Genomic DNA, 57,671 nt, shown 5'->3' with positions numbered 1-57,671 from the left:
CCTCGATCATCTTGCGAAGCACTTCTTTCTTGCTGGTAGCCGGCCCAAGGGTAGCTACTATCTTGGTCTTTTTCTGTGTTAGCATTGGTTTAAAAAATTAGATTATTTTTTGATTTTAGTTTTTGCGTGTCTATGGGGTATGCGGTAATTACCTTTGAAATGCCGAGCAACTTCTCGACGGTATTTGTTTTCACTGTTTGGCGATTCCCGTCGCAACCGTCTAGTTCAATCTTTAAAAAATAATCGACTTCACGGTACTCGGTCACCAGGTAATGGCTGCTAAAGGACGGTTCTTCTTTAAAGAGATTGTTTTGGGATTCCGAATCTCTATGCACTCCCTTATTGGTAAAGAATGTCCAGTATCGATCGTTTAAATCGTCTTTCCATTCAAAAATAGGAACGGTAACGTGACCTAAAATCTCGAGGTCTTTGCGACGTCTTCTAAAGGACGACTTCAGCGTGTTGTTCAGGGCATAGGCAAGCGCATAGTTTTCAAGGCTGCTATGCAGGGCAATCAAGTCGAAGCAGTCATCGTAAAAGTCTTCTGTAAGTTTGTGTACTGCCGCCATTTAGGTAAAACCGCAAATATATGGATTTTTTAGGCCAATGTCAGTATCTCTTTCCGTCAAACGGCGTATCGCTCACGATTGGTTCATTTTGTCCTGCAATGCGTAATAGGCACGTTTCGACGCCTTTTCTTCAGCTTTCTTCTTTGAGGTCGCCCTTGCTTTAGCCACAACTTGATTTTCGATCCTCAGCTTGACGGCAAAGTGTTTCAGGGCGTCTTTGCCCGTATCGTCGTACACTTGGTAATCGAACGCCTTCTTTTGTTTTTGGCACCATTCGATAATCAGACTTTTATAACTGATGACCTTGCCTTCGAGCTGTTCGATATCGACATAGGGATCGATGACCTTTTCAAGGATGAATTTCTGACAATACCTGTAGCCACGGTCCATATAGATGGCCCCGATAAGCGCTTCGAAAACGTTGCCGTGAATGTTTTCACCAAAATGGGTTTTAGGAATTCGGCTCTCTACGAAAGCTATGAGCCCGAGATCTCTGCCCAGTTGGTTGAGGTGCTTGCGGCTCACGATCTTAGATCTCATTTTGGTCAGGTAGCCTTCATCGCCTTCGGGCACCTCGATAAAAAGATGCTGCGAAATAATAGTGCCGAGCATTGAATCGCCCAAAAATTCCAAACGCTCATAATTCATCGGATTTCCGGCCTGGTCTTTCTCATTGACGGACCGATGAAGAAATGCTTTTTTGTAGAAGTGGAGTCGCTTCGGCTTAAAACCGAGAATTTTGATCATCCCCATAAAAAAATCCCCATCCTTTTTAGAATGGGAACCGAATATTTTGGATGCAAACCCCATCGTAGTTACTCGCTAATTTTTTTGAATATCACACAGGCATTATGGCCGCCGAATCCGAAAGTGTTGCTCAGGGCAACGTTCACTTCCCGCTTTTGCGCTTTGTTCAGGGTCAGGTTTAATTTTGGGTCGATATTTTCATCGACCGTGCTGTGGTTGATGGTAGGAGGTACTATATTGTGTTTCATGGCCAATATCGATGCAATAGCCTCGATGGCGCCCGCTGCGCCCAAGAGATGTCCTGTCATTGACTTGGTCGAATTGATGTTGATATCCGGCGCATGTTCGCCGAACACTTCGACGATTGCCTTGAGTTCGGCCACATCCCCCAGAGGGGTTGAGGTGCCATGGGTGTTAATGGCATCGACATCCTTGGGCTCAAGTCCCGCATCGCGCAGACAGTTTTTCATCACCTGTACGACTCCGATTCCGTCCGGATGGGGAGCGGTCATATGATAGGCATCGCTTGAAAGTCCTCCACCGGCCACCTCGGCATATATTTTGGCTCCACGCGCTTTGGCATGTTCGTATTCCTCGAGTACAAGGGCACCGGCCCCTTCCCCTAATACGAATCCATCCCGGGTCGCATCGAAGGGACGGGATGCCGTTTCGGGACTGTCGTTTCTAGTGCTCAGGGCGTGCATGGCCCCAAAGCCACCCATGCCGGCAATGGTTACCGCCGCCTCGCTACCACCTGTCACTATTACGTCGCAATACCCCAAACGAATATAGTTCAAGGCGTCGATCATGGCGTTCGCGGCAGATGCACATGCGGAGACCGTAGTATAATTGGGTCCCATAAAACCATGTCTTATCGAGATATGGCCCGGGGCGATGTCGGCAATCATTTTTGGGATAAAAAAAGGGTTGAAACGCGGTGTTCCATCGCCTTCGGCAAAATTCATTACTTCGTTCTGGAAGGTTTCGAGTCCGCCGATTCCGGCTCCCCAGATGACCCCTACCTTGAATTTGTCAACCACGTCCAAGTCCAATTTTGAATCGGCTATCGCCTCGTCGGAAGAGATGAGAGCATATTGTGCAAAGCGATCTAGTTTCCGCGCTTCCTTGCGCTCAAAATGGTCTTGCGGATTATAATCCTTAAGTTCACAGGCGAATTTGACCTTGAATTTTTCGGTATCGTAATAGGTCACGGGAGCGGAGCCGCTCTTTCCATTCTTGAGACCTTCCCAATATTCCTCTATAGTGTTGCCAATGGGCGTTAAGGCGCCCAACCCGGTAACCACAACTCGCTTTAACTCCATCAATCTTGGTTTTGGTTGTTAAACTAGCTTATACTCCTGCCACATGAGAACCCGAATTTTTGTGTCTTTCTTTTTTCCTATGCCGTCGTTAAAACTATCAACCGTAGCCACGGCTATGTTTTGCCAACGCTTCGCCTCGCCCACAGCTTTCGCTGTGTCGTGCCTAGGCAGAGAAAAAAAATAAAATTCCCAAAATTTTCGGCTTATCGGATGGCACGAGTATTACCCGCGTAAATTAAAAAAAATATCCATGCGATAGGAGTACCGCATGGATAATTTAAAATTTCTTCAAGAAATCATAACGATTACTTCGCTTCTTCTATATAACTGATAGCTTGGCCAACGGTTGCGATGTTTTCGGCTTGGTCATCGGGAATCTGAATGTCAAATTCCTTTTCGAATTCCATGATCAATTCCACGGTATCCAATGAATCTGCGCCTAGGTCGTTCGTAAAGCTAGCTTCGCTTACTACTTCATTCTCATCAACACCCAATTTATCAACGATGATAGCTTTTACTCTTGATGCAATGTCTGACATAATAATATTGGTTTTAAAATTTAAATTGTTGGCAAAAGTAAAAAACTTTGTCGTAATAAAATCATTTGCCGTTAAAATGTACGGTAATTTAAGGAATAAATGGATAAGTCACCTAGTTTTCACGGGAAAATAGTGGAGGGCGGCGGTTAGGCCTAACAGTAACCCTTAGCGGATGGCAGTGTGCAGGTCCTGAACCGGGTCGAAGACTTAAACCCGTTTGTTGAAACTACCGCCGCAACCATCTTTTTTTACTGTTTACAAACGCTTCCGAGACTTCGGAAGCGTAAGAGTTTAAACCTTCGCCTATACTCCGAACAAGATTTTTACTATTTGTAATTTGTATTTCGGTCGATTGTGGTTATTTTGCTTTTTCCATTTTACAAACTTTCACGACTGTTTTGAGATGTATGATTAAAGTTTATAAAGGGAATTTAAAATAGTCTCTTAATCCAGATTTTATCTTGAAATCAAAAAAAATCGTCCTGTTCGCCTCTGGCTCCGGCTCCAACGTGGAGAATATCGCGCTCTATTTCAAGGATAGGCCGGACATCGTAATCTCCGCCGTCCTCAGCAATAAAAAGGATGCTAAAGTGTTGGAGCGATGTGATAGACTGAAAATAAACGGGCTATATTTCAATAGAACTTCCTTTTATGATAGCGACTGCGTGCTCGACATCTTGAAAGCTATAGATCCCGACCTGATCGTACTGGCGGGATTCCTTTGGAAAATCCCTTCAAGGCTGATCCAGGCATTTCCGGATAAAATCATTAACATCCATCCCGCCTTGTTACCGAAATATGGTGGTAAGGGCATGTACGGTAGTAAAGTACACAAAGCGGTAAAGGCGAACGGGGATAGCGAAACCGGCATCACCATTCATTACGTCAACGCAAATTATGACGAAGGGGGCATCATCCACCAAGCCGTAACCTCGATATCGGAAGATGATAATGTGGAGCAGATCACCCAAAAGGTCCATGCCTTGGAGTATGAACATTTTCCCAAGGTCATCGAAAGGCTTTTAGCTTCCCCAGAGGCTTCGCACTGAGCCTTCAGGAAATACCGAAAAAGGTATTTCCGACCCCTCCCAAGAAGGGGTGAACGATAATCTTGATTAACTTCATTTTATGGCTAAAAAACAAAAATTCTACACCGTGTGGAAAGGGAAACGCCCCGGAATCTACGATACATGGAAAGACTGCAAAGCCGCCATTACGGGGTACAAGGGCGCGCAGTACAAATCCTTTCCCAGTTTTGCGGCCGCCAAGAAAGCGTATAACGGGAGTTATGAGGAATATAAGGGGAAGAAAAAAGGGGAGCCATCGCTTACCCCGGTGCAAGCCCTGAAATTCGGTACGCCCAACTACCATTCCATCTCCGTAGATGCCGCCTCCAGCGGAAACCCCGGGAAGATGGAATATCAGGGAGTCGATACCAAGACGGGCAAAAAACTATTTCGTCAAGGGCCTTTTGAACAGGGCACCAACAATATCGGGGAGTTTTTGGCCTTGGTACACGGCCTCGCCTTTCTCAAGCAAAACAATAGCGACCGCATCATCTACACCGATTCCCGTACCGCGATGAGCTGGGTACGGAAACGGACCTGCAACACGAAGCTCAAGGAAACCCCAAAGAACAAAGCCCTGTTCGACCTCATACGCCGCGCCCTCGACTGGCTGAAAAACAACTCTTACAACACCCCCATCGTGAAATGGGAGACCAAGGCCTGGGGCGAGATTCCAGCGGATTTTGGGCGGAAATGATTTGGATTATCGGATTGTATTGAAAACCTCCCTAGAATTCGGAAAACTTACATGAAGTGATTTTATCTTTCCGTGAACGGAGATAGTTTAAACCACTCCATTTATTTAAGAATTACCGAAGCCGGGCGGAATCAGGTTTCACCTATAAAACTAGTTTTAATGAATCTCCTTTTACCAATGAAAATTCTTTGGTTAGAACTGGCTTTAAATTAATTTATAACGCTGTTAAAGAATATATACCCGGGTCAAGCGAAATGTTAAAATTTCCATTTTGGTCCGCTCGATAGTCCGAATCATTCAATTCTATCCCACTCTGTGGTGTCTTTCTGTTAAATTGAGTGTCAATTAGAGAGCCTGATACAATTACCTTATTTGCACCATTATGTTTCAGTAAAAAACTTCCGTAATTTTTTGGTGAACAGGCGTAAAATTGCAGGAGTATAAAAAACCATAGATAATTTTCGATAAATTTTTTATATTTACTTTCTTGATTAACAGCCAGCTTTTTTGCCTAATTGGGTTTTTTACTTCCTTTAAGTCGTAAGCGGAAAGTTCTACAGAGAGTACATTTTGAACCCTATCTCTTTCAGGCTTGGACAACTTTGAAAGTGCTGAAGTAGTTGTTAAACCTCTCAAAGAAAGATCGGTCACATTTTGATCTGGTAGCTTTAATCCTCGAATTTGACCATAAGCCTTTAAAGCGGATGCGATATCACCAACAAAACTACGAGTCATTTGTTCATGATGGGCAGCATTGGCATCTTTCGATTTAAAATAGTCATTCAATAATTGTGGGTAAGTTTTACTTGCACTTTGCGGATTTGACCGAAACTCAACCTGAATCTTATCGAAATCCAATTGCTCACTACATAGGCGAAAGAAGATAAACTAGGATTTTCCTTATTCTAGAGAGACCTATCAAGCGTTAATTTGTTTTCAGAAGTCCATTATTTTTTAAGAACTATTTTCAAAAGCTTTGTTCTTTGGAAGGTAAACTGTATTTAACTGATTGAAAGAAGGGTGGGATGATTACAGATTCATTTGTTTGTATTAACTAAAACGCGATTCATGGGTGGATAATTTATATTTAAAGGATATTGGGGATAATTTCTGACAAAGCTATCCAACTCTAAAAAACAGACATATTTGAAAAAAGGTTCACATATTCTTTTCAACGGTTTTCCAAACTTTGCCAAAGTTGTCGATAAGCCCTAAATTTGCCAACCTAGTCAGCTGTATTAATTATGATCGATACCCTTAAAAAACATATCGGCGAAGTCGAAAAATTCGAAGCGGATTCCCCGGAGGCGGTAGAGGCCTTCCGAATCAAATATCTTAGTAAGAAAGGCTTGCTCAACGATTTTTTTGCGGAATTCAAGAACGTGCCCAATGATCGGAAAAAGGAGTTCGGCCAAACCATCAACCAGCTCAAGACCTTGGCGGCGGAAAAGGTCGATAGCCTGAAGGAAGCCTTGGAGAGCAAAGGAGCGGAGCAGCCGATTTACGGAGACCTTACCCGTCCGGGCGAACCGATTCCCCTAGGTGCCAGGCATCCTATTTCCATTGTCAAGAATCAGATTATCGAGATTTTTTCAAGGATCGGCTTCAACGTATCCGAGGGGCCAGAGATCGAAGACGACTGGCATAATTTTACCGCCTTGAACCTTCCGGAACACCATCCGGCCCGCGATATGCAGGATACTTTTTTCGTGCAGACCGATCCCGATATCCTTTTGCGGACGCACACCTCAACGGTGCAGGTGCGGTACATGGAGAACAATAAACCGCCCATTCGAACCATATCCCCCGGAAGGGTATACCGCAACGAGGCCATTTCGTCCCGGTCGCACTGCTTTTTCCACCAAGTGGAAGGGCTGTATATCGATACCGATGTATCTTTCGCCGACCTGAAACAGACCTTGCAGTTCTTTACCGACGAGCTTTTCGGGAAGTCCAAAATCCGGTTGCGCCCCTCCTATTTTCCCTTTACCGAACCCAGTGCCGAGGTCGATGTGTATTGGGGATTGGAGACCGAAACGGATTACCGGATGACGAAGGGCACCGGATGGCTCGAAATCATGGGCTGTGGAATGGTCGACCCCAATGTGCTCGATAACTGCGGTATCGACTCCGAAAAATACTCGGGATTCGCCTTTGGCATGGGCATCGACCGTATCGCGTTGTTGCTGCACCAGATTCCCGACATTCGGTTGCTGAGTGAGAACGATGTGCGGTTTTTGGAACAGTTCCGTTCGGCCCTGTAACGCCTCTTGGTTTCGATGTGGGAAATCCTGGTTCCATAGTCAAGTGGCAAATGCTAAATGACCCTCTTCAGGCAATACCTGCCCATGCTTTAACGATCAATTAACAAGACCCTACTAAAATACCCGTCTTCCGGTCGTATTTTTGAAACCGCTAAACCAAACATGATGACGAAACGACTCCCCGGATTTTTTATAGTTCTGGTGGTACTCTCCCTAGCTTTTAGCTGTGGAAACGATAAAGAAGGCAAGGCAGGCCAAAGGGGGCAGGGGCAGCAGGTGATGCCCTATCCGGTAATCGCCGTCGAAACCCGTAATGTAAGTACGTTCAATAGCTATCCCACCACGTTGCAGGGCGATGTAAGCAGTGAGGTGCGCCCTAAAATTTCAGGTTATATTCAAGATGTACTGGTCGAGGAGGGCCAGCGGGTAAAACGGGGCCAGATATTGTTCCGGCTCGAGACTCAAACCTTAGATCAAGATGCCGCCGCGGCCAAGGCGAACGTCAATGCCGCCCAAGTGGAGGTAAACAAGCTGATTCCCTTGGTCGAAAAGGATATTATCAGTCCCGTGCAACTCGAATCGGCCAAGGCCAGACTCGAACAGGCCAAGAGTTCTTATCAAGGGATAGGGGCGAATATCGATTACGCCAATGTTCGGAGTCCCGTTGACGGGGTCGTCGGCTCCATTAATTTCAGAAAAGGAGCTTTGGTGAGCACGCAGACCCAATTGCCGCTGACACGAGTATCGTCGGTCGGCACGATCTACGCCTACTTTTCGATGAACGAGAAGAACTTTATCACTTTTATCAGGGAAGCCGAGGGGAAAAATATGGACGAAAAGATCGAGAACCTGCCCAAGGTAAAATTGATTTTAGCCACAGGCGATGAATATAGTCAAGAAGGAAGCATCGAAACCATAGCCGGCGATATCGACCCTCAAACGGGCACCATTTCCTTCCGGGCGCGCTTCGAAAATCCCGAAGGTATTTTGCGTAACGGAGGCAGCGGCACCGTTAAAGTGCCCCAAGAGTTTACCGATGCCTTGGTCGTACCCGAGTTATCTACCTATGAACAACAGGGCAATACCTATGTGTACAAGGTCGTAGCCGATACGCTTGTACCCGCGGCGCTGTCGATAAAAGCGCAGGCCAGTCCCTTTTACGTGTTGCAAGGCGGACTGGCAAAAGGCGATTCTATCTTGGGCAACGGGGTGGGCAAGGTGCGGCCGGGTACTAAGATCAAACCGGAACCGACCCCGGTGGACAGTATTGTCAATTCGTTCGATACCGTATTTAAATAACGCGCCATGTTAAGGACATTTATAGAACGGCCGGTACTTTCTACGGTCATCTCGATTATTCTTGTGTTATTGGGGGTTCTGGGATATTTGACCCTCCCCGTGACCCAGTACCCCGATATCGCCCCACCTACGGTACAGGTCTCCGCAAGTTATCCCGGAGCCAATGCCGAAACAATATTGGAAAGTGTTATCGTGCCCATCGAGGAGCAGATCAACGGGGTAGAAGACATGACCTACATTACCTCTACGGCCAGTAATTCGGGCAGTGCGAGCATCACCGTGTACTTCGAACAGGGGGTCGACCCCGATATTGCGGCAGTAAATGTCCAGAACCGGGTAGCACGGGCCAATGCCTTGTTGCCTGCCGAGGTCATCCGTTCGGGGGTCATTACCCAAAAACGCCAGAGTTCCGCGCTCTTGTACGCTGCATTGTACTCTACCAATCCCGATTATGACGACACCTTTATCCAGAACTATTTGAGCATCAACGTCCGCCCTGAGCTTCAGCGGATCAACGGGGTCGGCGACGTGAACGTCTTCGGGGCAAAGGACTATTCGATGCGTATTTGGCTGAATCCCGTTAAAATGGCATCCTACGGGGTCACAACGACCGATGTAGCCAATGCCATCGGCGAACAAAGTCTGGAGGCCGCGGCGGGATCCTTGGGTCAGAACGCCGGGGAATCCTTTGAATATGTTATCAAATATAAGGGGCGGTATAAAACGGCCAACGAATATCAGGACATTATCATCAAATCGATGGGGAATGGACAGTTTCTGCGTTTGGGCGATGTGGCCAAAATCGAACTCGACGCATTTTCCTATAGCTCTACCAGTCTTTCGAGAGGAAATCCGGCTATCAGTTTCGGGGTTTTTCAGACACCCGGCTCGAACGCCCAGGAAATCATCGAGGAAATCTATGTCAAGCTCGATGAGCTCAAGGAAGATTTTCCGCAGGGAGTCGATTATTTGATCAATTACGATACCAACAAGTTTTTGACCGCCTCGATGAACAAGGTGCGCACGACGCTTATCGAAGCTTTCCTGCTGGTGTTTTTAGTGGTCTTTGTTTTTCTACAGGATATAAAATCCACCTTGATTCCCGCGATCGCGGTCCCCGTTTCGATTATCGGCACCTTTTTCTTTTTGGAGCTGTTCGGATATTCCATCAATTTGTTGACCCTTTTTGCCCTGTTGCTGGCCATCGGAATCGTGGTCGATGATGCCATTGTGGTGGTCGAGGCGGTGCACGCCAAACTCGAGGAGGGTTATGACAATGCAAAAGAAGCTACCGTTTCGGCGATGGGCGAAATCAGTGGGGCCATTATTTCGATTACATTGGTCATGGCCGCGGTATTTATTCCGATTACATTTATCCAAGGCCCGTCCGGGGTGTTTTACGAACAGTTCGGGGTGACCTTGATCGTTGCCATTGTCATATCGGCGGTGAATGCGTTGACTTTGAGTCCGGCCTTATGTGCCATCTTTTTAAAGCCTAACGACGAAAAGGCTAAGAAAAAGGGGTTTATGCAGCGCTTTTATAATGCGTTCAACGCCGGGTTTCAGGCGACCTCCAAAAAGTATGTGCGCTCCTTGGGTTTTTTGACCAGACACAAATGGATTACCGCCGCGCTATTGCTACTCTGTGCCGGGGCCATCTGGTGGGCGAGCACCACCACCCCCAGCGGTTTTGTGCCTTCTGAGGACAGGGGTGTCGTCTTTATGAACCTCGAACTACCTCAGGGCGCGTCGATGGACCGTACCTACAATGTCAATAAAAGGGTCTATGATATTATTGGCTCGATCGAGGGAATTAGAACAGCTACGATTATCAGTGGCCGAAATTTCTTTTCGGGACAGGGCAGCTCGTACGGGATGGGCTTTATTATTTTGGAGGATTTTGATCAAAGGGAATCCGACGAGACCCAGCTCGACAATATCCTCGCGCAGCTGTTCCAAAAAACATCGGGAATATCGGATGCCGAAATCCTATTCTTTACCCCGCCAAGTATCCCAGGATTCGGAGCCTCCGATGGTTTTGAGCTACAGTTGATGGACCGTAGCAATGGCGAACTGACAGATCTCGATGATGTGGCCAACGAATTTGTCGAAGCGCTGAACCAAAGGCCTGAAATCGGCTTTTCTTCGAATTCCTTCAGCACGGAATTCCCTCAGTTGCAGATGGACATCGATATCCCCAGGGCCAAAGAGGCGGGGGTCGAAATCAGTAGTATTCTCAGAACCTTGCAGGGGTATATAGGCGGACTCTATGCTGCCGATTTCAGTCGTTTCGGGAAACAGTTCAGGGTATTCGTGCAGGCAGAGCCCGACGACCGGAAGGACCAAGAAGGTCTGAACAGTATGTACGTACGTAATACTAATGGGGAGATGGCGCCCGTATCGCAGTTTGTATCACTGGAACGGGTCTACGGTCCCCAGACCGTAAGTCGGTTCAATCTTTTTAATGCCGTTACCGTCAACGGATCGGCGACCCAAGGCTATAGCTCGGGAGACGCCATCAACGCGGTCAACGAGGTGGCCGCACAGACCTTGCCCAATAATTATGATGTGGCCTATTCGGGAATTACCCGGGAAGAAATTGCCTCCTCGGGGCAGGCGGGCCTTATCTTTCTGTTGAGTATCGTCTTCACCTACTTCTTTTTGGCGGCCCAGTACGAAAGTTACCTTTTGCCTTTTTCGGTACTGCTTTCCTTGCCTGTGGGGGTCGCAGGAGCCTATCTGACCACCAAGTTTGCCGGACTGGAGAACAACATCTACTTTCAGATTGCCCTGATCATGCTCATCGGCCTGTTGGCCAAGAATGCCATTCTTATCGTGGAGTTCGCCATTCAACGAAGAAATCAGGGAATGCCGCTGACAGTGGCCGCGATAGAAGGTGCCAAAGCCAGGTTACGACCGATCTTAATGACATCCTTTGCGTTTATAATGGGCCTTACGCCCCTCGTAATAGCTTCCGGAGTGGGAGCTGCCGGAAATAACGCTATCGGGACGGGAGCCGTCGGGGGCATGCTTATCGGGACCGTCTTGGGGGTGTTTATCATTCCCACACTGTTTATCGTGTTTCAGTGGCTGCAGGAAAAGATTACGGGGGTGCCCGAGGCGGTCGAGGTAAGATGATAGATGATAAGGTCTTGTTTCTTGCTTCTTGTAGCCCCGAAGCTTCGGGGTAGTTCATTTCTTTTCTGAAGAAACTTATTTGTTTTAATAGAGTGCGGTAGTTAAACACATACAATTAGCCCTATTAAGATAACCGACTGTCAAAGTATTATTATTTTATAGGATGTCCGTTCGAGCCTTTCGACTACAGTTTATGCTGAACGGAGTCGAAGTACTCAAGATACACTAAAGTCGGGAACTATTTGTCCGTTCAAAGTAGGTCTCGACTGCGTTCGACCTGACAATTTCCGATAGTGAACCGTAATTAATGGGCAACTTTCTAATGGCCTCTGTATTTTAAATGCAAAGTGCTTTAGTTCTTCCAGGTTTTATAGGCTTGTTTGCTCAGTTGTGAATTGTAGTATCTGACATCCCCGGTGACCTCTTCGCCGAGCCAGTCCGGTTTTTCGAAGGGCTCGTTCTCATGTTTCAGTTCCACTTCGGCAAGAATCAGTCCCTTGTTCAAACCGTGGAATTCGTCCACTTCAAAAAGATGTTCGCCAACTGGGATTTCAAAGCGGGTCTTCTCCAAAATGTCCTTCTCGCAAAGCTCGAGCAGGGCCTGGGCTTCCTTCAGACCGATTTCCCGTTCCCATTCGAACCTTGTGGTTCCGGTCTCGTTCGACATGCCCTTTACGGTCAGGACGGCGGTATTCCCGTATATCCTTATTCTCACGGTGCGCCGGGGGTCGGTGTTCAGAAAACCCTGTACAATGCGCTTGCGGGTATGGGCCTGTTTTTTGTACGCTTCGGATTTGACCAAAAATTTCCGCTCTGTTTCAGTCATTCGAAATGGATTGGCATTAAACTTATTTTAGTTCCGCCGGGAACCGCGGTTATAAGAGGAATTCAAGGGAGGTTTACCGTTTTAGTATTTTCGCTAGATATTTTATCTCGTCGGATTCAATGCGTTTTTTTTCGTACTTGTGGTTCGCCAGCCATACCATGCTTCCGGCGATGGCTTCCGGTCGAATGGACCGGTATTTTTCCAGGGATCCGACCAGAACGAAATTGGCAACCTTCATCAGTTGCTTGAATATCCATTCGCCCCATCGTTTTTCTTTTCGCCTGCCCCCGATCAACGAGGGTTGCAGTATATGGGTTTTGGGAATATTCTCGGCCAGGACGGCCTCCTCCATTTCCCCTTTGACCCTGTTGTAAAAGACGGAACTTTTCGGATTGGCGCCGAGCGCGGAAATTACGATAAAGGTGCCTATCCCGTTTTCTTTGCAGTGTTTGGCGGCATGAACGGGCAATCCGTAATCTATATTTTTGTATTCTTCTTGATCCGGGGTCTTAGACTTCGTAGTGCCGATGCAGCAAAAAAGTTCCTCGGCGTGAAAATGGGCGGCAAATCCTTCCATGTCCATGAGGTCGCCCAGATGTTCCTCCATCTTCGGATGGGAAAATGCCACGCTCGACCGTGAGAACAGTTTTATTGTTCCGTAGCGGTCGTCTTCCAGTAAAAGGCGAAGGAGCCTTCCACCGGTCAGTCCGGTCGCCCCCAAGATGATTGCGGTCTTCATTTTTGTGAAACTTGTTATAAATTTACAACATGCAGGAAGATTTTCCCTTACGAAAGATCATTCATGTCGATATGGATGCCTTCTACGCCTCGGTAGAACAATTGGACAATCCTGATCTGCGGGGCAAACCTATTGCGGTCGGGGGAAGTTCGCAGCGGGGCGTGGTGGCGGCGGCCAGCTATGAGGCCAGAAAATTCGGGGTGCACAGCGCCATGAGCAGTGTTTTTGCCAAACGGAACTGTCCCGATTTGGTATTTGTCAAGGCCCGGTTCGACCGCTATCGGGAAATATCGAAACAGGTACGGGAGATTTTTTATGAGTTTACCGATTTGGTGGAGCCGCTCTCTTTGGACGAGGCCTATCTTGATGTGACCGAAAATAAACAGGAAAACCCCTCGGCTACCAAAATTGCCCGTTTAATCCGTCGTCGTATCAAGGAGGAAACGGGACTCAACGCCTCCGCCGGGATTTCGATCAACAAGTTTATCGCCAAGGTGGCCAGTGACATCAACAAGCCCAACGGACAAAAAACGATTGACCCCGAAGACGTGCTGCCATTTCTTGAACAGCTCGAAATCCGAAAGTTCCACGGGGTGGGGAAGGTAACGGCCGATAAAATGTACCGGTTGGGCATTTTTACAGGGAAAGACCTGAAAAAAAAGTCGTTGGAAACCTTGACCGAAAACTTTGGAAAAAATGGCAGGTACTATTATGATGTCGTCCGTGGGATTCACATGAGCGAGGTAAAGGCCCATCGTATTCCAAAGTCGGTCGGGGCGGAAAGAACCTTCAATGAAAACCTCAGCAGCGAAATCTTTATGCTCGAACGCCTGGAGCATATCTCCAAAGAGATCGAAAGGCGGCTTAAGAAGTCCGGAATTGCCGGCAAGACGGTGACCCTGAAAATCAAGTACAGCGATTTTAGCCTGAATACGCGCAGCAAAACGCTGCCCGATTTTATCGATGCCAAAGAAATGATTTTGGAGACGGCCCGGCAACTGCTGTACCAAGAAGAGCTTCAAAACTCCGTTCGTTTACTGGGCATCTCGCTGTCCAACCTCAATACAGGGGACGAAGACAAACCGCCCCAAAAATCGGTATCGGTTCAGCTGAGATTCGGATTATAGCGTACCGGGCGACAAAAGCGACGGTCAGGAGAACGGAATCCATTTGGGCGCAAAAAGGAAGGGCAACAAGCTAGAAGCCGCCCTATCAATGCGTCCTATGCGATACTGGCCCACCGGGGACCTCGTTGTTCTTGGACACAGCAAGAAGGATTCCGGCCAGGGTAGAGCCGGAGCGGAACAGAAAGAGGCTCCAAAACCGGCCATTGTAGCTGTTGGTGCCGAACCAGAGATTCTCGCCCCGGGACCCCATCACCGATACGCTCAAATCCGGTATCCGATTCGCAAATGCAGATTGGCGGCGGCCTCGCCTTCGTTTTCGGCAAAGCCGGCACTTTTGGCAAAGGCAAAACGATCCCCGATCCCTAATCCGGCCTCATAGTTGAAACGGGGTCCGATATTGCGTTTGATGCCCCAGGTGGGGATAATGGTGATTTGATCGATGACTTGGATATCATCATAGTTCGATATCACGAACCAATCAGGCAATAAGCTGGTTTTTAGCGAAACAAAATTACTTGCATTGGCATCGATGTTACGTGATCGAGAGCTCCTTTTATTCAGGTTGTAGTACCATCGAGGTTCGAGAGTAAGGGTCGGGATCAACAAAAACCCGGTGCCGTTGTAGTAACGGCTACCCCCGAAAAGGCCTGCATCCAGGCCGATCTCACTCCGTAGGGCAATCTGGTCTACCAATCTACTTTCGTTGTGGATCCACAATCCCAAGACTCCTGTCTGCACCCCGAAAATGGACTTGTCGACCGATGTGTCCTGGGCGTAGAGGGAGAGGTTCAGTCCAAATAACAGTAAGAGCAGTGTTGTCCTTTTTATGTTCATGGATCTGAGGGCTTATGGTTGTAATTCCTCACATAAATGTAGTTGATTTTAGAATACGGGTTTTATTCCCGCTTCGGTTTTTGCCGTCGCGCCTTCTTTTCGGCGTTTCGCTTTTTTGATTTGAGGCGTTTTTCTATAGCAGAGCGTTTTGGCTTTGTCCTTTGACGTACCTTAGGGACCCGCAGCTCGGCACGCATCGTTTCAAAAAACCTTTTGATGACCAGGTCTTTGTTCCGATGTTGGCTTCGGGTCTCCTCGCAAGCCAAGTGTAGTACGTGGTCCTTGGTCAACCTAGTCCCCAGCTGACGGTAAAGACGCTCTTTTTGATTTCGGGAAAGGGCCTGTGAGTTTTCGACGTCAAAGCTGAGCTCTATCTTGGTGGACACCTTATTCACGTGCTGTCCACCGGCCCCACCGCTCCTGACCGCCTTAAACTCCAGTTCCTGAAGGGCTGTCTTCTTTTTCATACATTTAAATGTTTTTAATTATTTAGAGATAAGCTAATTAAAAAATTGAGAACGTATGTAACCGCTGCGCTCTCGCATGAAAAATTTTAAACATCACCTTTGGTGAACAAATTTTTCAAATTTGTTCATGCTCGTTTCATGATAAAATATCCGGGATTCTTTGGTTAAGGGTCTCGATGGAAACGTTCAGAAAAACGACCTTCCCGCTGTCGAAGGGACTATGGTGGTGAAAATAAACATCCTGTCCCTCATAGGCCGCGACAATCATGTAGTGATGTCCCATATAAAAGGCCTCTTTCACAATTACCTCGAGTCCCGATTGATCTGAAACCTTGAATTCATGGGCGTATACGATAATTCTGCGTTTGGTGTCGGCATATGATTTTACGATGTTGACGGGTATTTTGTTTGCTTCCCCGAACATGGAGGCGATATACAGGTCTTTGGGGTGTTCGTAAAGTTTTTTGGGAGTATCCGTTGCAATGATATTCCTGTCCCTTAACACCATGATCCGGTCAGCAAAGGGCAAGATGTCCAAGGGGTCGTGGGTGGCGGTTAGTATGGTAATATTTTTACGCTTTAAATAACCGAACAGATTTCTGCGCAATTGGTTCTTTCGAAAGTTGTCGATGTGGCTGAAAGGTTCATCCAATAACAAGACCTCGGGCTCTTGGGCCAGCACCCGGGCAAGGGCCACCCTTTGTTGCTGCCCTCCGCTGAGATGTCTAACCTTGGTGTCGGCGAAGTCGGTCATCTGCAACATGTCCAAGAGCTCTTGGATACGAAACTGCATTTCTTCGGGTTCAAAAACGGAGAGAAACTCGCCGACGTTCTCCTTGACCGTGGTGTAGGGCATCAGATCAAACTCTTGGGAGAGGTACTTCATGTTGGGCTCCCCGGGCACCAGATTGTAGGAAGGCCCCATGACCTGGACGTTGTTCCAATGTACCTCGCCGATTTCGATGTGCAACAGACCATACACAATTTTTAAGAGCGTACTTTTACCACAGCCGCTTTCTCCGATAATCGAAACATGTTCCCCTTTGGCCACCTTGAAATCGATGTTCTCCAATACGGGTACACCGTCGGCATAGGAAAACGAAACATGGTCTAGGTGTAACATTTACAGCTGCACGTTTTTGGGACTATAAAAAATCCATCCCGTAAGAAACGTATTTTCCGCCAAAATATCGATGTTCAAAAAATTAATCTTTGAACTTTTTCAATATCGACTGGTTCGGCAATTCCCCGAATCCCATATTGTAAAAAGTAAACCCGAAGATGTCAGCATACTGCTCGATGGTCTTGCTTACCGGGGTCCCGGCCCCGTGACCGGCGTTCGTCTCGATACGAATCAAAACAGGGTTGTCGCCTGTCTGTTTGTGCTGCAGCTCGGCCGCAAACTTAAAACTGTGGGCGGGTACGACCCGGTCGTCGTGGTCGCCGGTGGTGATAAGCGTGGCGGGGTACTCGGTACCTGCCTCAATATTGTGCACGGGGGAATAGCCTTTGAGGTAGTGGAACATTTCCTGGCTATCTTCCACTGTACCGTAGTCGTAGGCCCAGCCAGCCCCGGCCGTAAAGGTGTGATAGCGCAGCATGTCCATCACCCCGACCGCGGGGAGCGCTACTTGCATCAAATCGGGTCGTTGCGTCATCGTTGCCCCCACTAAGAGCCCGCCGTTACTTCCACCGCGAATCGCTAAATAATCCGATGTCGTATAGTTGTTTTCTATCAGGTATTCGGCTGCGGCGATAAAGTCATCAAAAACGTTTTGTTTCTTCATTTTGATGCCCTCCTCATGCCATTTTTTACCGTATTCGCCTCCGCCACGGATGTTGGGTACGGCATAGATACCGCCCTGCTCCATCCAAACGGTGTTGGCTATACTGAAAGAGGGAGTGATGCTGATGTTAAATCCTCCATAGGCGTACAAGAGGGTGGGGTTTTTACCGTTCAGCTCCAATCCCTTTTTGTGGGTGATGATCATGGGGATTTTCGTTCCGTCCTTCGAGGTATAAAATACCTGCTTCGACTCGTATTCATCAGGATTAAAATCGATATCCGGTTTCCAGTAAAGCTCGTATTCGCCGCTCTTCACATTGTATTTGTAGGATGATCCCGGAGTGATATAATTGGTGAAATAGAAATAGAACTCCGTATCCTCTTTCTTGCCCCCAAATCCGGATGCGCTACCGACCCCAGGAAGCTTTATTTCCCGGATCATCTTGCCCTCATAATCATATTGCATCACCTTGGATACGGCATCGACCATATATTCCGTAAAAAAGTAGCCGCCCCCGGTACTCGGGGCAAGCACGTTTTCGGTTTCCGGGATAAAATCCTTCCAGTTGTCAGGTGAGGGCTCCGCGGCATCGACCGTAACTATTTTTTTGTTCGGCGCGTCGCGGTTTGTGACGATATAAAGTTTCGAACCGACGTTATCGATGAGGTAGTTGTCCGAATCCGTATCCCCAACAATGGGAACGAGTTGTCCGTTCGGGTCTTGCAGGTCTTGAATGAACAATTTATTCCCCGAGGTCGAGGTGGCCGCGGAAAGGGTCAGATAACGTTGGTCTTCGCTCACGGAAGCCCCAATATACCGGTGCTTCTCGTCGGGACCACCCCCATATACCAATCGGTCTTCTTGTTGTGAGGTGCCCAGCTTGTGAAAATATAACTTGTGCCGGTCTGTCTTCGTCGAGAGTTCGCTGCCTTCGGGCTTGTCGTAGCTGGAATAGTAAAAACCCTCGTTGCCTTTCCATGCCAACCCGCTGAATTTGATGTCGGTCAGGGTATCTTCGACAATCTCCTTGGTTTCGGTGTCAATAACGATGGCCTTGCGCCAATCGCTGCCGCCCTCGGAAATTAAGTATCCGGCCAAGGATCCGTCTTTGGTAAAGCTCAGGCCTGCAAGGGAGGTGGTTCCGTCATCGGAAAAGGTGTTCGGATCTAAAAACACTTCCGGGGCCGCGTCGTTCTTTTGTCTGTACACGACGTATTGATCCTGCAGGCCGTCGTTTTTGTAAAAGTAGGTGTAATCCCCCTCCTTGAAGGGGGAGCCCAGTTTCTCATAATTCCAGAGCTTTTCCAACCGATTTCTCAGGGCATCGCGAAAGGGAATCTCTTCCAGATAACCGAAAGTCACTTCGTTTTCGGCCTTGACCCAGGCTTCGGTTTGCGCACTTCGGTCGTCTTCGAGCCAGCGGTAGGGGTCTTTTACTTCGGTATCGAAATAAGTATCCGTGGAATCGACTCTTTTGGTATCGGGATAGTTCACTGCGATGTTCTGTTTTTGGGATTCGGATTGACAGGCCATAAGCAGGTTGGCCATGGCAGCCACAACAATTAATTTTTTCATTTCGATGAATTAAAGCGCTAAAATTAGCAATACCCCACGGAGGCAGGAAGATTTTAACCGAATATTTAGAAAATAGAGTAGTGACGCACTTTCTAGGTCGGACTATGTCGTATTACGGACACATGGGTACGGTGGTGCGAAGTTGCTTCACGCCGTGTCCGTACTGGTGTGGACTAAAAAATTTCAATGGGAAACTGTGCCTTAAACCAACTTGTTTTTTACCAAGTATTCCGCTATCTGAACCGCATTGGTAGCCGCTCCTTTGCGAAGGTTGTCAGATACGATCCACATGTTCAGGGTGTTGCGATTGGATTCATCGCGGCGGATGCGGCCTACGAATACCTCATCTTTGTCATGCGCGTAGATGGGCATGGGGTAAGTGTTGGTATCGGGATTGTCCTGAACCGTTACCCCGGGGGTGTCGTTCAGTATTTGACGGACCTCATTGAGGTCAAAATCATGATGGAACTCTACGTTGACCGACTCCGAGTGACCCCCGGAGGTTGGAATGCGTACGGCGGTAGCACTGATAGAAAAGCTGCGGTCGTCCAATATCTTTTGGGGTTCGCGGGCGAGTTTCATTTCTTCCTTGGTATATCCGTTTTCCATAAAAACATCGCAATGCGGCAGCGCATTGCGGTTGATTGGGTACGGATAGGCCATTTCTCCCTGTACGCCGGCCGTCTCGTTATCCAGCTGAATAACGGCTTTCACCCCTGTTCCTGATACCGATTGGTATGTTGAGACGATGGCCCGCTTCATCTTGTATTTGTAATGTAGGGGAGCCAAGGCCATGACCAATTGAATGGTAGAGCAATTGGGGTTGGCGATAATTTTATCCATTTTGGTCAAGGTGGATGCGTTGATTTCGGGAACCACCAATTTTTTGTCCGGATCCATCCGCCAAGCGGAACTGTTATCGATGACCGTAGTACCCGCGTCCGCGAATTTGGGTGCCCATTCCAAAGACGTGTCCCCACCGGCAGAAAAAATGGCAATATCGGGGCGTGCCGCTACGGCATCCGACAAACCTATTATGATGTAATCTTTGTCTCTATACGATAGTTTTTTGCCCACAGAACGTTCCGAGGCGACCAAGAGCAGGTCTGTAATCGGAAATTTACGCTCGGCCAATACCCTTAGCATCACTTCACCAACCATTCCGGTGGCCCCAACAACAGCTACTTTCATCTGAATCGAATTTTAAGGAACAAATGTAATTCAATGCTTACTATTGGGCAAGCAATTAGGTTTAAAAGCAGAGGAATATAACAAAATGTTGTTTTTACAACAAAGGGACGGGATTACACTTCATTGTTCGAGGAGTCAGGACTCAGGTGGCCAAACTTTCCATGCGAAAGCCATTGAGGCCCTGTAAGGGTGAAATAGCCTAGCTTATGGTGGAGGACTCCATTAGCTTATCATTCAGTCAGTTATATCTCCAAAAGTTCACAATTTGCCCCCATTAATCGCTGGCACCTACCGCTCTGAATGTTAAGGCAAATGGCCTATTTTCAACAACAGGTTCCTATAAAAAAATCGCCCAAAGAACTTGCGAAGTCCTACAGGCGATTAAATATTAGTGCATGATGTAGCGGTGTTGTCCCGGTAAAACGCGGAACACGTATGCGGTTAATTTTGCTTTTTCAATTCATCGCGGATTTCAATAAGCAATTCTTCGGTGGTCGGACCTTTAGGCGCGGCTTTGGGCTCTGGCTCCGGCTCGCGCACCTTATTGTACGACCTCACGATCATGAATAGCACGAACCCGACGATAATCAGATTGATGATCGAATTGACCCAAGCTCCATAACGAACGGCACTTTCTGGTTTTTCCACGGTTCCGTCGGCGGCGACGATGGCTTCGGACAAAACTACTTTCATCTCCGAGAAATCCATTCCCCCTGCAAAATAGCCGACAACGGGCATCATGATGTCATTTACGAATCCGTTGACAACAAGTCCCACGGCACCTGCCAGGATTACGGCGACTGCCAGATCAATGACGTTGCCGGTCATGATAAAATTCTTAAATTCTTTCCACATGGTTTTTGATTTTTTAAAGGATTGATTGTTTAAACTGCCGCAAAGTAGTGAATAAAAGGAAGTAATGCGAGATCTCGGCAGACATTTGTTACGTGAGAACGACCCGTTTTACCCGTTGGGAGATTGCAGTTAAAATCTCGTAGGAGATAGTAGCGGCATCCTTTGCGAATGATTGCGCGGTATGATGGCCTCCGAAAACGATGACCTGGTCGCCCTCTCTGCAATCGATGCCGGTTACATCTACCATAATCATGTCCATGCACACATTTCCTACAATGGGCGCTTTTTTCCCTTGGATGGTAACATGGGCTTTCCCCTTGCCGTATTGCCTGCCGATTCCGTCCGCATGGCCGATGGGTAGGGTCGCGATCAACCGGGGCGAAGTGGCGATATACCCCCGATTATAGCTAACGCTTTCCCCGGATTCAATTCGGTGTATCTGGGAAATCACGGTTTTCAGGGTGGCCACGGGCCGGAGCTGGACATCGATTTTGGGACTGTTGCCGAATCCGTAAAGGCCGATTCCGCTACGGACCATATCGTACTGGTATTCATGGTAATTGATAATACCCGAGGTGTTCAACAAATGTCGGAAAGGCCGGGCATCCAACTTTTTATTGATTTCCAGGGATATTCCTTCAAAGATGGCGATCTGTTTTTGTGTAAAATCGCGTTGGTTCAGGTCTTCGGAGGCCGCCAAATGCGAAAAATAGGAAACTACCCCAACCTCCTCCCTGGCATTTAGGTGTTGGACAATAAAATCTACGTCATGACCTGTAAACCCTATTCGATTGAGCCCTGTATTGAACTTGAGATGTATGGGATAGTCCGTTTGGGATTTCCTTTTCGCGGCTTCCAGAAATTCCCTTAAAATTTTACGGGAATACAGGCTTGGCTCCATACCGTGCTCGATAATGGCATCGAAGCTGATCGGTAAAGGATGCAGTACTAAAATCCGAGTTCGGATACCGGCATCCCGAAGTACCATTCCTTCTTTGGCGTAGGCAACGGCAAGGTAGTCCGCCCCTAGGGCTTCCAGTTTTTTGGCGATCGCGACCGAGTCACTTCCATAGGCAAAGGCCTTTACTACCCCTAAAAATCGGGTTTCCGGTCTTAGCCTTCCTTTTAAATACCGGTAATTGTGTTCTAAGGCCCGCAGGTCGATTTCAAGAACGGTCTCGGTCGCTTTAGGCATCGGGTTTCTTTATGTTGGCGCTGACATCCTCTATATCCACGGTCATTTTTCCAAGTCTTTCCTCAAGCATGGCCTTATAGAACGCTCCCCGGCTCAAGGGTTCGTAAGCTTCGGTCTCGCCCAGCAGTACCAGATCGTCGATGTTCGATTTTCTATAGCTATAATGAGCCAGGTTACCGGTTCGGGTACAGACGGCGTGCACTTTGGTTACATATTCTGCGGTTGCCATCAGGGCCGGCATGGGGCCAAATGGATTTCCCTTGTAATCCATATCAAGACCGGCGACTACCACCCGAATACCTTTGTTGGCCAAGTCGTTGCAGACGGTGACGATTTCAGTATCGAAAAACTGGGCCTCGTCGATGCCGACAACGTCACAAGTAGCGCCCAATGTGCGGATTTTGGTGGCGCTGGGGACAGCAGTGGAACGTATCTCATTGGCATCGTGCGAGATTACTCTGTCCCTTTCATACCGGGTATCGACCATTGGCGTGAAGATCTCGACCTTTTGTTTGGCGAATTGGGCGCGCTTCAATCTGCGGATAAGCTCTTCGGTCTTCCCGGAGAACATAGAACCGGAGATGACTTCGATCCAACCGAATTGTTCTTTGGGGTTGACCGTGTTTTCGAGAAACATTTTGTAATTTTAGACGAAAATGCGGGGTTTTCCGTTATTGATATATAGGGTTAAGGCCAACAAAGATAGACATACCGATTTACGGATACCAAAAAAAAAGAGCGATGAAGAAAAAGTTAAAAGAAGAATTGAGGAAGTTATCCGCCGATATCATTACGTCCCACGACAAGAACGATATAGGGGAGCTTTACGAGGCGGCCAAAGAACTTTACGAAAAATTAGCTGTTTTACGATTTATAGAGGACAAGCTGAACCATATGGAAATCGATGTATCCAAAAGCGTCGTTGCCGCCAAGTTCGAGAAAATAGCGAATGCGGTGTTAAATGAAAATTCATCCGTGCCGGAAAGCAATCCGCATGATGAGGATATTATGATACCCGGAATAGATACGATCAAAGACATGGTTTCCGAGATGCCCGCGGATCCCCAGGTCGATGAGATGTTGGCAGAATTTCTGTCCAAGCCGGACTATATGAAGAACGACAAGGAACTATTTATGCCCCAAAAAGAGGCTCCTGTCAAAAGGGAGGTCCTGACCGGGCCGTCAGGTAAGAACATCTCGGGCAAGCGACTAAAAGTCGATTTGAACAACCGTTTGGCTTTCGTGAAACATCTTTTCGGCGGCAGTATGGAAGATTATAACAGAGTGCTTTCGCAATTGAATACCATCGATAGTCATGAGCGCTCGGTATCTTTCATCGAAAACATGGTCAAACCCGACTACAATCATTGGGCGGGCAAAGAGGAGTACGCGGAGCGTTTTATGCTTCTGATAGAGCGTAGGTTCTCGTAGACGCACGGAATTTAAAAAATGGCCGGAATTCGTGTGAACGATTTCCGGTCTCTTGCCTTTACGAATGGGAAAATTGTATTTGATTCCGACCCCAATCGGCAATTTGGAGGATATGACCTTTCGATCCCTGCGGATATTAAAGGAAGTGGATGTTATTTTGGCCGAGGATACTCGCACCAGCGGAAAGCTGTTACAACATTATGAGATTGTCACCCCGATGCAGCCCCATCACATGCACAACGAGCATAAGACAGTAGATGCTGTCGTCAAACGCATACAGGCCGGGGAGACCATGGCCCTAATTTCCGATGCCGGTACCCCGGCAATTTCAGATCCAGGGTTTCTTTTGACCCGCGCCTGTGTGGACCGAGGGATCGAGGTAGATTGCCTTCCGGGGGCTACGGCTTTCGTTCCCGCCTTGGTCAATAGCGCACTTCCCAACGACAGGTTCGTCTTCGAGGGATTTCTTCCTCCTAAAAAAGGGCGACAAACGCGCTTGAAGATTTTGGCCGAGGAAAACCGTACGATGGTCTTTTACGAATCTCCCTACAAACTGCTCAAGACCCTTATCGACTTTGTGAGCTATTTTGGTGCCGATCGGCCCGTTTCGGTTTCCCGTGAGCTGAGCAAACTGTACGAAGAAACGGTCCGGGGTAGTGCCGAAGAGGTATTGCGGCACTATTCCGATAAACCCCCGAAAGGAGAGATTGTGGTGGTGGTCGGAGGGAAGAAATAGCTATTCTACGCAAATTTCGGGCATTCCCGCCCCAAGTTTTTTAGGGCATCTATTTGTTGTACATTTATCCTTCACAAGAACTAAAAACTATGTCCGAAAAAAATCACGTTACTACCAAATGGCTTGGTAATATGGTCTTTGAGAGCACTAATCCCTCGGGATTGGACCTAAAGATCGATGCGGGTCCCGATGACGGTGGCGAAGGCAAGGGGTTTCGCCCCAAAGCACTCATGCTATCCGGGTTGGCAGGTTGTTCCGCCCTGGATATCGCGGGACTTATTAAAAAGATGAAATTGGACGTCGATGATTTCCACATCGAGACCATTGCCGATCTCACCGATGTACATCCGAAATTCTATGATAAAGTAGTGGTCGAGTACCATTTTCACGGCAGCGATCTTGATGAAAAAAAATTGCAACGGGCGGTGGACCTTTCGGTGGAAAAATACTGTGGCGTGATGGAAATGTTCCGGCGGTTTGCCGAAATGGAAATCAAAACGGTGTTTCACGACAAATAAAGATTTTGGCAGGCTTCAATTACCGCCTTAGCTTATGCGAAAAAAGAACTCGTTGCACCTCCATTTGGCCAGTGCCGCTGCATCTTGTCAACTTGCGGACTACACTGGCCGCAATGATTACTCACCGATATCGAACTCTATAGAAAATGCGCTGGACCATCAAGGCCAAACCCGAACAATACCAAATCGACCAGCTTTCTAAAGCCCTGAACGTTGACGGGCTCATCGCTCAGTTGTTGATACAACGCGGTGTAAAGACTTATGAACATGCCAAAAAATTCTTCCGGCCCCAATTATCAGACTTGCACGATCCGTTTTTGATGAGGGATATGGACGTGGCCGTCGAGCGCGTAAGAACGGCGATTGCAAACCACGAGAATATATTGGTGTATGGCGATTATGATGTCGATGGTACGACTTCCGTAGCCCTGCTATCATCTTACCTTTTATCTTATTATCCGAATGTTGCGACCTATATCCCCGATAGATATACTGAAGGGTACGGAGTTTCTTTTAAAGGTGTCGATTTCGCGGAAGACAATGGTTTCACGGTTATTGTTGCGTTGGACTGCGGAACCAAGGCTCTTGATCAAATAGATTATGCCAGAAAAAAAGAGATTGACTTTATTGTCTGCGATCACCACCGACCGGGGGCGCGTTTGCCCGAAGCCGTCGCTGTTTTGAATCCGAAGCGAAAGGATTGTCAATATCCGTACGAGGAGTTGTGTGGTTGTGGGGTCGGGTTCAAACTAGTACAGGCCTTGGCATCACACCGCGGGCAGACTATTGACGACCTAGTTCCCTATCTCGATCTGGTGGCAACCGCGATAGGGGCGGATATCGTTCCGATAAGCGGAGAAAACCGGGTGTTGGCCTATTTCGGACTTCAAGTTATCAATACAGCTCCCCGCAAAGGCTTAAGGGCCATCATCGAGCAGACCAAAAAAAAACAGCAGTTCACCCTGACCGATGTTGTCTTTATCATAGCCCCCCGGATTAACGCCGCCGGGCGGATGGAGCACGGGCAGCACGCCGTAAACTTGCTGACGGAAACGGATCTGGTCAAGGCCAGGGACTTAGCCGCCAAAATCGAAAAGTTTAATTTCGATCGTAGAGGACTGGACCGGGACATTACCGAGCAAGCCTTATTACAGATACGGGAAAACAAGGAAGAGGAGCGCTTTACTTCCGTCGTTTACCATGAATCATGGCATAAAGGGGTCATCGGCATCGTGGCCTCCCGCTTGACGGAAACCTACTACAGGCCTACCTTGGTCTTTACCAAAAGCGGAGATAAATTGGCCGCGTCAGCCCGTTCGGTCAAAGGGTTCGATGTCTATAATGCCCTAGAGGGATGCGCCGAGAGCATCGAACAGTTCGGGGGCCACAAGTATGCAGCGGGTCTGACCTTGCTCGAAGAACAGTTCGAGGCCTTCAAGAATAAGTTCGAGGAAGTAGTATCCGAGAGCATCGACCCGCATTTGCTCACTCCCGAAATTTCGGTGGATGCGCAAATCCAATTCCGTCAAATCACCCCAAAACTGTTTCGGATCATGAAACAGTTCGCCCCGTTCGGACCTAAAAACCGAATGCCGGTATTTATGGCCGAACGCCTTCAGGATACGGGATACGCAAAAAATGTCGGGGATGGGGGCAAGCATCTCAAGCTGTCCATCGTGCAAAAAGGTAGAGGTCCTGTAGGGGCCATCGGTTTTAACCTGGGGCACAAATTAGCGACAGTTACGGGAAGAAAGCCGTTCGACGCCGTTTTTTCGTTGGAAGAAAACGAATGGCAGGGCCACGTCAGCCTTCAATTAAAGCTGAAAGACATACGCTAATATGGATCCGTACGCCGCGCTCCGTTTTAAGGAGTTCAATATATTTCTTATCGTTCGTTTTTCCATGGTCTTTGCATGGTCCATGCAGTTTATCGTTATAGAATGGCAGGTCTATTCGATGACCAAAGACCCTCTGTCACTGGGGATTATAGGGTTGATGGAAGTTATACCCGCAGTATCTACGGCGCTGTTTGCCGGGCATATCGTCGATCAAAAGGAAAAACGTAACCTGTTGATCAAGTGCATCCTCGGTTTTTCGATAATCAGTTTCGGACTTTTTGCCCTGAGCCTCCCCTCCGTATTGGCGGAATGGGAAACGCAGCAGGTACTCTATGGAATCTACTTTTTGGTGTTTTTAGGGGGAATTGTGCGTGCCTTTCTCGGGCCGACCATCTTCTCGCTGATCGCCTTGATCGTTCCCAAAAGAATATATCCGAACGCGGCAACCTGGAGCAGTACTACCTGGCAATTGGCAGGAGTGCTGGGACCCGCCTTGGCAGGTTTTTCCATTAGCTGGATCGGGGTACACTGGTCCATGTGCGTAATCTTCGGATTTTCGGTGTTCGCCCTGATTTTTCTCTCCCAGATCTCGAGAAAGCCGATTCTCAACCCAAAGATTGGGGAGCCGGTTTTTCAGAGTTTGCGCGAGGGCCTCAAGTTCGTTTTTGGTACAAAAGCCATTTTTGGGGCGTTGACCTTGGATATGATTGCCGTACTTTTCGGAGGGGCCGTGGCGCTCCTACCGATCTACGCCCAAGACATATTGCACGTCGGTGCGGAGGGATTCGGCGTATTGCGGGCCGCTCCGGCGGTGGGTGCTGCTTTGATGATGTTCGGTTCCACCCGATTTCCGTTACACAAGAACGCGGGCAAGAAATTATTGCTGGCCGTCTTTGGTTTCGGGATCTGTATCATTGTATTCGGGCTATCGACCTCGTTTTGGCTGTCGGTGGCCGCTCTGTTCTTGAGCGGAGGGGTCGATGGTATCTCCATGATCATCCGCCAAACTATTTTACAATTAAAAACGCCGGACAACATGAGGGGGCGAGTGGCCTCCGTCAATTCGATGTTCGTAGGGTCCTCAAACGAGTTGGGCGCTTTCGAAAGTGGAGTGGCCGCCAAGCTACTGGGAACGGTAGCCGCAGTGGTTTTCGGAGGCACCATGACCTTGTTGACCGTGGGAATTACGGCCTGGGTCTCCCCGACTTTTAGGAATCTGGACTTACAGGATGACGTGAAAGCGCACGAAGCGGAAGATTGAAGTTCCCCTTATGCCTACGGAGTTGTTCTCAAAACCCATTCAATCCCATCCAATGAAAGGAAGGTTTTGAGCCATTCGCCATTTTTGTTTTAAGAGAAGACGGGGTAGGTTCTCGAATCAATCTTTGTATTCCTTGAGGCTTAATGCTTCCCCGTCAAAGACGGCATAGGTAAAATAGTGAATCCAATCCCCAAGGTTGAGGTATTTCGATTTTTCGTTAAGAGCGATATTCAGGGGAAGGTGGCGATGGCCGAAAACAAAATAGTCGTAGTGTCGGGTTTCCAATTTACGTTTCGCGTATTGTACCAACCATTCCTTCTCCTCTCCCAGGAATTTGGCATCATCGTCACCCGAAATCAGTTTGTTCTTGACGGAAAAGTACTGTGCCAAGCGAACCCCAATATCGGGATGCAGCCATCTGAAGAACCATTTGGCAACGGGATTGGTAAACAGTTTCTTCATCCGTTTGTAGCCCTTATCGTGCGGTCCGAGTCCGTCGCCATGACCTACAAAAAAAGATATCCCGTTCATCTCGAACTCTTGGGGTCCGTGGAACACCGGGATGTTGAGTTCATCCTCAAAATAGCCGTGCATCCAGAGGTCATGGTTGCCCACGAAGTAGTAGATAGGGATACCCGAATCGGAGATTTCCGCCAGCTTGCCCAAGGTCCGGGTAAAACCTTTTGGTACGACTGTTGAATACTCGAACCAAAAATCGAAAAGATCGCCCAGTAAAAACAGGGCCGCAGCATCTTTCTTTATAGTATCCAGCCATGCCACGAACTTTTTTTCCCGGGGCAGGCTTTGCGCGGGCGTGGGGGCTCCCAAGTGGTTGTCACTGGCAAAATATACTTTTTTTCCTTCGGGAATGCTGATGGTCGTCATTAAGGGTAAAGATAGGAAAATCCGACAGGGCTACTACCATTCTATGTCATGGATGCGTAAAGGAGTCAATTTCGGTGAATAAACACAGGATTAAGCGCAATCGATATAATAAAGGCTACTAAAAATCACAAGGAAGTTTTAACTTGGGCGTTCGGAGGACGTGTTTCTTAAATCGCCTAGTTGTCGGCCGCAAACCACTCCGCGTACGACGTTTCGGTCTCCTGCAACTTTAGGGAATAGAGTTGAATATTTTTCGGCAATCTCTTCTTGATCTTTGCCGCAAAATCGATGACCATGTTTTCGCTGGTCGGCTGATAATCGGCCAAGATGACCTGATGTTCTCGCTGCATCAGTTCTTTTGCCAGTTCGACATGCGGCGTGTTCTTGTTAAAGACCGTGGCGTGATCGAGCTTATCGACAATTTCTTCCTTCACGATTTTTTTCAGGTCGCCGAAGTCGATGACCATGCCCAATTTTACGTGCGAGTTATCCGTAATCGGCGTACCGATGACTGTCACGGAAAGTTTGTAACTGTGTCCGTGCACGTTGCGACACTTGCCGTCATAACCGTACAGCGCGTGCCCGGTCTCGAAATTAAACTGTTTGGTGATACGAATTTTGCCCATACTGCATTTTTGTAGGGCAAAGGTAACGATTTTGAAAATCGAAGTGGATTACGGAAAGAATTTGTAGATATCGTAGTGTTTGGCGATTTGAAGCGCAAGAGTGCCCACGCCACCGCCCGCACCATTGATCAGAATCTACTGGTTGGGTTGGATCTCGCCCACGTCGATAAGCCCTCGAACGGCCAACATGGCCGCGTGCGGAATGGCGGCGGCGGCCGCGAAAGTCATCCCGTTCGGCTTATGGGCAAGGGATTTGGCGTCAACACAGGCATATTCGGCGAAAGTTCCAAAACCGGTTTCCGATGTATCGCCGTATACTGCATCGCCTGTTTGGAAAGCGGAAACATTTTTGCCCACGGCTTCGACGGTTCCGGCCAGTTCCATGCCAGAAATGGGTTTTTTTGGCTTGGTAATACCGAAAAGCAGGCGATAGAGGTAGGGCCTACCCCGAACCATACTCCAGTCGTAATCGCTGATGGCGGTGGCATAGATTTTGACCAAAACCTCACGAGGCTTTGGAACGGGTTTAGGAACCTCAGCGAGCTGCAATTCTTCGGGAGGGCCGTATTTCGGGCAGATAATAGCTTTCATGGGATGGGCAGTGGGCGATTGTTGCCAAACCTCTAACAAGATTTGTATGTCCTGTAGTATAACGACGAAAAACGTCTCGATTTGCAACGATCCGGGCGCTAATCCATCGATGGCAACATTGAGATATGGATAAGGTTAAAGTCCATTATTACGAAACTTACAATTGCCTTTATACCTCGTAGGCTAGGGTCATTCTTTACGTAGCACCGTAATCCAAAGTATCGAGATTGCGGTTCATCCGTCCGGAGCCGATTGTCGGGCAATGTCGCATTAATCTCCTATTTAATTTTAATCGTCCCGTTTCTATATAGATTCAAGGCCTTGTTTAACAACAGCTCAATAGCTTCCAGCGGTAGATCTTTTTTCGGGTCGACCCGAAAAATCTTCATCCGCGAACGGTTTCCCCGTTCCAGATCGGAATGGTCTAGATGGTTGCCTTCCACAAATAGAATGTAAGGTTCTTTCGTTTTTTTATCCGTCCACAGATAGCAGAACATCTTTTTTCGGTAACAGAAGCAGGGCATGCCATATTTACGGGTCTCGGTAACCTTCTCGTCCATTTCCAGAATGATTTTACGCAGGGCCAGCAGACAACTTTTGTTGGGTTCTTCTTGGTGGAGATAGTAGGAGTTGGTTTCGCGGGTCATTGTTTTGGGATGTATTGGAATAGGGTATGTTTCGATTTTATCAGGGGCACGGTCGATGATACCGGGTTCGAGTCGTTTTTCTTTCGAGGTCAAATGAACGAACCAATCGCTGTCGTAATCCACCTCCAAGTCGAACAACTTGGTGTAGAAGTTTTTGCTGGTGGATAGGTCATCCGAGCAGATGTTTGTTAATAATCTGTTTATTTTCATCGTTGCGATTTTTTACAAGGCTTTCTTCCCAAGGTGTAAGTTAAAACGTTTTAGCTTCTACTTGATTTTAGGATGCGCTGATAAATGTTCAATACCGATAATTTGAAAGGCGCTTAGCGACGATTATTCCAAATGAATCCTTGAAAAATTATATTATTTTCGTAAAGTTCGGTGAGGTAAAATCCCGCGCATACAGCATCAACAACATTGCCAGAACAAATCTCTTAACAAATACACAATGCCAGAACTTCCCGAAGTACACGGGTATAAAGTCTATATCGACAGCACGTCGCTGCACAAAAACATTACGGCTTTCGACTGTCGCGACACAAAATTGCTTAAAATGCCTAAGTCGGATTTTGAGAAATACCTGTTGGGCGAAGCGTTTACCGAAACGAGGCGTATCGGTAAATATCTGTTTCTTCGCACCACCGGGCCCAAAGCGCTCGTCATGCATTTCGGGATGACCGGTCGCCCCAACTACTACAAAGATAAAGCGGACCGGTCGAAATTCGGGCATATCGAAATCACGTTCGAAAACGGGTTCCATCTGGCCTTCGAAAACAAACGAAAGTTCGGATGGTGGGACCTTGCCGATTCCATCGAATCTTTCAAAAACGACCGTGGGTTGAGCGATGACGCTCGCGACCTGTCGTTGGAGGATTTTAAAGCATCCTTAAGCAACCGTAAAACGCACGTCAAGAAAATCTTGATGGATCAGGGCGTGGCCGCCGGAGTAGGGAATTGGATGGCCGACGAAATCCTGTACCAGGCTAAAATCCATCCTGAGAAAAAGGTGGGGGACATGTCCGACGAGGATATCGAGGCCGTATTCGACGCCATGAAAAAAGTCATCGAGACCGCCATAGAGCACGACGCCCATTACAGCGATTTTCCGGAGAATTTTTTGATGCATTTTAGGAAAGAGGGCGCGACCTGCTATCATACTGGAGATGAAATACAGAAAATAAAGGTAGGGGGGCGTACGACCTATTTCTCTCCCGCATGGCAAGGGCTTTAGCAAGATTTCGCTTCTACTTGCCGTGCATTTTGTTCCCGCGCCAGCGGTTGAAAATGTAAATAGCGATCACGATGACCGCAAGCAGTAGAAAAATGATATTCCCATCCATAATTAGGGGGCTTTGTGATTATTTTTATGAGGTTCGACGATTTTGACTTACGACTGAAGAACGTCGGACTTAAGACATACTTGCTCTCCAGTATGCATTGTATTTAGTACTGCGTCTCGTGTTAGCTGGTTTTGCCTCCTTTTCTAACGGGAGACGCTACTTTTTGAATTTTGTCAAGGCGTTTTTCGTGAATTCGGAGAGGACCAGCTTTCCCGTAACGGCGGCACGTTCTGTCAGTAGACTATCCCAATCTGAAGTGCCTTCCCAAAGCACATTTTTCCATTGGGCCAAGGCATCTGGGTTGTATTTGGATAACTGGTCCGCAAAGAAATCCAGTTCCTTCTCCAGTTCCTTGAGGTCGTCGAAAACCTTGGAAAAGAGTCCCTTATCCTGTGCCCAGTAGGCACTTTTCCACTCTTTGGGGGAGAGGGACATCTCGGACAGTGCAGCCGCACCGATTTTTCGGGCAACGGCGGGTGCGATGACCAAGGGCGCAATGCCGATGGAAAGCTCCGATAAGCGGATGGATGCCGCCTCGGCTGCGAAAACATAGTCGCAGGCGGCGGCCAGCCCTACACCCCCGCCGACGGTCTTGCCCTGCACCCTTGCCACAATGGGTTTGGTACATTTTCGCATGGCGTTGATGACATTTGCAAAGCCGCTAAAAAAGACCTTGCCTTCTTCGAGGTTTGAAATTGCCGTCAGTTCGTCGAAAGACGCCCCGCCGCAAAAGGCCCGGTCGCCTTCCGATTTGAGTACGATGATCGTGATGGCATCATTTTCGGACAGCTTGTGGATTTTGTCGGCGAACCTGTTCAGCATTTCCAGCGTGAAAGAATTCCCGGCAGGATGTCCGAATTCCACCGTCGCGACCTTGCCGTTGATACTGGTATAAAGGCTTCCGTTCTGTCTGTCTGCTTGCATTGGATCGAGTTATAACTTGCTGTCAGGTCGAGTCTTACGAATTAAGTTTATGCCGAGCGCAGTCAAAGTATACAAGACAGGCGCAGTCGAGACCTCCTACTATACCATCCAAATTTAAGCGTTTTGCAGCAACGGCCGAAACTTCTTCCTGAATTTCCAGACCAAGGCACCACCCCGGATGAGCATCCAAACGGTAAAGGCCATCCAAATACCGTAAAGCTTCCAGTCCAGATACTTTCCGAGATAGAGCGTCGGAATAAAGCCCAAAAAAGTGGCCGCGAGCAAAGTATTCCTTAAATATTTCATTTCTCCCAATCCCTTGAAAAGTCCATCCAGTACAAATGCCACAGTGTTGATGGGCAATCCCAATATCAAGATAAAGAATACGGCATAGAAGGTCTCGAGCACGACCGTCTCGTTAGAGAAAATATTTCCAATCGGATAGTAGAACAAGAACGCGCTCCCCATCAATACAAGACTGACCACGACCCCATAGCCGGAGATTCTTTTGGCCAGCATCCATAAATCGTCATAGGCCCTCGCGCCCAAAAGCCGTCCTCCCATGATATTGGCCGCCGCGCCGTATCCATCGATAAAAAAGGACGAAAACAGCCACAGATTGATCGCAATCGTATGGGCACCGATATACTTCGGACCCATATCCGTAGCCTCCCGCACCGCCAGCAGCATGGCGACATTCAAGGCAATGGTCCTGACGAAAAGGTTAAGGCTCATACCGATCAGCCGCCTCAGTTCGGGGTTGATGGGGAGGCGCAGCTTCAAGCTGATATCCGTCTTCAGGTAGAGGAGTAAGAACGCCATAACGGCCATGCTGCCCTGGGCGATCAGGCTGGCCCATGCGGCGCCGTCGAGGTAGAGAGCGGGAATCCATCCTTCGACTCCATAGACCAACAGAAAGTCGAGACCGATATTGAGCACTGCCCCGGTTATGGCAATGAGCATGGGATAGTAGGTGTTCTGTAATCCCCTGAAAATACCCATTACGGCGAATACGAACAGGGTCAACGGGAAGCCCCAGACCCGAATGGAATAGTAGGAGACGCAATACTCCAAAATCTTTCCGGAAGCGTTGAACAGCCTGAAAATATCTTCGACAATATAAATGGTGGACAGCAAAACCAGTACGGCCAGCGAAATATTCAAAAAAATGGCCTGTGCGGGTAGCGTCTTAACCTCCTCGATCCGTCCGGCTCCTAGATACTGTGAAATAATGGCGGATATGGCACTACGGGTCTGCCCCAAGACCCAGATCAGCATGGAAAGAAACGACCCGACGATACCCGCCGCGGCCAGGGATTCTACCCCGTCAACGGGAATATTGCCGACAATGGCCGTATCGGTGATGGACAATAGCGGCTCGGCAATGCCCGCAATGGTCGCGGGAATCGCCAATCGGTTAATGGCCTTGAAGTTTATCGGTGTTTTCAAGGGCGGCAAGATATACGGAATCTATCGAAGCACCAACTTGTAGCTATGAAAAGGGGGATCACGGCACTGGAGAGATGACATTGCCCAACTTTTGATTCTTGAGCTCCAGTAAAGATATTTTAGAGTTGCTACAATAACTTAAAGAAGTATTTTGATACTTTCATAAAAAGTAGTTTCTTTGCAGTCCGATTTTTGGGGATTAGCTCAGCTGGCTAGAGCGTCCCGAAAGGCTTCGGGAAGGTCGTCTTCCCTGCCCGGTCTTTAACATATAACGATTGCACGGGGGATTAGCTCAGCTGGCTAGAGCGCTTGCATGGCATGCAAGAGGTCACCGGTTCGACTCCGGTATTCTCCACAGAAAACCACCGTTATAATGGTGGTTTTTTTTATGGGATGACCGCCCAAAGATGTCGTTGGATCTCGACAGATGCGTCACGCCCTGATAGGTGATTTGATCCTGTAGAGAGTAATGGCGCCTGCACCGTCAGGAAGCGATATTTTCCAGAAAAAGGCCTTTTTCGATGAAATCAGATGATTTTTCGTCGCCAATTGAATATCTTTCTTTCCTGACAGCGATTGTATCCCAATAAAACCGCTTAAATCTCCGAACTACACCCGCCTGAACGCATTTTGGAAAGGGCTTACCTAAGAAAAATGAAGCCTGTGACTGACAGGCAATAAAAAAAGCAAATGAAAAAAACACTAATGATTTTAATAAACTGTGCCCTAATATCCGGATTTTCGGCCAAGGCGCAGGAGAACGATAATCCCAAGGTCGTATTGATTACTTTAGATGGTCTACGCTGGCAAGAGCTCTTTACGGGAGCCGACCCGCTATTGGTGGCGAACAAAGAATACGTCAACGACACGACGGGGCTCAAGGATGAATTCTGGAAAGAAGGTGTCAGTGAACGTCGGGAAGCGTTAATGCCTTTTATTTGGACGAATGTCGCCGAAATGGGGCAAATCCATGGCAATCGGACGCTGGGTAGCAAGGTCGACCTGACCAATACAATGTGGTTTTCCTACCCGGGATACAATGAGATTTTGACCGGGAAAGCGGATGATGCCCGCATCGACAGCAACGATAAAATACCCAATCCGAATACGACCATTCTTGAAATCGCCAACAACGATCCAAAATACAAGGGAAAGGTAGCCGCTTTCGGAAGTTGGGACGTGTTTCCCTACATCGTCAATGAAGAGCGTTCGGGCGTGCCGGTCAATGCCGGCTTTGAACTGGCCCAAGGCGATAATCTAAGCGAGCGGGAAAAGTTCCTGAACGAACTGCAACCGAAGGTTCCGAGTCCCTGGGGTTCCGTACGGCTAGATGCCTTTACCCATTATTACGCATTGGAGAAGATGAAAAAGGATCATCCGGCACTTATTTACATCGCTTACGGGGAAACCGACGATTTCGCCCACGATGGGGATTACAGTGCCTATCTACAATCGGCAAAGACCACCGACGCCATGATCAAGCAGTTGTGGGACTTTACCCAAAACGATCCTTTTTATAAAGATAACACCCTTTTTATCATCACCACCGATCACGGCCGGGGCACGGAGCCCTTGAGAACATGGACGGGCCATGGGAGCGACGTAAAGGGCGCCGGAAGTGTCTGGATGATACTCTTCGGAAAAGACGTTGCCCCAAAAGGTGAGGTTTCGAAAGAAGAGCAGTTGTACACTCTCCAGATTGCCCCTACTGTTTTAGAAACGCTTTCGCTAACACGAGGTGATGCCAAAATGCAGGGAATGCCACTTCCACTTGATTGACCGAAATGATTATCAGATCGTATAATGCCAAGAAGGTTGCTGTAATGGCCACGCAAAAGCATAATGTAAAACCTGATAGCCATCTAAAAGTTTACCAGTCGTTTTCAGACTTCAGGGCTAAATCGCATTATTTGGTACACGGAACGCCATAGGTCGACAAAAACAACATATCAATAAAATTATTTTATGTTTTCTTCAAAAACTTATCTGAACAGACGCATGCACCTCAAAAGGACCCTAAAAACGGGATTGGTGCTTATGCCGGGCAACAGCGAAAGTCCGATGAACTATGCGGACAACTGGTATCCCTTTATGCAGGATAGTACGTTTCTGTACTACACGGGTATCAATTGCGTTTCCGATTTGTGGGTTCTGATCGATATCGACAAGGATCGCGACATCCTTTTCGGCGACGATGCCACCCCCGAGGAGATGGTGTGGACCGGGGCAGCGGAGCCTATGGTCGAGCTAGCGGAAAAATCGGGGATTACAATGGTCAGACCTTTGAGGGAACTTGAAACCTATGTGACAAAACGAAGACAACAAGGGCAAAAGATACACTTTTTGCCCCCGTATCGCGCAGCTCTTACCTTGCAACTGGCCGAACTTCTTGGCATGCGACACTCTGAAATAGCGACGAGCGCATCCGTAGATCTGATCAAGGCCGTCGTCGCCCAACGGGAGATCAAGTCCGATGAAGAGCTCCGTGAAATCGGCAAGGCGGTGGACACTACGGTTGCCATGCATACGCATGCCATTAAAAACTCCCGGCCCGGAAGAACCGAACTGGAAATTGCCGGCGAGCTGCAATCCATAGCCATCGGTGCGGGCGGAAATATCGCCTTCCCCATCATTTTGACCATAAACGGGCAGTATCTGCACAACCACCCCACGCAAAATAGACTCGAAAAAGGTGATCTGGTGCTCTGCGATTGTGGGGCTGAAAATACGATGGGCTACACGGGTGACATGACCCGTACTTTTCCCGCCGGCGAACGGTTCAGCGACCTGCAAAGAAACGTATATGATATCGTTCTGGATGCCCATAACACGGCCGTTTCCGGCCTCGAACCGGGGGTGATGTTCAAAGACCTACACCTATTGGCCTCCACAAAATTGGTGGAGGGCTTGACGCAGATCGGCCTGATGAAAGGCAATGCCGACGACGCCGTCGCTGCCGGAGCGCATACCCTGTTCTTTCAGTGCGGCCTAGGACATATGATGGGCTTGGATATCCACGACATGGAAAATCTGGGGGAACAGTACGTGGGATATACACCGGAACTAACGAAAAGTACCGAATTCGGCCTCCAATCTTTGCGTTTGGGCAAGGCCCTGCAAGAAGGCTTTGTGGTCACCGTGGAACCCGGACTCTATTTTAATCCCTTTTTGATCGACGCCTGGCGGGCGGAAGGCAGGTTTGACGATTTTGTAAACTACGATGCCGTGGAGAAAATGAAGGATTTTGGGGGAATACGAATCGAAGAAGATTTTGCTATCACGGCATCCGGAAGCAAACTACTTGGTAAAGCCCTAGCAAAAACACCGGAGGCTATTGAAGCGCTTAAAAATTCTTGATAATCCTTTTCGCGATGGTATCCAATAGCGTTTCCGGCAGGTCGTGACCCATGTTGTTCAACCAAAGGCTGTCGGCATCGGGAACGGTCTCGGCCATTTTTTCGCCGTGTGCGATGGGGATGACAGGATCTTGTTTTCCATGGACTACCAAGACGGGAATACGCAGTTGGGCCAGCGCATCATATCTTGAACCGGACTGCGCTATCGCCTTTTGATGGTGCCTGCCGGTCTTAAAACGATACCCATTTCGTTCGGTTAGGTTGTAAAATGCCGCTTCGGCAAGGGGTTCTACCGCAATATTGCCAGTTGCATCTCCCATCAAGATTTTCTTGTGGACGAGCTGCAGCTTGATTTTTCCCTTTTTGCCACTTAGAATCCCATGCTTTACCACGGCGCTGATCATCTTGGGAAGGATTTCCGGATCCGTTTGAGACAGGGTATCATCGAAAATGTTGGCCGATGACATAATGGAAGTCAGACTCAGGGTCCGCTCCGGATGTTCAATGGCTACCAACTGTGCAATCATTCCTCCCATAGAAGCACCCACGAAATGTGCTTTTTCTATTCCGAGGGTGTCCAAAATAACGAGCGGGTCTCGGGCCATGTCCGAAAGGGTGTACGGGTCTTTTCGGTCCCATCCCTTCTTCGAGGTGGTAAGGCCGGTACCACGGTGATCATAACGAACTACCCGATACCCGGCATGCGTAAATACGGAGATAAAATCCAAGGGCCAGCTTAATGCATCGTTGGCAGCACCCATTATCAGAACTACTGTGCCTTTATCGGTATCTTTGGGGTTGATGCTTTCGTACCAAACCTCCCAGCCTTGCGAGTTGGCAAACCCGATCTGGCCGGAAACAAGCTGGGGTGGAGGCTGCTTCATGACCCTCTTGATGGTGTTTTTTGATTCCTTATCTATTTTCGGAACCGAAACACAGGCGAAAAGCGCGACGCCGAGCAGCACCACTGACCCGACGGAGGCAATTCTCCGTAACGCAACAATTCGTCTCATTGTGACGAGGCGTCAAAAGAAGTCCACCCCTGCGCCTTCAGGGGTATCTTGGCATTCGCACGGGTAACCATATGCGCTCCTTCGGCATTATCGGTCATATGACCTATAATGCTCAAATTAGGATTACCTTTTATCTTATCGAAATCCTTTTGATCGATGGTGCACAAGAGTTCATAATCTTCCCCGCCACTCAAAGCGACCAAGGTACTATCGATTTTAAATTCCTCGCACGCAGTTATTACGGTTGGGTCCAAAGGAATCTTTTCCTCGAAAAGGTTACAGCCCACCTCACTGTTTTTACAGAGATGCAGGATTTCGGAGGACAGGCCGTCGCTGATATCGATCATCGCCGTGGGCCTCACTTCCAGTTTTTTAAACAGTTCGACGATATCCTTTCGGGCCTCTGGCTTCAATTGTCGTTCTACGATATAGGAATAGGGCGAGAGGTCGGGTTGGGAGTTGGGGTTCACCTTAAAGACTTCCTTTTCACGTTCTAGCACCTGTAATCCCATGTAGGCACCTCCCAGATCGCCGCTGACGACCAAAAGGTCGTTGGGCTTGGCGCCGCTGCGGTACACGATATCGTCTTCTTGGGCCTCCCCAAGGGCGGTGATGCTAATCAGCATTCCAGTAGTCGATGAGGTCGTATCTCCCCCGATGAGGTCTACCTTGAAAATTTGGCAGGCCAAGGCGATTCCCGCATAAAATTCCTCTAGGGCTTCTAGGGGAAATCGGTTCGAAACCGCAACCGAAACCGCGATCTGGGTGGCGGTGGCGTTCATGGCATAGACATCGGAAAGGTTGGCCATGACTGCCTTGTAGCCCAAATGCTTCAGCGGCATATAACTCAGGTCGAAGTGCACGCCCTCAACGAGCATATCAGTAGTAACGATTGTTTTTTTATCCTTGAAATCAAGTACGGCGGCATCATCGCCGATAGCTTTTAACGTGGATTCGCGCGAAACCGGGAAATTTTGGGTCAAGTGGTCGATCAATGCGAATTCACCCATTTCCTCGAGCGCGGTACGTTCTTGGTTCTTGTCTTCTAACATGGTGCAAAAGTAAGGCTATTTTCCCATATTTTTCGCTGATCGGCGCCCGCATCCCTATTGGTTTCGGCAAAGGACGACGATACCATAAAAAGGAGCACACGGTGTGCTTCCTATATAATTTCGTTTCGGGTATTGGACAAAAAAAACTGGAGCGGGCATGCTCCAGTTTTAAGTAGTTTAGACAATAAAAACTGGTTTTCCTTAGTGGGGAAAAGCGAAAGAAATTATTATCCTACCGAATATCCGTCTCTGTACGTACGCTTCACGTATTTATTGGCGGGTTCGAAATTGGTGATTTTCATGTTGTCGGCATCCCACTGAAGGCGCTTTCTGCCCCAGAACTGCTTGCCACCGCCCCAGAAGCTTTTGTTTTCAGCGCTGGGATCGACTTCGAAGTAGGATTTCAATGCCAGGTTACCGATCAGTATGCTTTCGGTAAATGGACCGGCATAATCAAAGGAAGAACTGGTCTCCGCATTGCCGTAGCCTGCCATACAGGCGTTGACCCACTGCAAATAGTGGCCTTCAGGTACCCGCGGGATGGTCTCTTTTACGTTGATCTGTTCGTTAAGGGTCAAAGGTAGTAAGCGTGGGTTCTCACCGTAGCAGTCCGCCAGCAATTTTCCATTGGTACCGATAAATAATACGCCGCCATCCCAGTTTCCGAAGGCCTCGTCGTCGCCCAGTTCGTCGGGTCTAGCGGGACGCAATCCCCCGTCCATCCAGCTCACATCGACACTGCCCTGCCCATCCGTCCTCGGATATTTCAGGTATATCGTACTTGAGTTCGGAAAACTCTTCGGGTAGTCGGCGGTCTCGAATTTTCCCTTAAAGGCATCGGATACACTGCATTCTACCGTAGTGGGGTATAGAATCGGGAGAATTCTATATACCGGGTCCATAATATGACAGGCCATATCGCCAAGGGCCCCTGTGCCGAAGTCGGACCAGCCACGCCAATCGAAGGGTAGGTAGGCATCGTTGTAATCCCGCTGCTCAGCAGTTCCCAACCACAAATCCCAGTTTAAACCTTTCGGTATTTTATCTTTTTTAGTCGGGGTTTCCAAAGCTTGGGGCCAGATGGGCCGATTGGTCCAGCAGTGTACGGTATGTACGTCCCCGATCAATCCTGCCTCATAAATTTCCTTCATTTTGCGCACCCCGTCCCCGGATCCGCCCTGATTTCCCATTTGGGTGACCACCTTGAATTTTTTGGCCGCCTCGGTAAGCATCCGGGCCTCCCAGATATCATGCGTAAGCGGTTTTTGAACGTAAACGTGCTTCCCCATTTCCATAGCCTTATAGGCTGCCGGGGCATGGTTGTGATCCGGGGTCGATACGGAAACGGCGTCTATGTTGTTTTTCTCCTTATCCAGCATTTCCCTGAAATCGTGATAATACTTGGCTTTGGGGTATGCCTCCCTAGCTTCGGCGGCCTGACGGTCATCTACATCACATAACGCAACAATGTTGACATTCGGACTTTCGGCAAAGGATGACAAATCACTTCTGCCCTTTCCGCCGACGCCAATGCCCGCAATGTTTAACGTGTCGCTGGGGGCCACAAATCCCGGACCGCCAAGTACGTGGCGGGGTACGATCATAAATCCGGCGGCTGCAAGACCAGAGTTTTTTACGAAATTTCTACGGGACCGGCCAGCAGTCTCCTTGCTCATTTTCTTTTTTGACATAATGATATTTGGTTTGTGAAGTACTGAAGTAGGGGACAAGTTAAATGAAATATTTTTAAATCCCAACAAAATAATTGCTGTACCCTACGCCATAGTGCGGACAATCCGCCATGCGTCGACTATAGAATTCCTTAATATGACTATTCGTTATAATATTGTTAGCGGGCATGGTCATGCCTTCGTAATAGCTTATATTTGTCCCGTATTATAAGTAATATGAAAGAACTATGATTCAAGTTTCCGAAACAGCAAAAAAGCGGGTGGTGAGCCTGATGACGGAAGAAGGTTACGACGCTACAAAAGATTACGTACGCGTCGGGGTCAAGAGCGGGGGTTGCAGCGGATTGAGTTATGAGCTCAGATTTGATAACAAGGTCGAGGGCTCTGACAAGCTTTTCGAGGATAACGACGTTCGTATCCTGATAGACAAAAAAAGCTTTTTATACTTGGTTGGCACCACCTTGGAATATTCAGGCGGGCTGAACGGTAAGGGCTTTGTCTTCAACAATCCTAATGCTCAACGAACTTGCGGATGCGGGGAGAGTTTTTCCCTTTAACAATGCAGTAATGTAACAATGGATCGATATAACCATTGTTTCATTTGCACTTCAAAAATTTGACAGACTAAACCATGGCATACACAGAAGAAGAACTTAAAAAAGAACTGGAAACCCAAGAGTACGAATACGGGTTTTATACGGATATCGAGTCCGACACCTTTCCTCCAGGGCTAACCGAAGAGGTCGTTATAGCCATCTCTAAAAAGAAGGAAGAGCCGGAGTGGATGACACTTTGGCGTTTGGAGGCTTTCAAATATTGGAAGGAGATGGAGGAGCCCGAGTGGGCCAATGTGCATTATGAGAAACCCGATTTTCAGGCGATTTCGTACTACTCCGCACCGAATAGCAAACCCAAGTACGACAGCCTGGATGACGTAGATCCTGAGTTGCTCGATACTTTCAAACGTCTGGGTATTTCGATAGATGAACAAAAGAAATTGGCCGGGGTGGCAGTCGATGTCGTTATGGATTCCGTATCCGTTGCCACGAGCTTCAAAAAGACCTTGGCGGAAAAAGGAATCATCTTCTGCTCCATTTCGGAGGCCATCAGGGAACATCCGGAACTGGTCAAGAAATATATCGGGTCGGTAGTCCCGAAAAGGGACAACTTTTATGCAGCCTTGAATTCCGCCGTCTTTTCCGACGGCAGCTTTTGCTACATTCCGAAAGGGGTACGCTGCCCTATGGAGCTTTCCACCTATTTCCGGATCAATCAAGCTGGAACGGGCCAGTTCGAAAGAACATTGGTCATCGCGGAGCCCGGAAGTTATGTCAGTTACTTGGAAGGATGTACGGCGCCCTCTCGCGATGAGAACCAACTGCATGCCGCAGTGGTCGAGCTGATCGCGTTGGACGATGCCGAAATTAAATACTCAACGGTACAGAACTGGTTCCCCGGTAATAAGGAAGGCAAGGGCGGGGTCTATAACTTCGTAACCAAAAGGGGGATGTGCGAAAAAAACGCTAAAATTTCCTGGACGCAAGTCGAGACAGGTTCTGCGGTGACCTGGAAGTATCCATCCTGTATTCTGAAAGGGGACAACTCCATCGGGGAATTTTATTCCATCGCCGTGACCAATAATTTCCAGCAGGCCGATACGGGCACCAAGATGGTGCATTTGGGCAAAAACACCCGAAGTACCATTATATCCAAAGGGATATCCGCAGGAAAATCCCAAAACAGTTACCGTGGACTGGTGCAGGTCAACAGCCGAGCCGAAAACGCACGAAACTTCTCGCAGTGTGATTCTCTTCTAATGGGCAATGATTGTGGGGCGCATACCTTCCCGTATATCGAGGCCAAGAACCGGACCGCGATGATTGAACACGAGGCCACGACCAGTAAGATCGGGGAGGACCAAATTTTCTACTGCAACCAGCGGGGAATCGACACTGAAAAAGCGATTGCTCTCATTGTCAATGGCTTTAGTAAAGAGGTATTGAACAAGCTGCCCATGGAATTTGCCGTGGAAGCGCAAAAGTTGCTCGAAATCAGTTTGGAAGGTTCCGTAGGATAGGTTTGCATTTGACGGATGACGGATGACGGATGACGGATGTTCGGAAACGGGACTAGAGTAGCAGGTTTGATTCAATTTTAAAAATCACGTAAATAAATAACATGTTAAAGATAAAGAACCTACACGCAAGCGTAGAAGGGAAAAAGATATTAAAGGGAGTCAACCTTGAAATCAATGCGGGCGAAGTACACGCCGTCATGGGTCCCAATGGATCTGGGAAAAGCACCTTGGCCTCGGTAATCGCCGGTAAGGAAGACTTTGAGGTGAACCAAGGTACGATTGAATACAAGGGCGAGGAATTAGACGATATGTCGCCCGAAGAGCGGGCCCATAAAGGCATTTTCCTTTCCTTTCAGTATCCGGTGGAAATACCCGGGGTATCGGTCACCAATTTTATGAAGACCGCCATCAACGAATCCCGAAAGGCCAGGGGCCAAGAAGACATGCCGGCCAGTGAGATGCTAAAGCTTATCCGTGAAAAATCGGAACTGTTGGATATCGACAGAAAGTTTCTTTCCCGATCTATCAACGATGGCTTTTCTGGAGGAGAGAAAAAACGGAACGAAATTTTTCAGATGGCCATGATGGAGCCCACGCTCTCTATCTTAGACGAAACCGACTCCGGACTCGATATCGATGCACTGCGGATTGTGGCCAACGGGGTGAACAAGCTGCGAAGCGACGACAGGGCGACCATTGTCATTACCCATTACCAACGGTTATTGGAATATATCGTTCCCGATTTCGTGCATGTCATCCTAGACGGCAAAATTGTGAAATCCGGCGGGAAAGACCTGGCCTTGAAACTTGAAGAGAGGGGTTACGACTGGCTTAAAGAAGAAATCGCAATATAGTATTAACGGACTGTCGGTTTGCGGTCCAATGCAATTTTGGCAACACTACCTAGTACTGACAACTTAATACTCATTACTCAATACTAATCAAAGTATGGATTTAAGAGACAAGTTAATATCATCGTTTATGGCCTTTGAGGGCAATGTCGACGTCGAGCATTCGGTGCACGACGTACGTACCCAGGCTATGAAAAATTTCGAAGCGAAAGGCTTTCCTTCCAAAAAACAGGAAGAGTGGAAGTACACCTCCTTGAACAGTCTTCAAAAAATCGATTTCAGTATTTTCCCGAGGGAAGAGAACACCTTGGAGTACAAAGACGTGAAGCAGTATTTCATTCATGAGATAGATACCTATAAGATTGTTTTTGTCGATGGTATCTACAGTTCCTACCTGTCCGAAACTACGCATGACGGCGTTGATATCTGCCTGATGAGTGCAGCCTTGACCAAGCCGATGTATAAACCGGTCATCGATGTCTATTTCAACAAGGTCGCTTCAAAAGACGAGTCCCTTACCAGTTTGAACACGGCGTTCAGTAGGGAAGGGGCCTATATTTACATCCCCAAGAACAAAATGCCAAAAAAAACCGGTGGAAATCATACATTTCGCCACCGGAAACGAGGCTTCCCTGATGCTACAGCCCAGGAACCTGATCGTCGTCGAAGAGAACGCCGAGCTTCAGGTTATCGAAAGACACCAGAGCCTGACATCCAATGAGGTCTTGACCAACTCGGTAACGGAGATTTTCGCGGATAAAAGCGCCATTGTCGATTATTATAAAATCCAAAATGATACCGCTAACGCTAATCTGATCGACAACACCTATATCGATCAAAAGGACAAGAGTGTTGTGAAAATCCACAGTTTCTGTTTCGGCGGAAAACTGACCCGGAACAACTTGAATTTCTATCAAAACGGGGAATACATCGATTCTACCATGAAAGGGGTGACCATCTTGGGAGAGAAGCAGCACGTGGATCACCATACCTTAGTACACCACAAACAGCCCAATTGTGAAAGCCATCAAGATTATAAGGGCATCTACGGAGAGAATTCCACCGGAGTTTTCAATGGGAAGATCGTGGTCGATAAAATTGCCCAAAAGACCGATGCCTTTCAACAGAACAACAATGTGCTGATGAGCGACAAGGCTACCATCAACTCCAAGCCCCAACTTGAGATTTTTGCCGACGACGTAAAATGTTCCCACGGTTGTACCATTGGCCAGTTGGACAAGGAGGCGCTTTTCTACCTCCAGACCCGGGGTATCCCTAAAAAGGAAGCACGGGCCCTCATGATGTATGCCTTTGCAAATAACGTACTCGCCAGCGTCCGCATTCCGGAACTGAAGGTCCGGATCAATAAGTTGATCGCCGAGAAATTGGGAGTTAATTTGGGGTTTGAGCTTTAAAAAATTTTCAAGAGAAGGGGTATTTGACCGAAACCAATTCTCCAAGGTTCGGATATCATTTTGGAGGTTTTGCGGAAATCCCGATAGGAAATAGGCTGTCTATCAATCCCGAACTGTTGTATAGCTCAATAGGGTTCGTTTTCGAGTATTCAGAGAATGCCCGACCTAACCTTGAAAATCCCGGCATGAGTGATATGTATTTGAAATCAACTCAACGGTTCAACTATCTGGCAATACCCCTAGGGTTCAGCTTTCATTTCGACCGGAATTTGAACTTGCAGATAGGTCCGTAAATTTCTTTCTTAATCAATTCGGTAAGTAAACTTAAGCACTCTCCTGTAGCGGTCGAACCAAGAAACTCGTATTCCGGAGATTTTAGACTTGATTACGGGGCGTTATTGGGAGTGGGCTACAATCTAGATGAACGAATCTCCTTTCGACTTGACTACTATCACAGCCTCCGGGATATTTATAAGGGAGAAATCGCAAAATTGCAAAATTTCCATCGAGTCCTTCAACTATCTTTGGGATACTTTTTCCCTTAAAGAAAACAACTGACATCCTCTCTGCGATTAAAAGTTTACTCAATATCTTTGCGTACTATGAAGACTACTAGATTAAACATCCAAAAAATCCGAAAAGACTTCCCCATCCTTAACCGAAAGGTTAATGGAGAGCCCTTGGTCTATCTCGATAACGCCGCCACTTCGCAGACCCCGAAACAGGTCATCGATGCGATAGTGGATTACTACTCCAACTACAACGCCAACATCCATAGGGGCGTTCATGCGCTTTCGCAAGAGGCTACGGACAAATATGAGGAGGCACGGCATACGATTCAACAGCATTTCAACGCGGAAAAGGCCCAAGAAATAATTTTCACATCCGGTACGACCGATGCCATCAACCTTGTCGCAAACGGGTTTACCGAATTCCTGGAAGAAGGAGACGAGATATTGGTTTCCGCCATGGAGCACCACTCCAATATCGTGCCCTTACAAATGCTGTCCGAACGGACCGGGGCGCTTCTAAAGGTAATTCCGATGAATATAGAGGGGGAATTGCTGATGGATCAATACGATGCCTTGCTTTCCAAAAACACCAAACTGGTATTTTGCAACCATATTTCAAATGCTTTGGGCACTATAAATCCCATTGAGCAAATCATCCGCAAGGCGCACAAGGTAGGAGCTGCAGTACTGATTGATGGTGCCCAGGCTGCCCCACACGTCAAGGCCGATGTTCAGGAGCTTGATGTTGATTTCTATACGGTATCCGCCCATAAAATGTGTGGACCTACCGGGGTCGGCGTGCTTTATGGAAAAGAGGATTGGCTCAATAAATTGCCCCCATATCAGGGCGGAGGTGAAATGATCGCCGAGGTTACTTTTGAAAAAACCACCTACGCGGGCCTGCCCCATAAATTCGAAGCCGGTACGCCCAACATCTGTGGCGGAATCGCTTTCGGTGCTGCGTTGGATTATATGAACGCCATTGGTTTTGAGGCCATCGCAGCGTATGAACATGAAATTTTGGAATACGCCACCCAAAAGTTGTTGGAAATTGATAATCTCAAGATTTACGGTACCGCTAAGAATAAGACGTCCGTGATATCCTTCAATGTGGAGGGAATCCACCCCTACGACATCGGGAGCATTCTCGATAAATTGGGAATTGCTGTCCGTACCGGCCATCATTGCGCTCAACCGGTAATGGATTTCTACAAGGTTCCCGGAACGGTACGGGCCAGCTTTTGTTTTTATAATACAAAGGAAGAGGTCGATGTATTGGTAAAAGGACTAAAAAGGGCCGTAGCGATGCTCAAATAGTTTCCGGCCCGATACAAAGGCAAAACCATTAAGGAAATACTTGGAAAATTGGATTCCTGAAATTCCGGCCGCAGGTATTTTTCCGTCTTACTTGTTGAAGGCTGACGGGTAATCGACAATTTTTGACATACTTATTCAAATCTATGTTCTGTTATCGCAAAGCTTTCATAAACCTTTGACATGCAGCCCGACTTATCGTATTTTTGCATAAATGAACGGAATGGAAATCAAGGAAATACAGCAGCAAATCGTCGATGAGTTTTCCATGTTCGATGATTGGATGCAGCGGTACGAATACATGATCGATCTGGGCAAATCCCTACCGTTGATCGAAGAGAAATATAAGACCGAAGATAATATTATAAAGGGGTGTCAGAGCAAGGTTTGGGTACACGCCGAACTGGAAGATGATAAGCTTGTGTTTACAGCGGATAGTGATGCTATTATAACAAAAGGTATTATTGCGATTCTGGTGCGGGCTTTCAGCGATCAAAAGCCCCAGGATATTATCGAGGCAGACACCCAGTTCATTGACGATATCGGGCTGAAGGAGCATTTGTCTCCCAATAGGGCAAATGGTCTGGTCAGTATGATCAAACAGTTAAAATTATACGCGGTGGCCTATCAGACACAGCTAAATTAGTTTGTGGGTTTATTTCGGCCTTATGGCCTAATTTATGAGTTGATATGTCTCTCGTAAACTCCGCACCCTTGTTAACTATATAAACTTTTTCAAAATGAGCGAAGAAACAACAATCGAGACACAAGAACTTGGCGAAAAAATTGTCACAGTTCTAAAAACCATATACGATCCTGAAATTCCAGTGGATATTTATGAACTGGGATTGATTTATGATGTTTTTGTAAACGAAGACAACGAGGTGAAGATTCTTATGACCCTGACCTCCCCCAACTGCCCGGTGGCCGAATCGCTGCCTGCCGAGGTGGAAGAGCGGGTAAAATCCTTGGATGTGGTCAAGGACGCCGAAGTAGAAATGACTTTCGATCCACCTTGGAGCCAAGATTTGATGAGTGAGGAAGCCAAATTGGAATTGGGAATGCTCTAAGTATCCCATTTGCCTCAATTGTATCAAATTCCCCTTGTCGCGTGCGGTGAATCTGGGGAACGTACTTCCCTTTAAATGCCTTGTGATCTTGCTCTGGGGACTCTTGTCGGATTTCCGGAAGCCAAAAGTTTTTTCAAAATTCAAACTAAAACGAAATGTCCGAACCTATATTGAACAGAGTTGCCCAAAGCAAACTTGTTACCTTCAATCTGGAGGATTACTATCCCGAAGGACAACGAATCCTCTTGGACATCAAGGATTGGCTGTACGAGGGATTTATCCTTAGGGAAAAGGAGTTCAGAAAAGAAATGGAGAAACACGATTGGTCACAGTACCAAGACGCCTTTGTAGCGCTGCATTGCTCTTCGGACGCCATCGTACCCGGATGGGCCTATATGCTCGTGGCCACGAAGTTGCAGCCCTATGCCTCAAAAATCGTTCAAGGCAACCTCGAACAGCTCGAGACCTCGCTATACCAATCGGTCATTGAACGTCTTGATATATCCGAATTTGAAGACCGTTTAGTGATTATAAAGGGTTGTACGAATAAACCCGTGCCGTCCAACGCCTATTTGATGATAGCCCAGAAATTACAATCGAACGTCAAATCGCTTATGTACGGCGAAGCTTGCTCTTCAGTTCCTCTCTTTAAAAGAAAGTAAAGCCTGATAATCAGATATTTATACCCTTAATTACTTTAGGTTTTATTGGTTTGTTAATGGTAATGTCGTAGTTTTGTGCGCTTAAATTCAAAACACTTATAAATGGAAAAAGTTTTACTTACTTCTTTAGCCTTTTTTACAATGGTTGTAGGTTCGGCACAGACCCTGGAAGACCTAAAGGCTGAAAAAGCGGCAAAAAAAGATTCTATTAACGCCATTCAGGGTAGGGTAGATGAACTGCAAAATCAAATTGACACCTTTCCGGGATGGAAAATAGGGGCCTTCGGTACCATTGGTGCCAATATTTCGAGTTTTAACAATTGGTATTCCCAAGGGGTGCCCAATAATTCATCGGGTAACATCGGGGTCACCGTAAACGGATTTGCCAACCTCGATCGCGAGAAGTTTTTTTGGAAGAATTCTGGAAATGTCAACCTGCAGTGGGTGAAATTGGACAATAAGGATATCGAAACCGACAGCGAAGACTTCGAGGGCACCACGGACGTCTTTACCCTCACCTCGCTCTACGGATACAAACTGAGCGAAAATTTCGCCATCTCCGCCCTGGGGGAATACCGCACTTCGATCATCAACAATTTCAACGATCCGGGCTACCTCGATTTAGGTGTAGGTGCAACTTGGACACCTATCGAAAATTTGGTCGTCGTCATGCATCCCCTGAACTACAACTTTGTGTTTACGGATACTGAAAATATCTATGAGTCCTCGGCAGGTGCCAAAATCGTGGCCGATTATACCAGAAAGTTCGGTAAGCTGAACGTTAAGTCCAACTTCTCGACCTTCCAAAGTTATAAAAGTTCGAACTATTCTAACTTCACCTGGGTAAATTCCTTGGGCTATACCATTTGGAAAGGAATCGGACTCGGTTTCGAATTCGGTCTAAGAGGCAACCATCAAGAATCATTGGCCAATGCCTTGGCCCAAGAGCCGCTACCGATACCGGAACCAACTTTCGAAAACACCGACAATGATCTTCAGACCTATTGGCTATTCGGACTGAATTATGCCTTTTAGTTTTAGCGCGGCTAAAACGTGCCTATTTGAAAAGCGTGTCCGCCTGCCTATTCACCTAAACCTTTAATACGTTACTAGACGGTAGAACGTAAGACTTTAGACTGGCGACTTTTCTATAAAATGGACGGCCTTTTCAAGAAATTTTAGTTGTTTGTCCTAAATCATACACTCCCACTTCGATTTAGGTTTCGAAATGGACAAGCATTCTATTTGGAAAGTTGCGAAATTGAAAAGCCCTCCGGTCAGGAGGGCTTTTCCTTTAAAGAATGGTTGGTCAAGTTTGGTTACACAGTCAGTTATAAGTCAAACTTTACTTCCAGTGCCTTGCCATCGGCAAAGCACTAATTTTCAAATACAAAGTGAAAGTAAGCCAGTATTCGACGAACGGTAAATATTTGTTGTGAAAAGGCCAATAGCTGTTGTGAAAACTGTTAAATTCATTTTCTATCCAAAAAGACGGTATTTTACGCCGACGGTACGTTGAATACTACCATTTGCACATTTGCCGTTTAGCTTCGAGAATATCGAGTTATATTTGAGTAACTTAGAACCTATTGCTTGGAAGCTGTTTTGAAGTATTTCAATTATTTATGTCCCTTTTTACAGGCTCATGCATTCGCTAGCTTCTCTGCCCAAGGCCAATTCGTTGACCTTCTGCTACCGGTCCCATTAAAATCTTAGACCGATGCTATGGCTATGTTATAGGATTTTGCCTAAAACCGCTTTATAAATGACCTTAAAAAATTCTAATCACACCACTCAAGACAGTCTTATAGTCGTTTATAAACATAATTTTGAATGGGTTTTCGAACCATGAGCTGGAGAATCTTAATCTAAAACATGAGAAGATGTTAGAAGCCGTAATCGTTGACGATGAGAAAAAGGCCCTACAGAGCTTGACCTGGGAATTGACTAACTTCAGCGATGAAATAGAAGTCAAGGCCTCCTTTACGGATCCCTTTGCAGCTTTGGAATATTTGGAAAAGAATACCCCGGACTGCCTTTTCCTGGATATTGAAATGCCGACAATGGACGGGTTCCAGTTTATTAAAAAGTTGACGAACAAGAATTTCCCGGTAGTCATCACCACCGCTTATAATCAATATGCCATTAAGGCCTTGAAGAACGAAGCCATCGACTATCTTTTAAAGCCTATAGACGCCGATGATCTTAGGGAGACCATTGTCAAGATAAGGAAATACAATGCCAAGAACTTTACGGCGGAAAGGCTCGAAAAAATTTTAATGAACTTTAATGCCAACGCCAAGCACAAGAAGATAACCTTCAATACTGACGGAAAGCTGGTCTTTTTAGAGAGCGATGACGTACTCTATGCTGAGTCTGACGGTAATTATAGTACCATTTTTTTGGCGGATGGCAGTAAAATGGTGCTGACCAAAAAGTTGAAGGAGGTTAATGAAATTTTGCCGGAAGATTCTTTTTTCAGAATACACAATTCCTATATAATCAATCTTGGCAAAATTAAGGAGTTTCTAAAGACCGATGGTTATGTCGTTTTACAGTCCAACCACAAAATTCCCGTGTCCCGACAAAAGAAATCAGGATTTTTAGATATGTTGTAGCCTTGATTACATGCGATTCCACCTATTTATTAACGTAGCCTTCCCCCGTACTTCGTTTCTGCCTATCGCGCAACTTGGTGCTTGTCTTGGTTTTTTATTTGTTTCTATCGGAAGTTATTCCCAATCCTTGCCTGATGCGTTTCTGGAAACGGTGGATAGTTTGGTCCAGGCCAAACCGACCGGCTTTTCCGACATCCATCGAATATTAGGTCCGAATAGAGCGGACACCCTGATGATGCGCCATATGGCCAATACCTCAGCCATCAACCAATACGCGGCCGGACAATCTTATGCGCTTAACGAACTCGGTAGGGCCTATCGCAACATCTCAAGATATATTGATGCTGTTACCCTCCACCGAGAGGCTCAGGCCGTTGCCGAAAAGGCCGACAACCTTGAGCTTAGGGTGTATAGTCTGAACAACCTTGGGGTGGTCTACCGCAGAATATCCTCCATTCGCATGGCCATGGACTTCCACCAAAGAGCACTTGAATTGGCACAATCCGTTAAAAATCCTTCCAGCAGCTTAAAGCGGAGCATCAATGTATCATTGAACGGCATCGGCAACCTATATGCCATGCTCGAACAGCACGATGAGGCGATCGACTACTTCGAAAGATCACTGCAGCTCGAAGCGGAACTTGGAAATACACTCGGGCTAGCGGTCAACCAGCAAAATATCGGGAAGAGCCTTGAAGACCAAGGTGAACTCGATCAGGCTTTAGAGCGATACCAAATTTCATATGCCTATAATGATGAAATCGATAATGACATGGGCCGGGTAATCTGCAATACCAGCATCGCACGCATTTACTTGAAACAGAACAGGACAGAGCAAGCTATTACATTACTGGATCAGACCCTTCCGGTGGCAGATCATCTGGGTGATGGATTTTTGGTAGCCCCCGTGTATATAGACTTAGGATGGGGCCAGATGCAACTGGGCCAATACGATAAAGCTGAAAAAAACATGCTTCAGGGCCTTGAATTAGCTCAAAATTCGGATTTGCGGGCCAGTTCGGCCCGGGCTAAACATCTCTTGTCCCAACTGTTCGAAAAAAAGGGGGACTTTAAAAAGGCACTTGGTTTCAAAGTGGAAGCAGACAGTATCGAAGAAGAAATCCTGAGCGAGGGAACGGTACGCTATGTAAACGACGTACTCTTTCGATACAACACCCAGAAAGCCCAGAACGAAATGGAATTGCTGGCGCAAGAGAACAAGATGTACCAAATGGAACTGCGTACCACTCGTACCACCTTGCTGATCAGCGGTATCGCCTTAGCCTTGTTAGCCGGTATTTTCTACATTCTATACCGGCAGTATCAACTTAAGAACGAAAAGAAAGTACTGACCTTGGAACAGAGCATGCTCCGTAGCCAAATGAATCCGCATTTTCTGTTCAATTCGCTCAACTCCATCAAACTGTATATTATTAATAACGAGCAGAAAAACGCGGTGCACTATCTCAACAAATTTTCAAAACTCGTGCGTAAGATCCTAGAGGCATCTTCGGTGCGCGAGATACCCTTGGCCGAGGAGCTGGAAACCGTGGAACTTTATATGATTATAGAGAACATTCGTTTTTCGAATGAAATCAATTTCAACATTCATGTCGATGAGCATATTGATACCCATACCGTCCGGATTCCGTCCCTGATTTTACAGCCTTTTCTAGAAAACGCCCTGTGGCACGGATTGTCGAGTAAGCAGGGTGAAAAGAATATTAATGTGCATCTCTCAAGCGACAGAAAAGGATATATAAACATTGCCATTATTGATAATGGAATCGGTAGGACAGCGGCCGAAAAATTGAAACGCAACAAGGTGCTTAAACGCAACTCCGTGGGCATCGACATCACGCGGGAGCGCTTGGCCAATTTCGCCAAGGAGTATCAAAATCCGTTTTATCTTGAAATTGTAGATCTCTACGACGATCGAGGCGAGGCTAGTGGCACCAAGGTCGTGATACATCTGCCTACAACTTGAAACACTCCCAATGTCATGGAACAATTCGCAAAAAAATTGAGGAAAGGGTTGGTCGAATGGCTGGAAAGGTCGTGGCACCCTTACGCACTAACCATCATGGGTTAATCCCAATTTTGTTCGCGCCGCTTTTGCGGCCCGGCCCTTGAAGCTTAATATTGGAATGTTATTTTGGCTATTAATGAGCATGCTGCATCATACAAGTTCTTCTGCGACCTGTTCCAATTCTTCATACCAATCGGTGCCGAACTTACGGATTAGCGCTTCTTTCACGAACTTGTAAATCGGCACTTGCAGCTCAGTCCCCAAGGCACATGCCGGGTCACAGATATGCCACTTGTGGTAGTTTACTGCCGTTAGCTCGGAGTATTCCTTTACTCGAACCGGATAGAGATGGCAAGAGACCGGCTTTTTCCATGCAATGGCCCCTTGCTCATAGGCCTCCTCGATTCCGCACTTCGCAGTCCCGTTATCGGAAAAAGTCACGTAGGCGCATTCACTACCGTTGACCAACGGGGTTTCCCATTCCCCATCCTCCCCCTTGACAAAGGCACCTTGTTCTTCGATAGCATCGATGCCCTCTTGCCTTAAAAACGGTTTGACCTCGGAGTAAATATCCACTAGAATATCCGTCTCACTGTCCTCGACAGGAGCTCCCGCGCTACCATCGATACAACATGCCCCCTTACATGCACTAAGGTTGCAGACGAAATCTTTTTGGATAATATCTTCGGATACTATACTTTTTCCAAGCTGGAACATCGTAGGCTTTTTAGAGGATACAAAAATACGTTTTAAGAAGATTGATTAATGCATTGTACGGAGAGATATTTCTGGTGGATAATCGGAAATCCATAGAAATAATCTTAGTTTTGCACGATTTTTAACTTTCTAGTGCAACGGGTGCCGTCCGCTTTTATTTTAATGGGTTTAATACCTCCCAAGAGCGTTGCCCTGGAAAAACTGTACCTAGTTTTCCCCTGAGGTTTAATACTTATAGTTATCAATGATGGATATGAAATTTAATTTTGATTTTCGGGAAATAGCTACGGCGACCATGGTTCTGTTTGCGGTCATCGATATACTGGGAAGCATCCCGATCATAATAGGGCTGCGGCAGAAGGTCGGACATATCGAATCGGAAAAAGCTTCGGTGGTATCTGCCGTTATCATGGTGGCATTTTTATTTGTTGGCGAGGAAATCCTAAATTTGATTGGGATAGACGTGAACTCCTTTGCAGTGGCAGGGGCTTTCGTAATCTTTTTCTTGGCCATTGAGATGATCTTAGGGGTAACTCTCTACCGTGATGAAGAGGCGGAGAGCGCCTCGATAGTACCAATCGCCTTTCCCTTAATAGCCGGTGCGGGTACCTTGACAGCCATTTTATCGCTTCGTGCGGAGTTCCAAGTAGAGAATATTATCATAGCCATTGTCGCAAATACTATCTTTGTATATTTAGTACTGAAGTCCTCTAAAAAAATCGAGAAGGTGTTGGGTAAAAACGGGCTAAGTGTTATCCGTAAGGTTTTTGGGGTCATTTTGTTGGCCATAGCGGTAAAATTGTTTGCGACGAATATTAATCAGTTGTTCTAGCACTGGATTTTTCCATGCGGGGAGAAATTAAAATTAGAAACTGTTTTGAAATGCGCAGAAGGGGTTGCAAAAAATCAGTGGTTGTCCGCCAATTACCTAATCGATGAATGTGACATAGGGCGTTAGGAATTAAGACCTTTGGCTTTCCCATCAAATGCGGCGCTTTTCAAAATATTTAGTCCTTTGACTTAATTAACAGCGTTTTACATCGGGTTTAGGTTTCAAAATGGATAAGTTTAAAAAAACAAATGATATAATTTAAAACAGCTTTCTAAGCCATAATTACAAAATCAAGAATCAAAAGATGAACAGAACGCTCAACATAATTCTAATAGTTTTGGCTTTGGCGCTGATTGCTTTCAACGTTACGATGGTAGATTTTCAAAATCCGTTTCAGGGGGATAGCGTTATTGCGTTAATCGGCATCGTTGCTCCGCTCTGTGCTATCGCCCTACTGCTCATCTTTAGGGTGAGCAAAAAAATTCAGCGAAGAGTCGATGGGAAGTAGCTTGCTAATTGTGTGCCCCGATAGCTTCGGCATCGCGTTGTCTGACGACGGGCTTGTCCAAGTCTAGTACTTTCTTGAGCATGGCGTCTTCCGAACCTTTAATCTTGGCGTGGACGTTGGCGTTAAAAAGTTGCTCGGCCAAAGCCGCCTTTAGGTACACTTTCAAAGATTTCTCATAATCATAGAAATCCATTTTCAGGTTCCGTTGTAGGGAGTAATCAACAAAATTCTGGAAGAGAATGTCGTCAACGGAGAAATCCGTAACAAATCTCTGCTCAGAATAGTCCGCATATTGATCTCTATTCCCGTCCAAATGTTCAAAGATGAAATAGGAGAGCCATCCGTAGCTGTCCATACTTTCTACGGCTTCCTCTTCATTTGAACCAATCGGTACAAAAACGTCTGGAATAATACCGCCCCCGCCATAGACCACCTTCCCCTTTGGAGTCGTAAACTTTAAGGAGTCCGCGACCTTGATGCTATCGACGGAAAGCATTTCCCCGTTGTGATACCGGTCGGTGAAGGCCCTATAATAATCTTTAGTCCCATTGCTATAAGGTTTTTGAATACTACGGCCGGTCGGCGTATAGTATCTGGACACGGTCAGTCGTACTGCGGAACCATCGCCCAGCTCCATTTCTCGCTGCACGAGTCCCTTTCCGAAAGAACGACGCCCCACAATTGTGCCAATATCGTTGTCCTGCAGGGCACCCGCAATAATTTCGCTTGCCGAGGCCGAACGCTCGTTAATCAGAACGTAGACCGGTTTATTTTCAAAACTTCCCTTTTCCGTAGCGTGAATTTTATCAATTTTCCCCCTCTTGTTTTTGGTGTAAAGAATGAGTTTGTCATCCTGCAAAAATTCATCGGCCAATTTTTCGGCTACCCCAAGATAACCTCCCGGATTGTCGCGAAGGTCTAAAGTAAGCTTTTCTGCACCGCGTTTCTGCAGGGAGCGTAGGGCGGACTTAAATTCTTTATAAGTAGATTCCGCAAATCGATTGATTTTGATGTAGCCCATATCATCGGTCATCATATAATAGGATTCCACACTTTTAATGGGTATAACCTCGCGCTTGATGTTGACGTTAAAGGTTCTATCGTCATTCTTACGATAAACTTTGAGTTTTACCGAACTGCCTTTCTTGCCTTTTAGTTTGTTCACAATGGCCTGACTAGCAAAATTTTTGCCAAAAAGGGTGTCCTTATCGGCCATGAGAATACGATCTCCGGCCTTGATCCCGTTGCGGGAACTGGGACCTTTGGGGATGGCACGTATCACTGCAATGGTGTCTTTGTAAGGGTAAAAATTGATGCCGATTCCTACAAAATCCCCTTTCATGTTCTCGCTGACTCTTTCCAGTTCTTCTTTGGGAATATATACGGAATGCGGATCTAATTTTTCCAATATCTGGTTGACCGTGAGGTCTACGATGCTGTCGGTGTCCACATCATCTACATATTCATAGT

Annotated in this window: 55 protein-coding genes, 1 tRNA gene and 1 pseudogene (2 of these 57 running past the window's edge); 29 read left to right on the top strand and 28 right to left on the bottom strand. The window is 47.2% G+C overall.

The window, feature by feature from the left end; translation table 11 throughout:
• From pyk to RQM65_RS08785, 5 genes are all read right to left on the bottom strand, one after another.
• A protein-coding gene (pyk, locus tag RQM65_RS08805; RefSeq protein ID WP_314014261.1) for a pyruvate kinase crosses the window boundary here: on the bottom strand, positions 1-85 show its beginning. 1,358 nt of this gene lie to the left of the window's left edge; 85 of the gene's 1,443 nt are visible here — the first part of the coding sequence; the start codon lies at positions 83-85; its stop codon lies beyond the left edge, outside the window.
• Between the two features lie 4 nt (positions 86-89).
• Positions 90-569 carry an IPExxxVDY family protein gene (locus tag RQM65_RS08800; RefSeq protein WP_314014259.1) on the bottom strand — a complete coding sequence of 160 codons (480 nt, stop codon included), beginning with the start codon at positions 567-569 and terminating at the stop codon, positions 90-92.
• Between the two features lie 72 nt (positions 570-641).
• Positions 642-1,379 carry a ribonuclease III gene (rnc, locus tag RQM65_RS08795; protein ID WP_314014257.1) on the bottom strand — a complete coding sequence of 246 codons (738 nt, stop codon included), beginning with the start codon at positions 1,377-1,379 and terminating at the stop codon, positions 642-644.
• 5 nt (positions 1,380-1,384) lie between these two features.
• Positions 1,385-2,638 carry a beta-ketoacyl-ACP synthase II gene (fabF, locus tag RQM65_RS08790; protein WP_314014255.1) on the bottom strand — a complete coding sequence of 418 codons (1,254 nt, stop codon included), beginning with the start codon at positions 2,636-2,638 and terminating at the stop codon, positions 1,385-1,387.
• 305 nt (positions 2,639-2,943) lie between these two features.
• Positions 2,944-3,177: an acyl carrier protein gene (locus RQM65_RS08785; RefSeq protein WP_047247024.1), complete on the bottom strand. Its 234-nt coding sequence runs from the start codon at positions 3,175-3,177 to the stop codon at positions 2,944-2,946.
• 461 nt (positions 3,178-3,638) lie between these two features.
• Between RQM65_RS08785 and purN the strand changes: the two genes are divergently transcribed.
• Both purN and RQM65_RS08775 read left to right on the top strand, forming a co-directional pair.
• Entirely contained in the window at positions 3,639-4,226 is a 588-nt protein-coding gene (purN, locus tag RQM65_RS08780) for a phosphoribosylglycinamide formyltransferase (protein ID WP_314014251.1), read from the top strand.
• A 79-nt stretch (positions 4,227-4,305) separates the two neighbouring features.
• Complete coding sequence (locus RQM65_RS08775; RefSeq protein ID WP_314014250.1) at positions 4,306-4,941, top strand: ribonuclease H1 domain-containing protein; 636 nt, start codon at positions 4,306-4,308, stop codon at positions 4,939-4,941.
• A 387-nt stretch (positions 4,942-5,328) separates the two neighbouring features.
• Here RQM65_RS08775 and RQM65_RS08770 read toward each other — a convergent pair whose 3' ends face one another.
• Positions 5,329-5,799: a hypothetical protein gene (locus RQM65_RS08770; protein WP_314014249.1), complete on the bottom strand. Its 471-nt coding sequence runs from the start codon at positions 5,797-5,799 to the stop codon at positions 5,329-5,331.
• 386 nt (positions 5,800-6,185) lie between these two features.
• On the opposite strand from RQM65_RS08770, the gene pheS reads away from it, so the two are divergent.
• The 3 genes from pheS to RQM65_RS08755 all read left to right on the top strand — a co-directional run bounded on the left by pheS (position 6,186) and on the right by RQM65_RS08755 (position 11,642).
• On the top strand, positions 6,186-7,205 hold the full coding sequence (pheS, locus tag RQM65_RS08765) for a phenylalanine--tRNA ligase subunit alpha (protein WP_314014247.1): 1,020 nt from the start codon (positions 6,186-6,188) through the stop codon (positions 7,203-7,205).
• 162 nt (positions 7,206-7,367) lie between these two features.
• Complete coding sequence (locus RQM65_RS08760) at positions 7,368-8,504, top strand: efflux RND transporter periplasmic adaptor subunit (RefSeq protein WP_314014246.1); 1,137 nt, start codon at positions 7,368-7,370, stop codon at positions 8,502-8,504.
• 6 nt (positions 8,505-8,510) lie between these two features.
• Complete coding sequence (locus RQM65_RS08755; protein WP_314014244.1) at positions 8,511-11,642, top strand: efflux RND transporter permease subunit; 3,132 nt, start codon at positions 8,511-8,513, stop codon at positions 11,640-11,642.
• Positions 11,643-11,994: 352 nt separating this feature from the next.
• Here RQM65_RS08755 and RQM65_RS08750 read toward each other — a convergent pair whose 3' ends face one another.
• Both RQM65_RS08750 and RQM65_RS08745 read right to left on the bottom strand, forming a co-directional pair.
• Positions 11,995-12,468 (bottom strand): CYTH domain-containing protein, encoded by a 474-nt coding sequence (locus RQM65_RS08750; RefSeq protein WP_314014242.1) that lies wholly within the window; start codon positions 12,466-12,468, stop codon positions 11,995-11,997.
• A gap of 73 nt (positions 12,469-12,541) precedes the next feature.
• Positions 12,542-13,207 carry an NAD(P)H-binding protein gene (locus tag RQM65_RS08745; protein WP_314014240.1) on the bottom strand — a complete coding sequence of 222 codons (666 nt, stop codon included), beginning with the start codon at positions 13,205-13,207 and terminating at the stop codon, positions 12,542-12,544.
• Positions 13,208-13,236: 29 nt separating this feature from the next.
• Here RQM65_RS08745 and dinB point away from each other — a divergent pair, with 29 nt between their 5' ends.
• On the top strand, positions 13,237-14,334 hold the full coding sequence (gene dinB / locus RQM65_RS08740) for a DNA polymerase IV (RefSeq protein ID WP_314014238.1): 1,098 nt from the start codon (positions 13,237-13,239) through the stop codon (positions 14,332-14,334).
• 85 nt (positions 14,335-14,419) lie between these two features.
• On the opposite strand, the gene RQM65_RS08735 is transcribed toward dinB, so the two are convergent.
• The 9 genes from RQM65_RS08735 to RQM65_RS08695 all read right to left on the bottom strand — a co-directional run bounded on the left by RQM65_RS08735 (position 14,420) and on the right by RQM65_RS08695 (position 22,875).
• Entirely contained in the window at positions 14,420-14,599 is a 180-nt protein-coding gene (locus RQM65_RS08735) for a hypothetical protein (RefSeq protein ID WP_314014236.1), read from the bottom strand.
• Complete coding sequence (locus RQM65_RS08730) at positions 14,596-15,168, bottom strand: hypothetical protein (RefSeq protein ID WP_314014235.1); 573 nt, start codon at positions 15,166-15,168, stop codon at positions 14,596-14,598. The genes RQM65_RS08735 and RQM65_RS08730 overlap by 4 nt, the downstream gene beginning before the upstream one ends.
• A gap of 62 nt (positions 15,169-15,230) precedes the next feature.
• Positions 15,231-15,635 (bottom strand): alternative ribosome rescue aminoacyl-tRNA hydrolase ArfB, encoded by a 405-nt coding sequence (gene arfB / locus RQM65_RS08725; RefSeq protein ID WP_314014234.1) that lies wholly within the window; start codon positions 15,633-15,635, stop codon positions 15,231-15,233.
• Between the two features lie 136 nt (positions 15,636-15,771).
• Positions 15,772-16,758: an ABC transporter ATP-binding protein gene (locus RQM65_RS08720; protein ID WP_314014232.1), complete on the bottom strand. Its 987-nt coding sequence runs from the start codon at positions 16,756-16,758 to the stop codon at positions 15,772-15,774.
• An 82-nt stretch (positions 16,759-16,840) separates the two neighbouring features.
• Positions 16,841-18,997: a prolyl oligopeptidase family serine peptidase gene (locus RQM65_RS08715; protein WP_314014230.1), complete on the bottom strand. Its 2,157-nt coding sequence runs from the start codon at positions 18,995-18,997 to the stop codon at positions 16,841-16,843.
• Positions 18,998-19,198: 201 nt separating this feature from the next.
• The gene (locus RQM65_RS08710) at positions 19,199-20,188 is read right to left on the bottom strand and encodes an aspartate-semialdehyde dehydrogenase (RefSeq protein ID WP_314014229.1); all 990 of its coding nucleotides are present in this window, start codon (positions 20,186-20,188) and stop codon (positions 19,199-19,201) included.
• Positions 20,189-20,629: 441 nt separating this feature from the next.
• Complete coding sequence (gene mscL, locus RQM65_RS08705; RefSeq protein WP_314014227.1) at positions 20,630-21,043, bottom strand: large conductance mechanosensitive channel protein MscL; 414 nt, start codon at positions 21,041-21,043, stop codon at positions 20,630-20,632.
• Between the two features lie 88 nt (positions 21,044-21,131).
• Positions 21,132-22,238: an alanine racemase gene (gene alr / locus RQM65_RS08700; protein ID WP_314014225.1), complete on the bottom strand. Its 1,107-nt coding sequence runs from the start codon at positions 22,236-22,238 to the stop codon at positions 21,132-21,134.
• Positions 22,231-22,875 (bottom strand): thymidine kinase, encoded by a 645-nt coding sequence (locus RQM65_RS08695; protein WP_314014224.1) that lies wholly within the window; start codon positions 22,873-22,875, stop codon positions 22,231-22,233. Before RQM65_RS08695 ends, alr begins: the two co-directional genes overlap by 8 nt.
• Positions 22,876-22,979: 104 nt before the next feature.
• Here RQM65_RS08695 and RQM65_RS08690 point away from each other — a divergent pair, with 104 nt between their 5' ends.
• The 5 genes from RQM65_RS08690 to RQM65_RS08670 all read left to right on the top strand — a co-directional run bounded on the left by RQM65_RS08690 (position 22,980) and on the right by RQM65_RS08670 (position 28,022).
• Entirely contained in the window at positions 22,980-23,669 is a 690-nt protein-coding gene (locus RQM65_RS08690) for a DUF8457 domain-containing protein (RefSeq protein WP_314014222.1), read from the top strand.
• A gap of 64 nt (positions 23,670-23,733) precedes the next feature.
• Positions 23,734-24,405 carry a 16S rRNA (cytidine(1402)-2'-O)-methyltransferase gene (gene rsmI / locus RQM65_RS08685; protein WP_314014221.1) on the top strand — a complete coding sequence of 224 codons (672 nt, stop codon included), beginning with the start codon at positions 23,734-23,736 and terminating at the stop codon, positions 24,403-24,405.
• Positions 24,406-24,494: 89 nt separating this feature from the next.
• On the top strand, positions 24,495-24,923 hold the full coding sequence (locus RQM65_RS08680; RefSeq protein ID WP_314014220.1) for an OsmC family protein: 429 nt from the start codon (positions 24,495-24,497) through the stop codon (positions 24,921-24,923).
• A 146-nt stretch (positions 24,924-25,069) separates the two neighbouring features.
• A complete protein-coding gene (gene recJ, locus RQM65_RS08675) occupies positions 25,070-26,761 on the top strand; it encodes a single-stranded-DNA-specific exonuclease RecJ (RefSeq protein ID WP_314014218.1) in 1,692 nt (563 codons plus the stop codon).
• 1 nt (position 26,762) lies between these two features.
• Positions 26,763-28,022, top strand: a complete 1,260-nt coding sequence (locus RQM65_RS08670; RefSeq protein WP_314014217.1) for an MFS transporter — start codon at positions 26,763-26,765, stop codon at positions 28,020-28,022.
• Positions 28,023-28,139: 117 nt separating this feature from the next.
• Here the strand turns inward: RQM65_RS08670 and RQM65_RS08665 are convergent, their stop codons facing one another.
• The 4 genes from RQM65_RS08665 to RQM65_RS08650 all read right to left on the bottom strand — a co-directional run bounded on the left by RQM65_RS08665 (position 28,140) and on the right by RQM65_RS08650 (position 30,981).
• The gene (locus RQM65_RS08665; protein WP_314016818.1) at positions 28,140-28,898 is read right to left on the bottom strand and encodes a UDP-2,3-diacylglucosamine diphosphatase; all 759 of its coding nucleotides are present in this window, start codon (positions 28,896-28,898) and stop codon (positions 28,140-28,142) included.
• Positions 28,899-29,083: 185 nt separating this feature from the next.
• Entirely contained in the window at positions 29,084-29,533 is a 450-nt protein-coding gene (locus tag RQM65_RS08660) for a 6-pyruvoyl trahydropterin synthase family protein (protein ID WP_314014215.1), read from the bottom strand.
• 135 nt (positions 29,534-29,668) lie between these two features.
• Complete coding sequence (locus RQM65_RS08655; RefSeq protein ID WP_314014214.1) at positions 29,669-30,124, bottom strand: alcohol dehydrogenase catalytic domain-containing protein; 456 nt, start codon at positions 30,122-30,124, stop codon at positions 29,669-29,671.
• A gap of 278 nt (positions 30,125-30,402) precedes the next feature.
• On the bottom strand, positions 30,403-30,981 hold the full coding sequence (locus RQM65_RS08650) for a DUF1801 domain-containing protein (RefSeq protein WP_314014212.1): 579 nt from the start codon (positions 30,979-30,981) through the stop codon (positions 30,403-30,405).
• Between the two features lie 238 nt (positions 30,982-31,219).
• Between RQM65_RS08650 and RQM65_RS08645 the strand changes: the two genes are divergently transcribed.
• The gene (locus RQM65_RS08645) at positions 31,220-32,002 is read left to right on the top strand and encodes an Fpg/Nei family DNA glycosylase (protein WP_314014210.1); all 783 of its coding nucleotides are present in this window, start codon (positions 31,220-31,222) and stop codon (positions 32,000-32,002) included.
• A 265-nt stretch (positions 32,003-32,267) separates the two neighbouring features.
• Here RQM65_RS08645 and RQM65_RS08640 read toward each other — a convergent pair whose 3' ends face one another.
• Together RQM65_RS08640 and RQM65_RS08635 are read right to left on the bottom strand one after the other, a co-directional pair.
• The gene (locus tag RQM65_RS08640) at positions 32,268-33,035 is read right to left on the bottom strand and encodes an enoyl-CoA hydratase/isomerase family protein (RefSeq protein ID WP_314014209.1); all 768 of its coding nucleotides are present in this window, start codon (positions 33,033-33,035) and stop codon (positions 32,268-32,270) included.
• Between the two features lie 114 nt (positions 33,036-33,149).
• A complete protein-coding gene (locus RQM65_RS08635; protein ID WP_314014207.1) occupies positions 33,150-34,484 on the bottom strand; it encodes an MATE family efflux transporter in 1,335 nt (444 codons plus the stop codon).
• Positions 34,485-34,765: 281 nt separating this feature from the next.
• Between RQM65_RS08635 and RQM65_RS08630 the strand changes: the two genes are divergently transcribed.
• The 3 genes from RQM65_RS08630 to RQM65_RS08620 all read left to right on the top strand — a co-directional run bounded on the left by RQM65_RS08630 (position 34,766) and on the right by RQM65_RS08620 (position 37,841).
• Positions 34,766-34,839 (top strand) — tRNA-Ala (locus RQM65_RS08630).
• Positions 34,840-35,174: 335 nt separating this feature from the next.
• A complete protein-coding gene (locus tag RQM65_RS08625; RefSeq protein ID WP_314014205.1) occupies positions 35,175-36,263 on the top strand; it encodes a sulfatase-like hydrolase/transferase in 1,089 nt (362 codons plus the stop codon).
• Positions 36,264-36,449: 186 nt separating this feature from the next.
• Entirely contained in the window at positions 36,450-37,841 is a 1,392-nt protein-coding gene (locus tag RQM65_RS08620; RefSeq protein WP_314014203.1) for an aminopeptidase P family protein, read from the top strand.
• Here the strand turns inward: RQM65_RS08620 and RQM65_RS08615 are convergent.
• From RQM65_RS08615 to RQM65_RS08605, 3 genes are all read right to left on the bottom strand, one after another.
• Positions 37,828-38,853, bottom strand: coding sequence for an alpha/beta fold hydrolase (locus RQM65_RS08615; RefSeq protein WP_314014201.1), 1,026 nt, complete (start codon positions 38,851-38,853; stop codon positions 37,828-37,830). The genes RQM65_RS08620 and RQM65_RS08615 overlap by 14 nt on opposite strands.
• Positions 38,850-39,905 carry a thiamine-phosphate kinase gene (thiL, locus tag RQM65_RS08610; RefSeq protein ID WP_314014199.1) on the bottom strand — a complete coding sequence of 352 codons (1,056 nt, stop codon included), beginning with the start codon at positions 39,903-39,905 and terminating at the stop codon, positions 38,850-38,852. The genes RQM65_RS08615 and thiL overlap by 4 nt, the downstream gene beginning before the upstream one ends.
• Before the next feature lie 227 nt (positions 39,906-40,132).
• Positions 40,133-41,596: a Gfo/Idh/MocA family protein gene (locus RQM65_RS08605; RefSeq protein ID WP_314014197.1), complete on the bottom strand. Its 1,464-nt coding sequence runs from the start codon at positions 41,594-41,596 to the stop codon at positions 40,133-40,135.
• 227 nt (positions 41,597-41,823) lie between these two features.
• On the opposite strand from RQM65_RS08605, the gene RQM65_RS08600 reads away from it, so the two are divergent.
• The 12 genes and pseudogenes from RQM65_RS08600 to RQM65_RS08550 all read left to right on the top strand — a co-directional run bounded on the left by RQM65_RS08600 (position 41,824) and on the right by RQM65_RS08550 (position 54,102).
• Complete coding sequence (locus tag RQM65_RS08600) at positions 41,824-42,153, top strand: HesB/IscA family protein (RefSeq protein WP_314014195.1); 330 nt, start codon at positions 41,824-41,826, stop codon at positions 42,151-42,153.
• Between the two features lie 74 nt (positions 42,154-42,227).
• Complete coding sequence (sufB, locus tag RQM65_RS08595) at positions 42,228-43,673, top strand: Fe-S cluster assembly protein SufB (RefSeq protein ID WP_314014193.1); 1,446 nt, start codon at positions 42,228-42,230, stop codon at positions 43,671-43,673.
• A 101-nt stretch (positions 43,674-43,774) separates the two neighbouring features.
• Positions 43,775-44,527: a Fe-S cluster assembly ATPase SufC gene (gene sufC, locus RQM65_RS08590; protein WP_314014191.1), complete on the top strand. Its 753-nt coding sequence runs from the start codon at positions 43,775-43,777 to the stop codon at positions 44,525-44,527.
• Positions 44,528-44,621: 94 nt separating this feature from the next.
• Positions 44,622-45,939: pseudogene (sufD, locus tag RQM65_RS08585) on the top strand (Fe-S cluster assembly protein SufD).
• A gap of 23 nt (positions 45,940-45,962) precedes the next feature.
• Positions 45,963-46,232 (top strand): outer membrane beta-barrel protein, encoded by a 270-nt coding sequence (locus tag RQM65_RS18915; RefSeq protein WP_432279842.1) that lies wholly within the window; start codon positions 45,963-45,965, stop codon positions 46,230-46,232.
• Between the two features lie 309 nt (positions 46,233-46,541).
• Positions 46,542-47,768 carry an aminotransferase class V-fold PLP-dependent enzyme gene (locus tag RQM65_RS08580; RefSeq protein ID WP_314014189.1) on the top strand — a complete coding sequence of 409 codons (1,227 nt, stop codon included), beginning with the start codon at positions 46,542-46,544 and terminating at the stop codon, positions 47,766-47,768.
• Between the two features lie 220 nt (positions 47,769-47,988).
• The gene (locus RQM65_RS08575) at positions 47,989-48,411 is read left to right on the top strand and encodes a SufE family protein (protein ID WP_314014187.1); all 423 of its coding nucleotides are present in this window, start codon (positions 47,989-47,991) and stop codon (positions 48,409-48,411) included.
• Positions 48,412-48,505: 94 nt separating this feature from the next.
• Positions 48,506-48,835: an SUF system Fe-S cluster assembly protein gene (locus RQM65_RS08570; RefSeq protein WP_314014185.1), complete on the top strand. Its 330-nt coding sequence runs from the start codon at positions 48,506-48,508 to the stop codon at positions 48,833-48,835.
• A gap of 155 nt (positions 48,836-48,990) precedes the next feature.
• Positions 48,991-49,497 carry a DUF2480 family protein gene (locus RQM65_RS08565; RefSeq protein ID WP_314014184.1) on the top strand — a complete coding sequence of 169 codons (507 nt, stop codon included), beginning with the start codon at positions 48,991-48,993 and terminating at the stop codon, positions 49,495-49,497.
• Between the two features lie 102 nt (positions 49,498-49,599).
• Positions 49,600-50,532, top strand: coding sequence for a DUF3078 domain-containing protein (locus RQM65_RS08560; RefSeq protein WP_314014182.1), 933 nt, complete (start codon positions 49,600-49,602; stop codon positions 50,530-50,532).
• 848 nt (positions 50,533-51,380) lie between these two features.
• Positions 51,381-52,115 (top strand): LytR/AlgR family response regulator transcription factor, encoded by a 735-nt coding sequence (locus tag RQM65_RS08555; protein WP_314014181.1) that lies wholly within the window; start codon positions 51,381-51,383, stop codon positions 52,113-52,115.
• A 127-nt stretch (positions 52,116-52,242) separates the two neighbouring features.
• On the top strand, positions 52,243-54,102 hold the full coding sequence (locus tag RQM65_RS08550; RefSeq protein WP_314014179.1) for a tetratricopeptide repeat-containing sensor histidine kinase: 1,860 nt from the start codon (positions 52,243-52,245) through the stop codon (positions 54,100-54,102).
• 192 nt (positions 54,103-54,294) lie between these two features.
• On the opposite strand, the gene RQM65_RS08545 is transcribed toward RQM65_RS08550, so the two are convergent.
• Positions 54,295-54,861 (bottom strand): DUF3109 family protein, encoded by a 567-nt coding sequence (locus tag RQM65_RS08545; protein WP_314014177.1) that lies wholly within the window; start codon positions 54,859-54,861, stop codon positions 54,295-54,297.
• Between the two features lie 253 nt (positions 54,862-55,114).
• On the opposite strand from RQM65_RS08545, the gene RQM65_RS08540 reads away from it, so the two are divergent.
• Together RQM65_RS08540 and RQM65_RS08535 are read left to right on the top strand one after the other, a co-directional pair.
• Positions 55,115-55,693, top strand: coding sequence for a MarC family protein (locus tag RQM65_RS08540; protein WP_314014175.1), 579 nt, complete (start codon positions 55,115-55,117; stop codon positions 55,691-55,693).
• A 304-nt stretch (positions 55,694-55,997) separates the two neighbouring features.
• Positions 55,998-56,201 carry a hypothetical protein gene (locus tag RQM65_RS08535; RefSeq protein ID WP_314014173.1) on the top strand — a complete coding sequence of 68 codons (204 nt, stop codon included), beginning with the start codon at positions 55,998-56,000 and terminating at the stop codon, positions 56,199-56,201.
• Positions 56,202-56,205: 4 nt separating this feature from the next.
• On the opposite strand, the gene RQM65_RS08530 is transcribed toward RQM65_RS08535, so the two are convergent.
• Positions 56,206-57,671: the 3' portion of a S41 family peptidase gene (locus RQM65_RS08530; RefSeq protein WP_314014172.1), read on the bottom strand. The gene runs 160 nt beyond the window's last position; 1,466 of the gene's 1,626 nt are visible here — the last part of the coding sequence; the start codon falls outside the window, past its right edge; the stop codon is at positions 56,206-56,208.

Origin of the sequence: Pricia mediterranea (assembly GCF_032248455.1) — a bacterium.
GTDB classification, from domain to species: Bacteria; Bacteroidota; Bacteroidia; order Flavobacteriales; family Flavobacteriaceae; genus Pricia; species Pricia mediterranea.
This window is presented reverse-complemented; position numbering and strand designations above follow the sequence as displayed.

Coding starts and splice junctions, on each gene's coding strand:
- fabF (WP_314014255.1), bottom strand. CDS start 2,638: ATGGAGTTAAAGCGAGTTGTGGTTACCGGGTTGGGCGCCTTAACGCCC.
- RQM65_RS08540 (WP_314014175.1), top strand. CDS start 55,115: ATGAAATTTAATTTTGATTTTCGGGAAATAGCTACGGCGACCATGGTT.
- RQM65_RS08625 (WP_314014205.1), top strand. CDS start 35,175: ATGAAAAAAACACTAATGATTTTAATAAACTGTGCCCTAATATCCGGA.
- thiL (WP_314014199.1), bottom strand. CDS start 39,905: ATGTTAGAAGACAAGAACCAAGAACGTACCGCGCTCGAGGAAATGGGT.
- arfB (WP_314014234.1), bottom strand. CDS start 15,635: ATGAAAAAGAAGACAGCCCTTCAGGAACTGGAGTTTAAGGCGGTCAGG.
- RQM65_RS08760 (WP_314014246.1), top strand. CDS start 7,368: ATGATGACGAAACGACTCCCCGGATTTTTTATAGTTCTGGTGGTACTC.
- rnc (WP_314014257.1), bottom strand. CDS start 1,379: ATGGGGTTTGCATCCAAAATATTCGGTTCCCATTCTAAAAAGGATGGG.
- RQM65_RS08655 (WP_314014214.1), bottom strand. CDS start 30,124: ATGAAAGCTATTATCTGCCCGAAATACGGCCCTCCCGAAGAATTGCAG.
- RQM65_RS08600 (WP_314014195.1), top strand. CDS start 41,824: ATGATTCAAGTTTCCGAAACAGCAAAAAAGCGGGTGGTGAGCCTGATG.
- recJ (WP_314014218.1), top strand. CDS start 25,070: ATGCGCTGGACCATCAAGGCCAAACCCGAACAATACCAAATCGACCAG.
- RQM65_RS08670 (WP_314014217.1), top strand. CDS start 26,763: ATGGATCCGTACGCCGCGCTCCGTTTTAAGGAGTTCAATATATTTCTT.
- RQM65_RS08620 (WP_314014203.1), top strand. CDS start 36,450: ATGTTTTCTTCAAAAACTTATCTGAACAGACGCATGCACCTCAAAAGG.
- RQM65_RS08775 (WP_314014250.1), top strand. CDS start 4,306: ATGGCTAAAAAACAAAAATTCTACACCGTGTGGAAAGGGAAACGCCCC.
- rsmI (WP_314014221.1), top strand. CDS start 23,734: ATGGGAAAATTGTATTTGATTCCGACCCCAATCGGCAATTTGGAGGAT.
- RQM65_RS08680 (WP_314014220.1), top strand. CDS start 24,495: ATGTCCGAAAAAAATCACGTTACTACCAAATGGCTTGGTAATATGGTC.
- RQM65_RS08570 (WP_314014185.1), top strand. CDS start 48,506: ATGAGCGAAGAAACAACAATCGAGACACAAGAACTTGGCGAAAAAATT.
- RQM65_RS08645 (WP_314014210.1), top strand. CDS start 31,220: ATGCCAGAACTTCCCGAAGTACACGGGTATAAAGTCTATATCGACAGC.
- RQM65_RS08615 (WP_314014201.1), bottom strand. CDS start 38,853: ATGAGACGAATTGTTGCGTTACGGAGAATTGCCTCCGTCGGGTCAGTG.
- RQM65_RS08640 (WP_314014209.1), bottom strand. CDS start 33,035: ATGCAAGCAGACAGACAGAACGGAAGCCTTTATACCAGTATCAACGGC.
- RQM65_RS08785 (WP_047247024.1), bottom strand. CDS start 3,177: ATGTCAGACATTGCATCAAGAGTAAAAGCTATCATCGTTGATAAATTG.
- mscL (WP_314014227.1), bottom strand. CDS start 21,043: ATGTGGAAAGAATTTAAGAATTTTATCATGACCGGCAACGTCATTGAT.
- RQM65_RS08690 (WP_314014222.1), top strand. CDS start 22,980: ATGAAGAAAAAGTTAAAAGAAGAATTGAGGAAGTTATCCGCCGATATC.
- RQM65_RS08575 (WP_314014187.1), top strand. CDS start 47,989: ATGGAAATCAAGGAAATACAGCAGCAAATCGTCGATGAGTTTTCCATG.
- RQM65_RS08555 (WP_314014181.1), top strand. CDS start 51,381: ATGTTAGAAGCCGTAATCGTTGACGATGAGAAAAAGGCCCTACAGAGC.
- RQM65_RS08535 (WP_314014173.1), top strand. CDS start 55,998: ATGAACAGAACGCTCAACATAATTCTAATAGTTTTGGCTTTGGCGCTG.
- sufC (WP_314014191.1), top strand. CDS start 43,775: ATGTTAAAGATAAAGAACCTACACGCAAGCGTAGAAGGGAAAAAGATA.
- RQM65_RS08565 (WP_314014184.1), top strand. CDS start 48,991: ATGTCCGAACCTATATTGAACAGAGTTGCCCAAAGCAAACTTGTTACC.
- RQM65_RS08745 (WP_314014240.1), bottom strand. CDS start 13,207: ATGAAGACCGCAATCATCTTGGGGGCGACCGGACTGACCGGTGGAAGG.
- RQM65_RS08545 (WP_314014177.1), bottom strand. CDS start 54,861: ATGTTCCAGCTTGGAAAAAGTATAGTATCCGAAGATATTATCCAAAAA.
- RQM65_RS08660 (WP_314014215.1), bottom strand. CDS start 29,533: ATGGGCAAAATTCGTATCACCAAACAGTTTAATTTCGAGACCGGGCAC.
- RQM65_RS08750 (WP_314014242.1), bottom strand. CDS start 12,468: ATGACTGAAACAGAGCGGAAATTTTTGGTCAAATCCGAAGCGTACAAA.
- RQM65_RS08695 (WP_314014224.1), bottom strand. CDS start 22,875: ATGTTTCTCGAAAACACGGTCAACCCCAAAGAACAATTCGGTTGGATC.
- RQM65_RS08605 (WP_314014197.1), bottom strand. CDS start 41,596: ATGTCAAAAAAGAAAATGAGCAAGGAGACTGCTGGCCGGTCCCGTAGA.
- dinB (WP_314014238.1), top strand. CDS start 13,237: ATGCAGGAAGATTTTCCCTTACGAAAGATCATTCATGTCGATATGGAT.
- sufB (WP_314014193.1), top strand. CDS start 42,228: ATGGCATACACAGAAGAAGAACTTAAAAAAGAACTGGAAACCCAAGAG.
- RQM65_RS08580 (WP_314014189.1), top strand. CDS start 46,542: ATGAAGACTACTAGATTAAACATCCAAAAAATCCGAAAAGACTTCCCC.
- RQM65_RS08755 (WP_314014244.1), top strand. CDS start 8,511: ATGTTAAGGACATTTATAGAACGGCCGGTACTTTCTACGGTCATCTCG.
- alr (WP_314014225.1), bottom strand. CDS start 22,238: ATGCCTAAAGCGACCGAGACCGTTCTTGAAATCGACCTGCGGGCCTTA.
- RQM65_RS08800 (WP_314014259.1), bottom strand. CDS start 569: ATGGCGGCAGTACACAAACTTACAGAAGACTTTTACGATGACTGCTTC.
- pheS (WP_314014247.1), top strand. CDS start 6,186: ATGATCGATACCCTTAAAAAACATATCGGCGAAGTCGAAAAATTCGAA.
- RQM65_RS08650 (WP_314014212.1), bottom strand. CDS start 30,981: ATGAAAATAAACAGATTATTAACAAACATCTGCTCGGATGACCTATCC.
- RQM65_RS08560 (WP_314014182.1), top strand. CDS start 49,600: ATGGAAAAAGTTTTACTTACTTCTTTAGCCTTTTTTACAATGGTTGTA.
- RQM65_RS08720 (WP_314014232.1), bottom strand. CDS start 16,758: ATGTTACACCTAGACCATGTTTCGTTTTCCTATGCCGACGGTGTACCC.
- RQM65_RS08730 (WP_314014235.1), bottom strand. CDS start 15,168: ATGAACATAAAAAGGACAACACTGCTCTTACTGTTATTTGGACTGAAC.
- RQM65_RS08710 (WP_314014229.1), bottom strand. CDS start 20,188: ATGAAAGTAGCTGTTGTTGGGGCCACCGGAATGGTTGGTGAAGTGATG.
- RQM65_RS08715 (WP_314014230.1), bottom strand. CDS start 18,997: ATGAAAAAATTAATTGTTGTGGCTGCCATGGCCAACCTGCTTATGGCC.